General features: G+C 74.1%; 49 protein-coding genes (1 of these 49 running past the window's edge). 26 read left to right on the top strand and 23 right to left on the bottom strand.

Features of this window, described 5'->3' with window-relative positions:
• From WA788_RS30955 to WA788_RS30920, 8 genes are all read left to right on the top strand, one after another.
• Window positions 1-596: the 3' portion of a glutaminase domain-containing protein gene (locus WA788_RS30955; protein WP_335983019.1), read on the top strand. It extends 2,029 nt beyond the left edge of the window; only the last 596 of its 2,625 coding nucleotides appear in the window; its start codon lies off the left edge, out of view; it ends in the stop codon at window positions 594-596.
• Window positions 597-649: 53 nt separating this feature from the next.
• Entirely contained in the window at window positions 650-3,529 is a 2,880-nt protein-coding gene (locus WA788_RS30950; RefSeq protein WP_335983017.1) for an RICIN domain-containing protein, read from the top strand.
• Between the two features lie 373 nt (window positions 3,530-3,902).
• Window positions 3,903-5,012 carry an ABC transporter substrate-binding protein gene (locus WA788_RS30945; protein WP_335983015.1) on the top strand — a complete coding sequence of 370 codons (1,110 nt, stop codon included), beginning with the start codon at window positions 3,903-3,905 and terminating at the stop codon, window positions 5,010-5,012.
• 112 nt (window positions 5,013-5,124) lie between these two features.
• Window positions 5,125-6,702 carry a sugar ABC transporter ATP-binding protein gene (locus WA788_RS30940; protein ID WP_335983013.1) on the top strand — a complete coding sequence of 526 codons (1,578 nt, stop codon included), beginning with the start codon at window positions 5,125-5,127 and terminating at the stop codon, window positions 6,700-6,702.
• Entirely contained in the window at window positions 6,699-7,664 is a 966-nt protein-coding gene (locus WA788_RS30935) for an ABC transporter permease (RefSeq protein WP_335983011.1), read from the top strand. Before WA788_RS30940 ends, WA788_RS30935 begins: the two co-directional genes overlap by 4 nt.
• Window positions 7,661-8,686 (top strand): ABC transporter permease, encoded by a 1,026-nt coding sequence (locus WA788_RS30930; protein ID WP_335983010.1) that lies wholly within the window; start codon window positions 7,661-7,663, stop codon window positions 8,684-8,686. The genes WA788_RS30935 and WA788_RS30930 overlap by 4 nt, the downstream gene beginning before the upstream one ends.
• 100 nt (window positions 8,687-8,786) lie before the next feature.
• The gene (locus WA788_RS30925) at window positions 8,787-9,812 is read left to right on the top strand and encodes a LacI family DNA-binding transcriptional regulator (RefSeq protein WP_335983008.1); all 1,026 of its coding nucleotides are present in this window, start codon (window positions 8,787-8,789) and stop codon (window positions 9,810-9,812) included.
• Window positions 9,813-10,330: 518 nt separating this feature from the next.
• A complete protein-coding gene (locus tag WA788_RS30920; protein WP_335983006.1) occupies window positions 10,331-11,488 on the top strand; it encodes an aldose epimerase family protein in 1,158 nt (385 codons plus the stop codon).
• On the opposite strand, the gene WA788_RS30915 is transcribed toward WA788_RS30920, so the two are convergent.
• Window positions 11,395-12,342, bottom strand: coding sequence for a phosphatase PAP2 family protein (locus WA788_RS30915; RefSeq protein WP_335983005.1), 948 nt, complete (start codon window positions 12,340-12,342; stop codon window positions 11,395-11,397). The genes WA788_RS30920 and WA788_RS30915 overlap by 94 nt on opposite strands.
• 504 nt (window positions 12,343-12,846) lie before the next feature.
• The gene (locus WA788_RS30910) at window positions 12,847-14,406 is read right to left on the bottom strand and encodes a GDSL-type esterase/lipase family protein (protein ID WP_335983003.1); all 1,560 of its coding nucleotides are present in this window, start codon (window positions 14,404-14,406) and stop codon (window positions 12,847-12,849) included.
• A gap of 195 nt (window positions 14,407-14,601) precedes the next feature.
• On the opposite strand from WA788_RS30910, the gene WA788_RS30905 reads away from it, so the two are divergent.
• Window positions 14,602-15,114 (top strand): GNAT family N-acetyltransferase, encoded by a 513-nt coding sequence (locus WA788_RS30905; RefSeq protein WP_335983000.1) that lies wholly within the window; start codon window positions 14,602-14,604, stop codon window positions 15,112-15,114.
• Between the two features lie 96 nt (window positions 15,115-15,210).
• Window positions 15,211-15,582 (top strand): hypothetical protein, encoded by a 372-nt coding sequence (locus tag WA788_RS30900; RefSeq protein ID WP_335982998.1) that lies wholly within the window; start codon window positions 15,211-15,213, stop codon window positions 15,580-15,582.
• A 45-nt stretch (window positions 15,583-15,627) separates the two neighbouring features.
• Here the strand turns inward: WA788_RS30900 and WA788_RS30895 are convergent, their stop codons facing one another.
• Window positions 15,628-16,098, bottom strand: coding sequence for a MarR family winged helix-turn-helix transcriptional regulator (locus WA788_RS30895; RefSeq protein ID WP_335982996.1), 471 nt, complete (start codon window positions 16,096-16,098; stop codon window positions 15,628-15,630).
• A gap of 67 nt (window positions 16,099-16,165) precedes the next feature.
• Here WA788_RS30895 and WA788_RS30890 point away from each other — a divergent pair, with 67 nt between their 5' ends.
• Window positions 16,166-17,065, top strand: a complete 900-nt coding sequence (locus WA788_RS30890; protein WP_335982994.1) for an alpha/beta hydrolase — start codon at window positions 16,166-16,168, stop codon at window positions 17,063-17,065.
• Here WA788_RS30890 and WA788_RS30885 read toward each other — a convergent pair.
• The 4 genes from WA788_RS30885 to WA788_RS30870 form a co-directional block, all read right to left on the bottom strand.
• Window positions 17,040-17,618 (bottom strand): GNAT family N-acetyltransferase, encoded by a 579-nt coding sequence (locus tag WA788_RS30885; RefSeq protein ID WP_335982992.1) that lies wholly within the window; start codon window positions 17,616-17,618, stop codon window positions 17,040-17,042. The two genes, WA788_RS30890 and WA788_RS30885, sit on opposite strands and share 26 nt — an antisense overlap.
• 66 nt (window positions 17,619-17,684) lie before the next feature.
• Window positions 17,685-18,755, bottom strand: coding sequence for a cell wall protein (locus WA788_RS30880; protein WP_335982990.1), 1,071 nt, complete (start codon window positions 18,753-18,755; stop codon window positions 17,685-17,687).
• Window positions 18,752-19,834: an ABC transporter ATP-binding protein gene (locus tag WA788_RS30875; protein ID WP_335982988.1), complete on the bottom strand. Its 1,083-nt coding sequence runs from the start codon at window positions 19,832-19,834 to the stop codon at window positions 18,752-18,754. The genes WA788_RS30880 and WA788_RS30875 overlap by 4 nt, the downstream gene beginning before the upstream one ends.
• A 9-nt stretch (window positions 19,835-19,843) precedes the next feature.
• Window positions 19,844-20,278 carry a GntR family transcriptional regulator gene (locus WA788_RS30870; protein WP_335983051.1) on the bottom strand — a complete coding sequence of 145 codons (435 nt, stop codon included), beginning with the start codon at window positions 20,276-20,278 and terminating at the stop codon, window positions 19,844-19,846.
• Between the two features lie 215 nt (window positions 20,279-20,493).
• Between WA788_RS30870 and WA788_RS30865 the strand changes: the two genes are divergently transcribed.
• Complete coding sequence (locus WA788_RS30865; RefSeq protein WP_335982985.1) at window positions 20,494-22,083, top strand: glycosyltransferase family 39 protein; 1,590 nt, start codon at window positions 20,494-20,496, stop codon at window positions 22,081-22,083.
• A 108-nt stretch (window positions 22,084-22,191) separates the two neighbouring features.
• Here WA788_RS30865 and WA788_RS30860 read toward each other — a convergent pair whose 3' ends face one another.
• Window positions 22,192-24,093, bottom strand: coding sequence for a hypothetical protein (locus WA788_RS30860; RefSeq protein ID WP_335982984.1), 1,902 nt, complete (start codon window positions 24,091-24,093; stop codon window positions 22,192-22,194).
• Between the two features lie 315 nt (window positions 24,094-24,408).
• Entirely contained in the window at window positions 24,409-25,038 is a 630-nt protein-coding gene (locus tag WA788_RS30855) for a CGNR zinc finger domain-containing protein (RefSeq protein WP_335982982.1), read from the bottom strand.
• Between the two features lie 56 nt (window positions 25,039-25,094).
• Here WA788_RS30855 and WA788_RS30850 point away from each other — a divergent pair, with 56 nt between their 5' ends.
• On the top strand, window positions 25,095-26,348 hold the full coding sequence (locus WA788_RS30850) for an MFS transporter (protein WP_335982980.1): 1,254 nt from the start codon (window positions 25,095-25,097) through the stop codon (window positions 26,346-26,348).
• On the opposite strand, the gene WA788_RS30845 is transcribed toward WA788_RS30850, so the two are convergent.
• Together WA788_RS30845 and WA788_RS30840 are read right to left on the bottom strand one after the other, a co-directional pair.
• Window positions 26,329-26,952 carry an NADPH-dependent F420 reductase gene (locus tag WA788_RS30845; RefSeq protein WP_335982978.1) on the bottom strand — a complete coding sequence of 208 codons (624 nt, stop codon included), beginning with the start codon at window positions 26,950-26,952 and terminating at the stop codon, window positions 26,329-26,331. The genes WA788_RS30850 and WA788_RS30845 overlap by 20 nt on opposite strands.
• A 32-nt stretch (window positions 26,953-26,984) precedes the next feature.
• Entirely contained in the window at window positions 26,985-27,719 is a 735-nt protein-coding gene (locus WA788_RS30840) for an SDR family NAD(P)-dependent oxidoreductase (protein ID WP_335982975.1), read from the bottom strand.
• Window positions 27,720-27,862: 143 nt separating this feature from the next.
• Here WA788_RS30840 and WA788_RS30835 point away from each other — a divergent pair, with 143 nt between their 5' ends.
• From WA788_RS30835 to WA788_RS30820, 4 genes are all read left to right on the top strand, one after another.
• On the top strand, window positions 27,863-28,462 hold the full coding sequence (locus WA788_RS30835; protein ID WP_335982973.1) for a TetR/AcrR family transcriptional regulator: 600 nt from the start codon (window positions 27,863-27,865) through the stop codon (window positions 28,460-28,462).
• Between the two features lie 205 nt (window positions 28,463-28,667).
• Window positions 28,668-29,594 carry an NADP-dependent oxidoreductase gene (locus tag WA788_RS30830; protein WP_335982971.1) on the top strand — a complete coding sequence of 309 codons (927 nt, stop codon included), beginning with the start codon at window positions 28,668-28,670 and terminating at the stop codon, window positions 29,592-29,594.
• Between the two features lie 15 nt (window positions 29,595-29,609).
• Entirely contained in the window at window positions 29,610-30,089 is a 480-nt protein-coding gene (locus WA788_RS30825) for a MarR family winged helix-turn-helix transcriptional regulator (RefSeq protein ID WP_335982969.1), read from the top strand.
• 175 nt (window positions 30,090-30,264) lie between these two features.
• A complete protein-coding gene (locus WA788_RS30820; protein WP_335982967.1) occupies window positions 30,265-31,371 on the top strand; it encodes an alkene reductase in 1,107 nt (368 codons plus the stop codon).
• Here WA788_RS30820 and WA788_RS30815 read toward each other — a convergent pair.
• A complete protein-coding gene (locus WA788_RS30815) occupies window positions 31,358-31,804 on the bottom strand; it encodes a cupin domain-containing protein (protein WP_335982965.1) in 447 nt (148 codons plus the stop codon). The two genes, WA788_RS30820 and WA788_RS30815, sit on opposite strands and share 14 nt — an antisense overlap.
• A 172-nt stretch (window positions 31,805-31,976) precedes the next feature.
• On the opposite strand from WA788_RS30815, the gene WA788_RS30810 reads away from it, so the two are divergent.
• A complete protein-coding gene (locus WA788_RS30810; RefSeq protein ID WP_335982963.1) occupies window positions 31,977-32,474 on the top strand; it encodes a metallophosphoesterase family protein in 498 nt (165 codons plus the stop codon).
• Window positions 32,475-32,549: 75 nt separating this feature from the next.
• On the opposite strand, the gene WA788_RS30805 is transcribed toward WA788_RS30810, so the two are convergent.
• The 4 genes from WA788_RS30805 to WA788_RS30790 all read right to left on the bottom strand — a co-directional run bounded on the left by WA788_RS30805 (window position 32,550) and on the right by WA788_RS30790 (window position 37,746).
• Complete coding sequence (locus WA788_RS30805) at window positions 32,550-34,955, bottom strand: FUSC family protein (RefSeq protein WP_335982961.1); 2,406 nt, start codon at window positions 34,953-34,955, stop codon at window positions 32,550-32,552.
• A 133-nt stretch (window positions 34,956-35,088) separates the two neighbouring features.
• Window positions 35,089-35,955, bottom strand: coding sequence for a DMT family transporter (locus WA788_RS30800; RefSeq protein WP_335983049.1), 867 nt, complete (start codon window positions 35,953-35,955; stop codon window positions 35,089-35,091).
• Window positions 35,956-36,222: 267 nt separating this feature from the next.
• Complete coding sequence (locus WA788_RS30795) at window positions 36,223-36,801, bottom strand: GNAT family N-acetyltransferase (RefSeq protein ID WP_335982959.1); 579 nt, start codon at window positions 36,799-36,801, stop codon at window positions 36,223-36,225.
• Window positions 36,802-36,858: 57 nt separating this feature from the next.
• Window positions 36,859-37,746, bottom strand: coding sequence for a LysR family transcriptional regulator (locus WA788_RS30790; protein ID WP_335983047.1), 888 nt, complete (start codon window positions 37,744-37,746; stop codon window positions 36,859-36,861).
• Window positions 37,747-38,017: 271 nt separating this feature from the next.
• On the opposite strand from WA788_RS30790, the gene WA788_RS30785 reads away from it, so the two are divergent.
• From WA788_RS30785 to WA788_RS30750, 8 genes are all read left to right on the top strand, one after another.
• Window positions 38,018-39,271: an MFS transporter gene (locus tag WA788_RS30785; RefSeq protein WP_335982957.1), complete on the top strand. Its 1,254-nt coding sequence runs from the start codon at window positions 38,018-38,020 to the stop codon at window positions 39,269-39,271.
• Window positions 39,272-39,796: 525 nt separating this feature from the next.
• Window positions 39,797-40,933, top strand: coding sequence for an MFS transporter (locus tag WA788_RS30780; protein WP_335982955.1), 1,137 nt, complete (start codon window positions 39,797-39,799; stop codon window positions 40,931-40,933).
• Between the two features lie 390 nt (window positions 40,934-41,323).
• On the top strand, window positions 41,324-41,812 hold the full coding sequence (locus WA788_RS30775) for a cation:proton antiporter regulatory subunit (protein WP_335982952.1): 489 nt from the start codon (window positions 41,324-41,326) through the stop codon (window positions 41,810-41,812).
• Between the two features lie 6 nt (window positions 41,813-41,818).
• A complete protein-coding gene (locus tag WA788_RS30770) occupies window positions 41,819-43,291 on the top strand; it encodes a cation:proton antiporter (RefSeq protein WP_335982951.1) in 1,473 nt (490 codons plus the stop codon).
• A 103-nt stretch (window positions 43,292-43,394) separates the two neighbouring features.
• Complete coding sequence (locus tag WA788_RS30765) at window positions 43,395-44,450, top strand: PucR family transcriptional regulator (RefSeq protein WP_335982949.1); 1,056 nt, start codon at window positions 43,395-43,397, stop codon at window positions 44,448-44,450.
• A 188-nt stretch (window positions 44,451-44,638) separates the two neighbouring features.
• The gene (locus WA788_RS30760; RefSeq protein ID WP_335982947.1) at window positions 44,639-45,754 is read left to right on the top strand and encodes a Dyp-type peroxidase; all 1,116 of its coding nucleotides are present in this window, start codon (window positions 44,639-44,641) and stop codon (window positions 45,752-45,754) included.
• Entirely contained in the window at window positions 45,751-46,557 is an 807-nt protein-coding gene (locus WA788_RS30755) for a family 1 encapsulin nanocompartment shell protein (protein WP_335982945.1), read from the top strand. The genes WA788_RS30760 and WA788_RS30755 overlap by 4 nt, the downstream gene beginning before the upstream one ends.
• 225 nt (window positions 46,558-46,782) lie before the next feature.
• Entirely contained in the window at window positions 46,783-47,622 is an 840-nt protein-coding gene (locus tag WA788_RS30750; RefSeq protein ID WP_335982943.1) for an SAM-dependent methyltransferase, read from the top strand.
• Between the two features lie 112 nt (window positions 47,623-47,734).
• Here WA788_RS30750 and WA788_RS30745 read toward each other — a convergent pair whose 3' ends face one another.
• The 7 genes from WA788_RS30745 to WA788_RS30715 all read right to left on the bottom strand — a co-directional run.
• On the bottom strand, window positions 47,735-48,562 hold the full coding sequence (locus WA788_RS30745; RefSeq protein ID WP_335982940.1) for a helix-turn-helix domain-containing protein: 828 nt from the start codon (window positions 48,560-48,562) through the stop codon (window positions 47,735-47,737).
• A 182-nt stretch (window positions 48,563-48,744) separates the two neighbouring features.
• Window positions 48,745-49,002: a DUF397 domain-containing protein gene (locus WA788_RS30740; protein WP_335982938.1), complete on the bottom strand. Its 258-nt coding sequence runs from the start codon at window positions 49,000-49,002 to the stop codon at window positions 48,745-48,747.
• A gap of 179 nt (window positions 49,003-49,181) precedes the next feature.
• Window positions 49,182-49,382 (bottom strand): hypothetical protein, encoded by a 201-nt coding sequence (locus WA788_RS30735; protein ID WP_335982936.1) that lies wholly within the window; start codon window positions 49,380-49,382, stop codon window positions 49,182-49,184.
• The gene (locus tag WA788_RS30730; protein WP_335982934.1) at window positions 49,382-50,140 is read right to left on the bottom strand and encodes an SRPBCC family protein; all 759 of its coding nucleotides are present in this window, start codon (window positions 50,138-50,140) and stop codon (window positions 49,382-49,384) included. Before WA788_RS30730 ends, WA788_RS30735 begins: the two co-directional genes overlap by 1 nt.
• A gap of 26 nt (window positions 50,141-50,166) precedes the next feature.
• Entirely contained in the window at window positions 50,167-51,420 is a 1,254-nt protein-coding gene (locus WA788_RS30725; RefSeq protein WP_335982932.1) for a cytochrome P450, read from the bottom strand.
• 10 nt (window positions 51,421-51,430) lie between these two features.
• On the bottom strand, window positions 51,431-51,646 hold the full coding sequence (locus tag WA788_RS30720) for an MbtH family protein (RefSeq protein ID WP_335982930.1): 216 nt from the start codon (window positions 51,644-51,646) through the stop codon (window positions 51,431-51,433).
• Between the two features lie 3 nt (window positions 51,647-51,649).
• The coding region (locus tag WA788_RS30715; RefSeq protein WP_335982928.1) for an amino acid adenylation domain-containing protein at window positions 51,650-57,671 on the bottom strand (6,022 nt) is incomplete at its 5' end.

Raw genomic sequence — 57,671 nt, 5'->3', positions numbered from 1 at the left:
ATCACGGCACGGTGCGCGACGCGCTGGTCAACGGGGTGTACGGGTACGCGAACGCGACGCCGACGCGGGTGCCGTTCAGCGACTGGTACACGGTGGCGAGCGCGGCGCAGCGGGGTTTCCAGAACCGGCCGGTGGTCGGCGGGATGTTCGCGCCGGCGCTGGCGCCGGCCGGCTCGGTGGTGGTGTGGTGCCGTATCCAGAACCGGAACTCCGGGAAGGTGCTGGCGGTTTCGGGGATGTCGCTGGCGGACTCGGCGGAGGTCACGCAGTACACCGACAACGGCACCGCGGACCATGTGTGGACGCTGCTGGACAACGGCGACGGCACGGTGCGGATCGTGAACCGCAACAGCGGGAAGGTGCTGGCGGTGCACGACCAGAGCCTGGACGACGGCGCGCATGTGCAGCAGTACCAGGACAACGGCACACCGGACCACGTCTGGCGGTTCGTCGACAACGGGGACGGCTGGTCGAAGATCGTCAATGTGCGGTCGGGGAAGCTGCTCGCCGTGGACGGCGCGTCGACCGCGGACAGCGCACAGGTCACGCAGTGGAACGACAACGGGACGACCGACCACCTGTGGCGCATGATCTGAGGCCGCGCCGCGCGCAACCCACCCCCCACTTCCCACGATCAGGGAGCATGTCCATGGATCGTCGTACCTTCCTTCGCGGCGGCGCCGTCGCCCTCGGCAGTGTGGCCTTCGCCGGCCGTATGGTCACCTCCTCCTGGGGGGCGGCCGGGGGCGGGCCGGGGGTGGTGCTGGTCGGTGACACCTCCGGCGGCGGGCTGTACCACCCGTATCCGGCGGGGCTGACCCGTACCCCGTTCCTGAAGCTGCCGACCGGGAGTGTCACCGCGTCGGGCTGGCTGGCGCAGCAACTCGCCCTGGAGGCGGACGGGATCGCCGGGCGCTATGACGAGGTGTCGCACTTCCTGGCCACCTCGACCACCGGCTGGTTCCACCCGGACCAGGTCGGCTGGGAGGAAGTGCCGTACTGGGTGCGGGGGTTGACCGCGCTGGCCGGGGTGACCGGGGATGCCGCGCTGCGGGCGAAGGCGGACACCTGGGTGAACGGCGTGCTGGCGACGGGGCAGTCCGACGGCTTCTTCGGGCCGACGAGCCTGCGCACGTCGCTGGGCGGCGGCCCGGACTTCTGGCCGTTCATGCCGATGCTCCAGGCGCTGTGCACCTACCAGGAGTACACCGGGGACAGCCGGATCGTGCCGTTCCTGACGAAGTTCTTCCAGTACCAGAACACGTTCGGCGCCTCGGCGTTCAACCAGAGCTGGGGTTCGGTGCGGTGGGCGACGACGCTGCACTCGCTGCACTGGCTGTTCGCCCGGACCGGGGACAGCGCGCTGCTGGGGCTGGCGGACAAGATCCACCAGTACAGCGCGAACTACGTCGACAACCTGCCGTCGCTGCACAACGTGAACCTGGCGCAGGGCTTCACCGAGCCGGCGTTCGCGGCGCTGCGCGGGGACGCGTCGCTGACGCAGGCGTCGTACCAGGACTACGCGACGATCCAGGGCACCTACGGGCAGTTCAGCGGCGGCGGGTTCGCCGGGGACGAGAACGCCCGGCCCGGGTACGGCGATCCGCGGCAGGGCTTCGAGACCTGCGGGATCGTGGAGTACATGCAGAGCTTCGAGTCGATGGTGCGGATGACCGGCGACCCGAGCTGGGCGGACGGCACCGAGACGCTGGCGTTCAACTCGCTGCCGGCCGCGATGGAGCCGAACCACACCTCGCTGCACTACGCGACGGCCGCCAACCAGGTGCAGTTGGACGACTACGACAAGACGCTGCACCAGTTCGACAACACCTTCTCGATGCAGGCGTATCTGCTGGGCGTGGACAAGTACCGCTGCTGCCCGCACAACTACGGGCAGGGCTGGGCGTACTTCACGGAGAACGCGTGGTTGGCGACGGCGGACAACGGCCTGGCGGCGGTGCTGTACGCGCCGACGAAGGTGACGGCGAAGGTCGGTGCCCAGGCGGCGCAGGTGACGGTCACCCAGAGCACGAACTACCCGTTCACCGACAGCGTGTCGCTGGCGCTGTCGATGACGGGCAGCGTGGCCTTCCCGCTGTATCTGCGGGTGCCGTCGTGGTGTGCCAAGCCGTCGGTGAAGGTCAACGGGGCCGCGGTGAGCGCGTCGGGCGGCGCGGGCTTCGTGGCGGTGGACCGCACCTGGAAGAACGGGGACACCGTCGCGGTGTCCTTCCCGATGGAGGTCGCCACCACCACCTGGGCGCAGAACCACGACTCGCTGTCGGTGCGGCGCGGCCCGCTGACGTACGCGCTGGAGATCGGGCAGAACTTCCTGCGCACCAATGACGCGTCCTCGCACTGGGCGGAGTACGAGGTGTTCCCGACGTCCGCGTGGAACTACGGCCTGGTGCCGGGGACCTTCACGGCGACCGCGACCGGGGCGAGCGGCAACCCGTTCACCCCGCAGGGCACGCCGGTGGCGATGACCGCGCAGGCCCGGCCGATCCCCAACTGGCTCGCGGACCAGCAGGATGTGGTGACCACGCTCCAGCCCAGCCCCGTGGCGTCCGCGGAGCCGGCCACCACGGTGACGCTGATCCCGATGGGCGCGGCCGCGCTGCGGATCACCTCCTTCCCGACGATCGGCGCGGGCGGCCGGGAGTGGCAGCTGCCGGCCACGCCGTCGGCCTCCTGGTGCTGGTCGGGCGACACCGTCAGCGCCCTCAACAGCGCGTACCCGCCGAGCAGTTCCTACGACCAGTCGCACCCGCGCTTCACCTGGTGGGACCACACCGGCAGCAGCGAGTGGGTGCAGTACAGCTACTCCGCTCCGGTGACGGTCTCGGGCGCGTCGGTGTACTGGTACGACGACACCGGGCACGGCCAGTGCCGGGTGCCGGCGTCCTGGCATGTGGAGTACCAGGCGGCGGACGGGTCCTGGCAGCCGGTGTCCGGCGCGGGCGCGTACGGCACGGCGGTCGACGCCTTCAACCCGGTGGCGTTCACGCCGGTGCGCACCACGGCGGTGCGGGTGGTGGCGCAGCTCGCCGCCGGGGTGTCGGCGGGCATCCTCCAGTGGGATGTGACGGCTCGTCAGGCCGTGGTGGACGGCGGCACCTGGTACCGGGTGCAGAACAAGAACAGCGGCAAGGTGCTCGGGGTCGACGGCATGTCGACGGCCGACAGCGCGAACGTCGTGCAGTTCGCCGACAACGGCACCGCCGACCACGACTGGCGGTTCACCGCGGTGGGCGACAACCGCTTCACGATCACCAACCGCAACAGCGGGCTGCTGCTGGCGGTCGCGGGCGCCTCGCGCGCTGACAGCGCGCAGGTGCAGCAGTACCACGACAACGGCACGGCCGACCACTACTGGCAGCTGCTCGACAACGGAGACGGCTGGTTCCGGATTCGCAACGGCAACAGCGGTCTGGTGCTGGGTGTCGACGGTATGTCGACTTCCGACAGTGCGCGGGTGGTGCAGTTCGAGGACAGCCGTACCGACGACCACCTGTGGCGCTTCGTGTAGTTCGCGGTTCCTCCCGGGTGCGGGAGGGGGGAGCGCCGGCGGTGGAGGCACCACCGCCGGCGCCCGTCAGTGGGTCGCACCTCGGCGGCACACGGCGACGCGTACGGCGGGGTCACACGGCGTACAACGATGTAAAGCCGAGCAGGGAAATGACAGCATGTCAGTGCGGCCATGTCCAGCCCGCGTACCGAAGTTTCCCCGGTTCAGCCGGGATCGTACCGGACTCTTGACACGTGGTCGTCAATCCCGCAGGGTCCTCTACATCGTTGTAAAGGACGGGCTTTCCGGCCGTCTTCGTGCCGCCCCGCTCCGCACTGCACCTCTGCGCTCCGCCCCCTGTTTCTTCCCGTATCCACGAGGATGTGATCGGCGCATGAACGTCTCCTTCCGGGCCAGAACCGCTGCCGCGGTGCTCACCGTCGGCCTGTGCCTCGCCGCGAGCGCCTGCACCAACTCCGGCAACGACTCGTCCGGTTCGGACAAGGCCGCGGCCTCGGGCAACACCGCGGCCGCCCAGCAGACCGACTCCCCCACCGCCTCCGGCGGTACCGCCTGCACCTACCAGACCTACGGCGGCGGGGTGCCGAAGCTGGACATCACCGACGGCAAGACGATCGTCGGGTTCTCCCAGTCCGAGTCGACCAGCAACCCGTTCCGCGCCACCGAGACCAAGAGCATCGAGGCCGAGGCGAAGGCCAAGGGCGTCAAGCTGATCGAGCGGAACGCCAACGCGGACGTCAACGCGCAGAACTCGCAGATCGAGGACATGATCGCGCAGGGCGCCAAGGTGCTGATCGTGGCGCCGGAGAACTCCGACGGGCTCGGCCCGGCGCTGGCCAAGGCGAAGTCGAAGAAGATCCCGGTGCTCACCATCGACCGCACCGTCACCGGCACCGCCTGCGGCGACTTCATCTCCTTCATCGGCTCGGACTTCTACGGGCAGGCCCAGATCGCCGCCGACGACCTCGGCACGGCGACCGGCGGCACCGCCCACGTCGCGGTCCTCACCGGCACCCCGGGCAACAACGTCTCCACCGACCGCACCAAGGGCTTCAACGACGAGGTCAAGAAGAAGTACCCGAACATCAAGGTGGTCGCCTCGCAGACCGCCAACTTCACCCAGACCGACGGCCAGAAGGTGATGGAGCAGCTGCTCCAGGCGCACTCCGACATCAACGCGGTCTACGCGGAGAACGACGAGATGGCGCTCGGCGCGCTCCAGGCGATCAAGTCCGCCGGCAAGACCCCGGGCAAGGACATCAAGGTCGTCTCCATCGACGGCACCCAGCAGGCCGTCCAGGACGTCGCGTCCGGCGCGCTGGTCGCGGACATCGAGACCAACCCGCGGTTCGGCCCGCTGGCCATCTCGTCGCTGGAGAACTTCTACGGCACCGCCGGCGTGTCGGCCGACGTCATCATCAAGGACGGCCACTTCACCTCGGACAACGCCAAGCAGGCGCTCGCCCAGGGCCTGGTGTACTGACGCCCCGCGCGGTCCGGCCGGGTCCGGGCCAGGGCCTGCCTGTGGCCCGGCCCCGCCGCGTACCGCCCCCACGCCCAGCCGTTGCGCACAACTCCCCACGAGGAGGAAGACGTTGGTCCAGCAGGACCCGGACCCCCGCAGCGCCGCCATCCTGGAGGTGGCCGGGGTCGACAAGAGCTTCGCGGGCGTCCACGCCCTGCGCGAGGTGGACTTCACGCTGCGGCCCGCCGAGGTGCACGCCCTGATCGGCGAGAACGGCGCGGGCAAGTCCACCCTCATCAAGGTGATGACCGGCGTACACCGCCCCGACGCCGGCACCGTACGGCTCGCCGGCCGGGAGCGGGACTTCCGCAACCCGCTGGAGGCCCAGGCGGCCGGCATCTCCACCATCTACCAGGAGGTCAACCTCGTCCCGCTGATGTCGGTGGCGCGCAACCTCTTCCTCGGCCGCGAGCCGCGCCGCTTCGGGCTGGTCGACCACGGCCGGATGAACCGCGAGGCGGCGCGGGAGCTGGGCCGCTTCGGGGTGCGGGTCGACGTCACCCGGCCGCTGCGCACCCTGGGCCTGGGCGCCCAGCAGATGGTGGCGCTGGCCCGGGCGGTACAGATCGACGCCCGCGTGGTGATCATGGACGAGCCGACCTCGTCGCTGGAGCCGAAGGAGGTCGAGACCCTCTTCTCGGTGATCCGCGGCCTGAAGGAGCAGGGCATCGCGGTGGTGTACGTCAGCCACCGGCTCGACGAGCTGTACGCGGTGTGCGACCAGGTCACCGTCATGCGCGACGGCCGCGTGGTCCACACCGGGCCGATCGCGGGCCTGGAGCGCCTGAAACTGGTGTCGCTGATGCTCGGCCGGGAGATGTCCGCGGTCCGCGACAAGGGCACCACCGCCTTCGACTCCGACGGACACGAGCGCCAGGACGGCCAACCCCTCCTGCGTGCAATGGATCTGACGGTCCGGCACAAACTGCACGGGGTCTCTCTGGATGTGCACCCCGGTGAAGTCGTCGGCCTCGGCGGGCTGTTGGGCGCCGGCCGCAGCGAGACCGCCAAGGCGGTCATCGGGGCGCTGGCCACCGAGGAGGGCACCGTCGAGGTCGAGGGCAGCGCGATGCACCGGCGCAGCCCGGCCGCCGCGATCCGCGCGGGCGTGGTGATGCTGCCGGAGGACCGCAAGGCGGAGGGGGTGATCCCGAACCTGTCGGTGCGGGAGAACATCTCGCTCGCCGCGCTGCCGCGGCTGTCCCGGGCGGGGCTGGTCTCTCAGGCCAAGCAGGACGAGATCGTCACGTTCTTCATGGAGCGGCTGCGGATCAAGGCGTCCGGCCCGGACCAGAAGGTCGGCGACCTGTCCGGCGGCAACCAGCAGAAGGTATTGCTGGCCCGCTGGCTGTGCCTGAACCCGAAGGTGCTGCTGCTGGACGAGCCGACCCGCGGCATCGACGTCGGCGCCAAGGCCGAGGTGCAGGGCCTGATCGACGAACTCGCCCGCGACGGGCTGGGCGTGCTGCTGATCTCCTCCGACCTGGAGGAGCTGATCGAGGGCTCGGACCGGGTGGTGATCCTCAAGGACGGCCGCGTCGTCGGGCACCTGTCCGGGGACGACGTCACCGAGGACGGCCTGCTGGACGCGCTCGCCACCGCGCCGGAGCAGGCCCCGCCCGCCGCACCGAAGGAGACCCCCGCATGACCTCCCTGACCTGGCCGGGCGCGGCCCTGGACCGGGGCCGCCTGCTGCGGCTGCTCCAGCAGTACGGCGTGTACGCCGCGCTGGTCGTCCTGTTCGCCGTCGCGGTGGGCCTGGACGGGAACTTCCTGTCCACCAGCAACATCCGGGTGCAGCTGTACCAGGTTGCCCCGACCCTGCTGGTCGCGCTCGGCATGTCCCTGGTGATCGGCACCGAGGGCATCGACCTGTCGGTGGGCGCCACGATCGCGCTGGCCGCCTCCGTGGTGCCGCTGTACGCCGGGTACGGCCTGTTCGCCGCGCTCGCGGTCGCGCTGCTGCTGGGCGCGGCCACCGGCGCGCTCGGCGGCGCCATGGTCGCCTTCGCCCGGGTCCAGCCGATCGTGGCGACGCTGTCGCTGATGATCGGGGTCCGCGGCCTGGCCGAGATCGTCAACGGCAACTCGGCCAAGCCGATCACCCAGTCCGGGCTGGTCGACCTCGGCTCGCGCACCGTCGGCGGGGTTCCCGAGATGGCCTGGATCGCCGGGGTGTGCGCGCTGCTGACCGGGCTGCTGGTGCGGCGCACCACCTTCGGCCGGCAGCTCGTCGCCATCGGCGACAACCGGCAGGCGAGCCGGCTGTCCGGACTGCCGGTACGGCGGGTGCTGATCACCGTCTACATCCTGTCGGGTGTGCTCGCCGCGCTCGCGGGCGTGCTGATCGTCGGCCACGGCGCGGAGGCCGACCCGGCCAACCAGGGCCTGAACATGGAACTGGACGCCATCACCGCGGTCGTGGTCGGCGGCACCCCGCTGTCCGGCGGCCGGGTGCGGGTGCTGGGCACCGTCGCCGGCGCGCTGTTCATGCAGCTGATCACCGCGGTGCTCACCCAGCACAACGTGCACACCTCCTACACCCAGATCGTCGAGGCCGCGATCATCTGCTTCGCGGTGTACGCCTCCCAGGAGCGAGGGACCCGATGACTTCCACCGCCCTCCAGCCGTCCGCGGTGCCGCCGCCGCCCGCCGTGCCCGACGACGGGCCGGCCGCGCGGGTCCCGGTCCGCGAGCGGATCGCCTCCCAGGTGCAGCGGCACGGCGCGCTGGCCGTGCTGGTCCTGGTGGTCGTCATCGCCTCGGCGACCTCCTCGACCTTCCCGACCTGGAACAACATCAGCAGCATCCTCGGCAACAACGCCTTCGTGTGGCTGCTGGCGCTCGGCATGACGTTCGTCATCATCACCGGCGGCATCGACCTGTCGGTCGGCTCGATGTTCGCGCTCGGCGGGGTGCTCGGCGCCTACGGTTCACGGCACGGCACCTGGCTGGCGATCCTGCTGCCGCTGGCGGTCGGCGCGGTCTGGGGCACGGTGCAGGGGCTGCTGATCGCGTACGCGCGGATGGCGCCGTTCATCGTCTCGCTCGTCGGACTGCTGGGCCTGCGCGGGCTGTTGCAGGCGGTCACCAACGAGGGCGCCACCACCTACCTGGTGCCGGCCCACTCCTGGTTCCGGCACCTGGGCGCGGGCACCTGGACCCCGGTGCTGATCGTGGCGGCGCTCTTCGCGCTCGGCGCGGTGCTGCTGACCCGCACCCGGTTCGGCGCCACCCTCACCGCGCTGGGCGGCAACGAACACGCGGCGCGGCTGATGGGCCTGCCGGTCGCCCGGGCGAAGGTGCTGGTCTACCTGCTGTCCGGCACCCTCGCCGCGGGCGCGGGCGCGCTGGGCGGCGCCCGGCTCGGCTCGGGCGTGACCACCATCGGCGTCGGCTACGAACTGACCGCCATCGCCTCGGTGGTGATCGGCGGCACCCTGCTCACCGGCGGCGCCGGCTCGGTCGGCGGCACGGTCAGCGGCGTGCTGCTGCTGGCGGTGATCCACAATCTGATCGACCACTATTTCTCGCAGTACGGATCGGCCTTCACCGACACCGTCAACGGCGGCTTCCTGGCCGTCGTGGTACTGCTACAGACACTGCTGAGCCGGACCCAGCAACTGGAGTGAGGCCGCCGCGCCGCAGCGGGGCGGCACCACCGCGGACCGGGGGCCGGCACCGACCCGAGCCGGACCGCGACGCAACCGGTCCGACCGAGAGAGGATTTCCGTGGGCGTCAGCCTGAAGGATGTCGCGCTGCGCGCCGGCGTGTCCGTGAAGACAGTCTCCAACGTGGTGAACGACTACCCCCACGTCACGCCCGGCACCAGACGGCGGGTCCAGCAGGCGATCGACGAACTCGGCTACCGGCCCAACCTCACCGCCCGCCACCTGCGCAAGGGCCGCACCGGCATCATCACGCTGGCGGTGCCCGAACTCGGCAACCCCTACTTCGCGGAGGTGGCCGGCGCGGTGATCGACGCGGCGGCCCGGCACGAACTGACGGTGCTGCTCGACCACACCGCCGGGCTGCGCGAGAAGGAGGTGCTGGTCTCGCAGGGGTTCCGCTCGCACGTCATCGACGGGCTGATCCTCAGCCCGATCCGACTGGAGAGCGAGGACCTGCTCTCCCGCCCGGAGGGCCCGCCGATGGTGCTGCTCGGCGAGCGGGAGTACGACGCCCCGTACGACCACATCATGATCGACAACGTGGGGGCGGCCCGCAGCGCCGTGCGGCACCTGCTGGACATCGGCCGGCGCCGGATCGCGTTCCTCGGCGCCCGCCGGGAGAGCGCGCGGCAGCCGGCCCACCTGCGGCTGCGCGGCTGGCGGGAGGCGATCACCGGCGCGGGGCTCGCCCCCGACGAGTCGATGGTCGCGGCCACCGAGGGGTACGACCGGGCCGACGGCGCCGCGGCGATGGCCGCGCTGCTGGACCGCGAGGACCGGCCCGACGCGGTGTTCGCCTACAACGACCTGATCGCGCTCGGCGCGATGCGCACCCTGGTCGAACGCGGCCTGCGGGTGCCCGAGGACATCGCCGTGGTGGGCTTCGACGACATCGAGGAGAGCCGCTTCGGCATGGTCTCGCTGACCACGGTCGCCCCGGACAAGGCCGCGCTGGCCCAACTGGCGGTGGACTGCCTGGTGGAGCGGATCACGATCGCCGGCGGCACCGAACCCCCCAGCCCCCGCCGTATCCTCCCCGGCTACCGGCTGATCGTCCGCGAGTCGACGTCGGTGCGAAGAAGCTAGGCCGTGTCCGACACATAGCGTTGTCCCGCCCGAAGGGCGGGGGCTGACCGGGGCCGGTGCGCCCCCATGGCCTTCGGCAGGGGAGGTGCCCCGCGATCGCACGGCGGAGGGTGGGTCGTTCCCCGGCGAAGCTCCGGGGAACAGAGCGCAGCGGGCCGCGCCCACGACCGGCAACGCCGGGGGCGCCTCCCGCCGAAGGCAGGGGCAGAGCGTGCGTGCCGGCCCCCGTCGGCTGGGGGCACCCCCATGCCCCCTTGGCCATGGGGGCGGGATGTGTCGGACACGGCCTGGGGTCGCGGCCTGCGGCGCAGGTCACGGCCTGCGCCGCGGGTCCGTATCCGGGGGAGCGCCCCCGGGCCGCCGGGGGCACCCCGGTAGGCTCGGGCCGAGGGCGACCTCGACCGGGCCCACCGCCGCGCCCACCACCAGTCCCGCCCGACCGCCGCCGGGCCACGCCGTCCGCGTGCCGCGGCCAGGCGGCGGCACGCCCTCCCACCGACCCTCGTCACAGGATGACCATGCCCTCTCACTCCCCCGCGCCCGCTTCCACCGCCGCCCTGCGCAGCGCCCCCTTCGGCACCGCACCGGGAGGTGACGCCGTCGAGTGCTGGACGCTGGACTCGGGCACCGGGGTGCGCGCCGAAGTCCTCACCTACGGCGCCGTCCTGCGCTCCCTGACGGTGCCGGACACCGCCGGCCGCACCGCCGACGTGGTGCTCGGCCTGCCGACGCTCGCCGACTACACCGCCGAACAGCCCTACCTGGGGGCGGTCGTCGGCCGCTACGCCAACCGCCTCGCGCACGGCCGCTTCACCCTGGACGGCCAGGACCACCAGGTGCCGCTCAACGACCGCGGCCACGCCCTGCACGGCGGCCCGGACGGCTTCGACCGCCGGGTCTGGCAGGCCGGGCCGGCCGACGGCAACGGCCCGGACGCGGCGGCGCTGCGGCTGACCCTGCACAGCCCGGACGGCGACATGGGCTTCCCCGGCGCGCTCGACGTCGAGGTGGTCTACCGGCTGACCCCCGACGGCACGCTGAGCATCGACTACCGGGCCCGTACCGACCGGGCCACGCACCTGAACCTCACCAACCACGCCTACTTCAACCTCGCGGGCGCGGGCAGCGGCGACATCCTCGGCCACACCCTGCAACTGCACTCCGCCGCCTATCTGCCGGTCTCCGCGCAGTCGGTGCCGCTCGGCCCGGTCGAGCCCACCGCGGGCACCCCGTTCGACTTCACCGCCGCCCACCCGATCGGCGAGCGCATCGGCGAGTCCCATGTGCAGCTCACCGACGCCGGCGGCTACGACCACTGCTGGGTGCTGGCCGCCCCTGAGGCGGGCCGGCCGCCACTGCCGGCCGCACGGCTCACCGACCCGGCCAGCGGGCGCTGCCTGGAGGTGTGGACCACCGAACCCGGCATCCAGGTCTACACCGGCAACTCACTGGACGGCGCGCTCAAGGGCGCGGACGGCCGGGCGTACGGGCGGCACGGCGCGGTCTGCCTGGAGACGCAGCACTACCCGGACGCGCCGAACCGGCCGGAGTACCCGAGCACGGTGCTGCGGCCCGACGGGCTCTACCGCAGCCGCACCGAGTTCCGCTTCCCCCACCTGCCGGTGTCCGACGGCTCGTCCGCGGCCCCGCGCGCCGAGGGTACGGACGCCAGGTAGCCGTCGCCGTCCGCGGGTCCGTCCGCGCCGCCCGAGGCCCGCAGCCTCGGGTAGGCGCGGCGGCCGAACAGCAGCCGCTGGAGGAAGAAGCCGATCGCGAGGGTGACCGCACCGGCCACCGCGTCGGCGAAGAAGTGGTTGGCGGTGGAGATGATCACCACGAACGTCGCCAGCGGGTAGCAGATGCCGAGCACCCGCAGCCAGGTCCAGCGCGCCAGGAAGAACAGCGTCAGCCCGCACCACGCGGACCAGACGATGTGCACCGACGGCATCGCCGCGTACTGGTTGGAGACCGTGGAGACGTGCCCGGAGTCCCAGGAGCCGTGGGTGTGGTGGGCGACGATCGTGTCGATGAAGCCCTCGGACCGCAGGAACCGCGGCGGCGCCAGCGCGAAGAAGGTGAAGCCGACCAGCGCCAGGCAGGTCGCGGTGTACAGCGCGGTGCGGGCCGCCCGGTAGTGCTGCGGGCGGCGCGCGTACAGCCAGATCAGCACCGCGGGGGTGACCGCGAAGTGCAGCGTGGCGTAGTAGTAGTTCATGCCGACCGTCAGCCAGCTGACCTTGTCCACCGCGTGGTTGAGGCTCAGCTCGAAGTCGACGTGCAGCAGCCGCTCGAAGTGCAGGACCTCGCGGGCGCGGTGCAGCGCCTGGGTCTTCTCCCGCGGGACGTAGCGGCGGGTGCGGCTGTAGGCGAGGTACAGGGCGACGGTGAAGGCGAGTTCGAGCAGCAGCCGGGGCCGGTTGCGCGGGCGCATCCGGGCGGGCAGCAGCGGGAAGCGCCGTACGGCGGCGGGCCGCTCGTCCGGATCGGCGGCGGCCACGGGGCTCGTGGAGCCCTCCGCGGTGGCGGTCACCTGGCACCCCCGGCGCCGGCCGCGGCCCGCCGACGTGCCCGGTCACCGGCCGGGCGGTGACAGGTCGGTGCAGGTCCCGGCCGTCGCCCGCGCGGCGACTGGCTCGGCAGGCTCGGCGGATACGCCAGCAGCATGCGGTCGATCTCTCTTCCCGAACTTCCCGAACGATCCGGCAGCGCGCCGGGCGACTCGCCCGACACTACATCGGACACCAAAACGTCCGTCTACCGATACCGGGAGGACATCTCGGCGCGTCCCACGTGGTCACGGAGCGTACCCGTCGCGGCGCCGGTCCCCAAGTCGCGGGCACCGGTGCCCCGGTGGGCGCCTGCCCGCGGCGACCGGGGCCAGACACCGTCACATTGGGTGAGGCGAGTGATCTTTGCCACACATCTCCCGCACCGGCAGGCCATACGGAGGCCACCGGCGCGGCACAGCCGCGACACGCTCCAGGTGACGATACGGCACCCGTGTGCGGGCGCCGCACGCGCGGTACGCGGGGATTCAGGGCGCCGGGACGGTGACGCCGGTCGCTCCGGGGGCGGCGGCCGCGGTGCCCGACGGGCTCGGCGGCGGGCTCTGGGTGGACTGCGTGGTCGGCGTGGACGGCGTGGACGGCGTCGGGTTCGGGGAGGCGGCGCGGTCGGGGTGGGCGGCGCGGTCGGCCTCGATCGCGTCGAGCGCCTGCTGGTCGGCGAGCGCGATGGCCAGTTCGCCCGCGGCGGTGGGGTGCAGCGGTGCCTTCCCGGCGGCGTCCTGCACGAACGGCTGCTTGCTGCACAGCTGGTGCCCGGCGAACCCGGGCCGGGCGACGGCGAAGTGGAAGGTGGCGGCGCCGCGCTCCAGCACGGCGTTGAGGTCGGACAGCCGGGAGCCGAGGACGTCGGCCTTCTCCCGGGTGATGCCGTCCTTGGCCAGGCACGCGGTGTCCGGGCCGAAGGGGTCGTAGTACTCGTTGAGGACCACCGCCGGGTGGTGCGGGAGCGCGGCGAGCTGTTCGAGCAGGTCCAGGTAGTCCTGGGTGAAGCCGGCCAGCTCCTCCTTGAAGTACGCGGTGGACGCGTCGTCGTCGCAGACCGGTGCGGCCGCGCACAGGCCCGTCAGCAGCCCCCAGTTCATGTCGTTGGCGCCGATGCTGACGATCACCGCGGACGCGCCGGTCGCGCGCTGGGCGACCGCGAGCTGCGGCGGCGCGACCTTCCCGTCGCGCACCTGGACCCCGAGGATGCCGTCGCTGACGGTGGCGCCCTGGCAGGCGAGGTTGAGCACCTTCCAGCGGTTGGCGGCCGCGAGGTCCTCGGCGTAGGAGTCGGAGCTGCGGCCGCAGGTGCGGTCGAGCGCGGTGGGGTGGGGCACCAGCGGGTTGCCGATGCCGGCGGCGGTCGAGTCGCCGATCACCACCGCGTGGATGCCGGGCAGCGCGGGCCCCTTGGCGGCGGGCACCGGGGCCGCGCGGGTGCGGCCGACCAGGTCGTCGAGCGTGTGCACCTGGCGCAGCGCGCGGGGCGTGCCGGAGGCGAGCAGGTAGACGCCGGCGGCGTTGGCGGCGCTGACGGTCACCAGCGTGGCCGCGAGCAGCGTCAGCATGGTGCGCGGCGAGGTGCGGCCGATCCCGGCGACGGCGATGGTGATCACGCCCGCGCAGCCGGCCGCGACGAGGCTCTCCCAGATGCAGTAGCGCTTCCAGCCCGCGGCGAGCTGGCGGCTGAGCATCGGCACCAGGGCGTTGTCGCCGTCGGCGTGGAAGGCCTGGTCGACCTGGGAGTCGAGGGTGATGTGGGAGAGCATCAGCTTGGGGCGGATCGGCCCGTCGAAGCGCGGCTGGGTCGGGATGGCCTCGCCGAAGAGGTTCAGCTCGCCGGGCCCGGACCGGCTCAGGTCCGGTTGTACGGCGCCGACCTGGACGTTCTGCCCGGCCGCGGCGACGGACTGCATGGGGGTCAGCCGTACCGCCAGCCAGATCCCGGCGGCGCCGGCGACCGCGACCAGCACGGCCGCGAGCAGCAGGTTGCGGCCCCGGCGCAGCCACCGGGCCCTGCCGTCCGTCCACCGTACGAGCCGCACGTGCCGTCCCTCTCGTCCCGCCGGGCCCCGCCTGCGCGGGCGGCCCGATCCGTTCCCTGTCCGCCCCCTGTCCGTTCCCGGCTACCGACGACCCTAACGGTCCATCGGCGGGCCAACCCGGACGAACACCCCATCGCGCCCCCGGTGCGACCCCGCGGGTACACTCCGCCGCCCGCCCGGCTTACGGTGGAGGTCATGTACCGGTTGCGCCCGTTCGAACCCGCCGACGCCCCCGACCTGACCGCGATGCTGCACCGCGCCTACGCCGAACTGGGCGCGGGCGGGCTCAACTTCACCGCGGTGGACCAGACCGAGCAGACGACGCTGCGCCGTGCGGACACCGGCGCGTCCTGGCTGCTGGTGGACGGCACCCGCATCGCGGCGGCCCTGACGATGACGCTGCCCCCGCACGAGCCGCTGCGGCTGCTCAGCCCCACCGCCGCCGCGCCCGGGCGGGCCTGGCTCAACCAGATGGCGGTCGACCCCGCCGACCGCGGCCGCGGGCTCGCCTCCCGCCTGTGGGCGGTCGCCCGCAAACGGGCCCACGCCGAGGGCGCCTCGCACATCGGCGTGGACACCGCGCTGCCCGCGGCCCACCTCATCGGCATCTACACCGCGTGGGGCTTCGTCCCGCGCGAGACCATCCAGTGGCCGGGCAAGACCTACCGCAGCACCGTCATGGAACTCCCCACCCCCGCCCCGGCCTGACCGCACCCGCCCGGCCGAGGCGGCCTCGGGGCGCGCGGGGGCGACATGGGGTCGCGGGTGGGGGTGGCGGGGCGGGGGGCGGCGTACGCTCCGGGCATGAAGGACAGCGATTTCGTGCGCCGGATCATCGGGATTCTCACCGAGGCCCGGCAGATGCAGGTGCTGCTGGCGGAGGACCCCGAGCGGCAGGACATCTCGGGGGACAACGTACGGGCGCTGCTCAACGAGACGATGCCGACGATCGAGTTCCCCGCGGACGCCAGCCCGGGGGAGATCGGCGAGGCGCTGAGCGTGCAGCTCAGCCCGGTGATCGAGCGGTTGACCGGGGCGTTCTCGCTGATCTTCCTGCAACTGGCGGACATCCATGACGCGGGCCGCACGGACGTGTCCTCGGCGGACCTGCTCCAGGACCTCGCGCTGCGCGCGGACGAGCTGTGGCCGGGCGACGAGGAGGGCGACGGGGTCTGAGCGGCGGCGCCCGAGCGGCAGGCCCTCGAGCCGCGGGCCGGCCGTTCAGCCGGCGGGGGTGCCGGCCTTCCGGTCCTCGAGTGCGGCGCGCAGCGCCGCGAGGCCGTCGCCCACGGCGGCCAGCGCGGCGGCGTCGAGCACGCCGCCGACGAGGCTGTCCAGCGCGTCGGCGAAGGTGCGTTCGGCGGCCTCGGTGAGGCGCGCGCCGGAGTCGGTGAGCGCCAGCAGGGAGGAGCGGCGGTCGGCCGGGTTGGCCCGGCGCTCGACCCATCCCTGCCGTTCCAGGCGGTCGGCGCTCTTGCTGGCGGCGCCGATCCCGACGGCGAAGACGGCCGCGATGTCGGCGACGCGCGCGCCGGGGTGGTCGCGCAGGTGGCGCAGGAGCTCGAACTGCGAGGTGACGATGGCGTGTTCGGCCTTCAGGCGCTCGCCGAGGGCGTTGTAGAGCCGTGTCTCGCAGCGCACCAGGTCGGAGAAGAGGCCGGGCAGCAGGTGGCGGCGGTCACCGTTGGACATTTAACTTCCTAGGCATATAGTTCTTGGGAAGATACTTCCTGGGCTACTTCTATGAGGGAGCATACGCGTGAGCACTGAGCAACGCGCCCGGATCGATGCGATGCTGCGGCGGCCGCAGCCCGCCGGCCCCCAGCCGATCGAGGAGATCCGCGCCGGGTTCGAGAAGCTGATGGCCACCATGGCGGTGCCGCCGGACATCCGCACCGCGCCGGGTGCGCTCGGCGGCCGGCCGGTGCTGCGGGTCGACCCGGCCGGCCCGCCGCGCGCCGGCACGATCCTGTACTTCCACGGCGGCGGCTGGGTGTCCGGCTCGCCCCGGACCGCGCTGTCACTGACCGGGAGCCTGGTCGCCAGGACGGGCGTCCCGGCGTACTCCGTGGACTACCGGCTCGCGCCGGAGCACCCGTTCCCGGCCGCGATCGAGGACGCCGTGGCCGCCTACCGCGCCCTGCTCGACGCGGGCACGCCCGCGCCCTCCGTCGTGTTCGCCGGGGACTCCGCCGGGGGCGGGCTGGCCGTCACCGCCTGCCTGGCCGCCCGGGACGCCGGACTGCCGCTGCCCGCCGCCCTCCTGGCGCTCTCCCCCGGGCTCGACGCCACCCGCACCGGCGCGAGCATCGACGGCAAGGAGGACGCCGACCCCGTCTTCACCCGTGCGGGCGTGGAGTACACCGGGGCGATGTACCTCGCGGGGGCCGACCCGCGCCAACCCCTGCTCAGCCCCGCGGTGTCGGGCGACCTGACCGGCTTCCCGCCGATCCTGCTCCAGGTCGGCACGAACGAGATCCTGCTCGACGACGCCACCCGCCTCGCCACCCGCGCCCGGGAGGCCGGCGTGGACGTCATCCTCGACGTGACCGCGGGCGTGCCGCACGTCTTCCAGGCGTTCACCGGCCTCCTCGACGAGGCCGACGAGGCACTGGACCGCGCCGCGCTCTTCCTCACCCAGCGCTTGACGCCGCGTTGACCGCGCCGCCGGCGTCCCCGCCGCCCCCGCCGACCGGGCGGCGCTCGCCGAGCCACTGCTCGGCGCCCCAGGCGTGGAACCGCTCCACCTCGGTGAAGCCGAGCTTCGCCGCCAGCCGCATCGAGCCGAGGTTCGCGGTCTGGGTGGCGAGCACCACCGCCTCCCCGGGCAGTGCGCCCTCCAACCAGCCGAGTGCGGCCGTGCACGCCTCGGCGGCGTACCCCTGCCCCCAGGCCCGCGGCAGGAACAGATAGCCGAGGTCGGCCTTCCCCGCGGCCGCGGGGCGCTGGGAGGCGCTGCGCCGCATCAGGATCTGGCCGATCATCTCCCCGCCGCACTCCACGGCGAAGCTCCCCGGCCAACGCTCGGGCACCGCGGGCAGCTCCCGCTCCAACTCCTCCCGCCGCTGCGGCCCGCCGAGGTAGGTGTGCACCTCGGGCGAGGCCAGCAGCTCGACGAACGCCGCGCGGTCGCGCGCTTCGGGTGCGCGCAGGACCAGCCGCGCGGTCCTGATCGGGTCGGGCGGCCAGGCGACAGTCAGCGGATGCGTCATGCGGGCACGCTAACAGCCGTGATCCGGCGGGACGTTGTGGTCCCGGCACGGGGCGGGGAGAGGCCGTCAGCGGGTCTTGACACGGCGGACGTGCCACAGGCAGAAGGCGGCCAGGGCGGCGGTGGCGGTGAGGCAGATGCCGGTCTCGACCAGTTGGAGCGGGAGGAACTGGTCCATGGTGAAGGAGCTGTTGTAGCGGCCGACGATGTGGTGCCGCGCCAGGCATCCGGAAAAGTCCTGGAGGCCGGGACCGGAGCAGGGATTGCGGCGGGTGAGGGTGCCGTCGGACCGCACGTAGCCGAAGCCCTGGAACCAGCCGTCGATCGGGGTGCTGGGGAAGTCGAGGCTGCGGGTGCGGCGGATGTGCGGGGTGAGCAGGTGCGGCCGCAGCTTCTCCAGCCCGAACAGGGCGGCTTCGCCGAGCCCGGCGGCCGCGGCGACCGCGGGCAGGGTGCGGCGCACCAGCAGGCCGGTGGCCGCGCCGGTCGTCAGGGCGAGCAGGAGGTGGGCGACGCCGACCGGGCCGGTCCAGGCGAAGAAGTCCCAGTCGTTCCACCAGACGACCGCGCGCCATGCGAAGCGGTCCGGTCCGCCGTCGTGGCCGCGCCGTGCGGAGTACCACCACCAGCTGGCCGGCACCGTCACCACGACGGCGGCGAGCGTGGTGACCGCGGCCGCCAGGCCGAGCCGGACCGCGGCCCACTCACGGCGGCCGACGGACTGCGTCCAGGCCAGCCGGTGGGTGCCGGACTCCAGCTCCTGCGCGAACAGCGGTGCGCCGACCAGCGCGCCGACCGCGACCGGCAGGTAGCGAAGCACGTACGGCGCCACATGCGTGACGGTCGGCGCCGCCACGTCGCCGCCGCCCAAGTCGCACCCGTCCGCCGCGCGGCAGAGGTCGGCGTAGTGGTGGACGGCGCCGACGAGTTGGTGGTGCTCCCGGACCGCTCCGATCCCGGCGAGCAGGGCGAGGGCGAGCATCGTACGGAAGGCGGCCCGGTGCCGGCGCCAGGCGGGCCAGGCCGGTCCGGCCAGGCGCGGCAGCCGCAGCGGGGAGGGCAACGGCAGCCGGAAGCGCCGCCGGGCACGGCGCTCCTCGCGCGGCGGCCAGGCCACGTAGCGGGCGAGGGCGCTCATCGGCCGGGGTCCGCTTCGTCCTGGCGCCTGCGCTGGTGCTGGTGCTGCTGCGCGCGCGCCGCGTCGGCCGGCCGGACCAGCGGCTCGTCGGCGGGCGCGACCAGCGGCGGGGCCTGCGGATTGCGCAGGTAGGCGAGCAGGATCTCCTCGAGGCTGGGCGCTTCGGCGCTCACGGCGCGGTTCAGGGCGGTCGGCAGTTGGAGCAGCGCGGTCACCCGGCGCCCGGTGGTGCGCGCTTCCACGACGGTGTGGCCGAGCAGCGCCGCCGGCAGCGGGGCGGCAGGGTCGGCGGGGGCCGGGCCGCGGCGCCCTGAGCGGGGATCGCCGGGCCCGGCGCCGAACGGTTCGCGGCCGTCGAGCGTGTGGGTGACCAGGGTGTGCGCGGCCTGGACGAACTCCACGTCGTCGGCGACCAGCATCCGGCCGTGCGCGAGCAGCAGGACGTAGTCGCAGACGAGGTCCAGCTCGGCGAGGATGTGCGAGGACATCACCACGGTGGTGCCGTGCTCGGCGGCGGTGGTCATCAGCGCGGCCATCATCGCGTGCCGCCGCAGCGGGTCGAGGTCGGCCATCGGCTCGTCCAGCAGCAGCAGTTCGGGGCGCTTGCCGAGCACGAGCGCGAGGGCCGCGCAGGTGCGCTGGCCGCCGGAGAGCTGTCCGACCTTCGCCCTCAGCGGCACGTCGGCGTCGGCCAGGACCGTACGGGCGGCGGTGTCGTCCCACCGCGGGTTCATCTCCCGGCCGTAGCGCAGCGTCTCGGCGACGGTGAACGCGGTGTGCAGCGGCCGGTCCTGGAGCAGCACGCCGACGCGGGGCAGGGCGGCCGCGCTGCCGGGCCGGTGGCCGAGCACCCGCAGGGAGCCCTCGGTGGGGGCGCGCAGTCCGGCGGCGACCGCGAGCAGGGAGCTCTTGCCGTCGCCGTTGGGCCCGACGAGGCCCGCCACCCGGCCGGGCGGGACCCGGAAGTCGCTGTGGCGCAGCGCCCAGTCGGCGCGGTTGCGGATGCCGAGGCCGCGCGCTTCCAGCGCGGGCGGTTCGGTGCGGGCGTGCGGGCCGCCGGCCTTCGGTTGGTCGGTCATGGCTTCGCGCTAGCCGTGCGGGTGGGCGTCGTACGTCTCCGCGCCGGGCACGCGGGGGTCGGCACCGGTCGGGAAGTACGTGTCGAGCGCGGCGGACAGCAGCGCGGCGACATCCTCGCGGCCCAGGTCGGCGCCGCGTGCGGCGGCCATCCAGGCGTGCAGGCTCTCATGGAGCGGGGAGCCGGCCGCGGCCCCGGGCTGGGCGAGCGACCTGCGGACGAAGGTGCCGACGCCCTGCCGCGCCTCGACGAGCCCCTCGTTCTCCAGCTCGCGGTACGCCTTGAGCACGGTGTTGGGGTTGATCGCGGTCGCGGCGACCACCTCCGCCGCCGAGGGCAGCTTGTCGCCGGGCGCCAACTGGCCCAACCGCAGGGCCTGTTTGGTCTGCCGGACGATCTGCTGGTACGCGGCCACGCCGCTGCGCCGCTCGATACGGAAGGTCACCACCCGCCACATCATACCCCTAGTGGACTAGTGGACCTGGAGCGGTTGACACCAGCGGTCCGCGCCTTCGACACTCGGTCCACTAGTTAAGTAGTGGACCGAGTGAATCGGACGCGCCCCCGGCAGCCACGGGCCGCGCGGCGATGACGCACGCCCTCTTCCGGACGGGAGCAACCGCGGTGCCCACCTCGCCTGTTGACGTATCCGAACGCGCCGTGCCGATCGGCGTGTCCGCACCGGCCGCACCGGCGCCGCCGCAGACCGCCGGCCGGACCGCGCGGCGCCGCACCGCCGGCTGGACGCGGCACCCGGCCGGGCAGGCGCCGCTCCTGATGCTCCTCGCCCTCGCCGTGCGCGCGCCCTCCTTCCGCCGCCCGTTCTGGAGCCCCGACGAGGGCTACCTCGGCACCGAGGCGGTCGCCCTGCGGCACGGCGGACGGCTCTACACCGACGTCGTGGACCGCAAGCCCCCGCTCGTGCCCTGGCTGTACGAAGCCTGCTTCGGCCTGACCGGACCCGGCACGCTGTGGCTGGTGCGGCTGTGCGCGGTGGCGGCGCTGGCGCTCACCGCGCTGTTCGTGGCGCGGCTGGCGGCAAGGGAGTGGGGGCCGTGGGCCGGGCTGCCGGCCGGGGTGCTCACCCTCGCCGCGTCGGCGGCGCTGCCCGCGCCCGACGCGATGGCCGCGACCTTCGAGGTGTTCATGCTCCCGGCGACGGCCGCCGCCGTGTACTTCGGCTCCCGCCGCCGTTTCCTCGCCGCCGGGCTGGCCCTGGCCGCCGCGACCCTCACCAAACAGGTCGGCCTGGCCCCCTTGCTGCCGGTCGCGCTCCAGGTCCTCGCCGGCCCGCGCCGGGACCGGCTGCGGCACGGCGCGGCGCTGGCCGCGGGGGTGTTCCTGCCGGTGGCCGGCTGCGCCCTGCTGCTGGGTGTGCGCCCGTTCGTCTTCTGGAACTTCCTGGCCTCGAGCTCCTACGCCGCCTCCCCGCCGGGCACGGCGGCGATGTGCGGGCACGCCGGGAGCATCCTGCTGCGGCTGGCCGTACCGTTCGCCGGCTTCGCCTTCCTGCTTCCGCGCCGGCTGCCCCGCCGGATGCCCCGCCCGCTGGGCCGGTGGCGCGGTGTCACCGAACTCCGGCCGCGGACACGGACGTTCGACCGGGTGCTGTGGCTGTGGCTGATCGCGTCGGCCGCGGGCGTCACCGCGGGCTTCCGCTTCTACGGCCACTACTTCCTGCAACTCCTCCCGCCGCTCGCGCTGTTGGCGCTGCGCGCCGCCGACAGCGCCCGCACGCGTGCCCTCTCCCGCCGCCCAGCCGGGCCCCGCACCCGGGACCGCGCCCTGGCGGCCGCCTGCCTCTGCGCGGTGGCGGCCGCCGCGCTCTTCGACGCGGGCGCGCTGCGGGCCGAGCCGCCGCAGATGGGCAAGTCCCTCGCCCTGGCCTCGGCGCTGGACGCCCGCAGCCGGCCCGGGCAGAGGGTGTTCCTGTGGAGCATGCACCCGGAGGTGTACTGGCTCGCGGGCCGTCCCGCCGCCGGCCGCTACCTGACGGCCGGGCTGCTCACCAACTTCAGCGGCGGCGCGGACGTGCGCCGGGTCGGCGCCCGCTACGCCGTGCCGGGCGCCTGGGCGGGCCTGCGCCGCGAACTGGCCGCCGCTCCCCCGTGCCTGGTGGTCGACGACTCCGCGGGCACCCCGTACCCGATGGCCGGGTATCCGGCGCTGGTGCGCCTGGTACGCGACGGCGGCTACACGCGGGTCGCCGCCGTCGAGGGCGCGGTCGTCTACCGCCGGGCCGGATGCTGAACGGCGCGCGCCCCGGGGGCGCAGGCGCGGCCCCGGACACCGCTGGTGGGGGGCGGGGTGTCCGGGGCCGCGGGTCACTGTGGTGATACAGGTGCGGGTGCGGTGGGGCTAGGGGTAACTCACCACGTCGGTGGGGGTGGTGTCGGACGCGGTGACCGCACCGGTGTCGTTGATGACGTGGGTGATGGTGCCCACGCCGCCGAGCGAGACGGTGAGCGCGTCGTGGAACTTCACGCCCGCGGTGTCCGGTGCCTCGAAGGCGTGGTAGTTGTTCACGGCCGGGTTGACGTTGAAGTAGCAGTAACTGCCCAGGCCCCACGCCTCGTGCGAGGTGACGTCGTCGGCGACCTTGTAGGCCGCGTAGCCGTCGACCCCCGACGAGCTCATCCAGGACGCCTGGTCCGGCGGGTCGTACGGGTTCTCGTTCTGGAAGAAGATCGTCCTGCCGCCCTGGCCGTTCCACACCACCTCGTACTTCTGGTAGTGCTCGACGAACAGGCCGTCGGCGAGGACGTCGTCGCCGTTGACGGTCAGGCCGTTGTCGGCGGTGTTGGTGGTCCAGCCGACGCTGCCGGAGTTGCCGTGGTCGGCCCGCCAGGCCCAGATGTGGTCGATGATCGTGTTGTTGCTGTTGACGACGAGGCTGTCGGTGGCCTTGCCGGCGTTCTCACCGCCGATCCGGAAGAAGACGTCCTGGATCGTGGTGGGGTCGGCCGAGTGGTCCGCGGTCGACCCGGACGGCCCGACGGTCAGCAGGGCCTGGGAGTTGGTGGTGCCGGCGTCGAAGAGCAGGCCCTTGAGCCGGACCCCGTCCACGTCGGCGACCTTCATCGCGTCCACGCCGTTGTCCGGGACGAAGGTCGGGTAGCCGACGCCGAGGATCGTGGTGTCGGCGCGGGTCACGTCGAGCGTCTGGTCCAGGTGGTAGACGCCCGGGGTGACGAACAGGTTGCAGCCCTCGGCGAGCGCGGCGTTGATGGTCTCTGCGGTGTCGCCGGCCTTCACCACGTAGAACTGGCTCATCGGCAGCGAGGTGCCGGCAGTGCTGCCGTTCGCCCAGCTGGCGCCCGAGGAGTCGGTCTGGAGGCTCGGCTCGAACACCCGGTAGTTCCCGGAGCCGTCGACGTACAGGTAGGGCACGTCGCGGGAGACCGGGGTGGTGGCGAGCGTGGTCTCCGGCGGGTTGGGGAAGGTGGTCGACGGCGCCCCGGACACGCCGGAGAAGACCATGTTCCACACGCCCCCGTCCCAGCTGCCGAGGTTGCTGTTGCGGGTGTACCACTGCTGCTGCGACACCGACGACGCCTGGCCGCTGACCTTGGTGTCGGCGATGAAGCCGCCGCTGGCGTAGCCGTAACTGGCCGGGTAGAGCGCCAGGTTGCCGCGCACGTCGATCCGGCGGAAGGGCGCGGCCTGGGCCACCGCCCAGCGGTCGGTGCCGCTGGAGGGGGTGATCGCCAGGTTCTCCGCGCTGCGCCAGAAGTTCTGCGTGGCGTTGCCGGCGTCGGAGGCGTTGAAGGCGTCCACGGTCACGTCGCCGTTGATGGAGACGTCGTCCGGGTTCTGGCCCAGGCCCGCCACCGACGTGTAGAAGCCGACGTTGTCCTCGACGTTGTAGGTGCCGGGCTTGAACAGGTCGGCCACCCGGTTCTCGCTGAACTGGGCGGTGGCGGTGTCCTTCATCTGGTTGAACTGGGAGTCCAGTTCGGACTGGATCGCGGCGTCGCCCATCGACGGGTCGAAGACGTGCACGTTCGGCCCGAAGTCCGGGGTGTCGGACTGCGCCGGGCAGTCCGCCGCGTCCGCCGCGGGCCGCGCGGCCGTGGCGCCGTGGCCCGTCGTGGCGCCGTGGCCGGCCGCCTCCGCCGAGGCGGCACCGGCCGCGCCGGTCAAGCCGGTCAGCGTGGCGAGCAGCAGCGCGCCCGCGCCGAGGGCGGCGTAGCCGCGGCGCCGGGGACCGGCATGGCGCCGCGGCTGCGCGGTGGGGGGCTCAAGGGGTGGTCTGCGCATGGGGGTCCTTTCACCCGGGTTCACGAAGTGAACGCGCGGGTCAGCGCGGATAGTGGGGGTTGGTCGCGCTTTGGCTCCACTACTTCACTGCCACAGCACCTGACGACCCTTCGATTCGCAGATCGGAGAACGCTCTCAATCTAAGGATCGGGGGCGCTGCGGCTCGTTAGGCAGTCTCAGCCGCCCTTGCGCCACCGTCAAGGAGTGGGCGCCCGGCCCGCACACACTGAACACATCGCCCGCACGGAACCCGCACGGTCGCCCTCCCGCGGCCAACTCCTGAAGGCCGGGGGCCCGTTGTGTCAAGCCCTGGCCTCAGGAAGTGACCCGATCGCCCCGCAGCGCCTCGTCGGTGGCCTCAGGCGCTCCGGGGGGCCGGGTCCGGGCGCGGTGGGCCGCGACGCGCTCGCGGGTGGCGCAACGGCGCGAGCAGTAGCGGCGGTTCGGCCCGCGCCCTTCCATCACGTAGACGTTCGGGCAGCTCGGGGAGGCGCAGACGCCGCCTGGCGGCCGCCGCCGGTCCCACAGCAGGACCGCGAGCGCCAGACAGGAGGAGGCGAGGAACCACTCGGCCCAGGGCGCGTCGTCGCCGCTGTCCAGGTGCGGGTGCCAGGAGGTGGTGCCGCCGTGCGTGGTCAGGCGCAGCGGGCCGGTGCCCGAGGCGAGCAGCCGGTTGAGGCGGACCGCGGCCTCGTCGGCGTCCTCGGCGGCGAAGACCTCGCGGAGCCGGCGGGCGGCGGCCCGCAGGTCGGCGAGGTCGGCGGGGGTGAGGACGAAGGGTTCCGTCTCGCCGTAGGCGCGCAGGACCGCGGCGACCGCGGCCGTCACCGCGGCCGTCTCTTTTGGCTCCGCGTCGTCCGCGAGCGCGTTGACGAGGTCGGCTGCGCGGCGGGCGTTGGCCTGCACGGAGTGGTGGGCGGAGCTGTCGTCGTACGTCGGGGCCATCCGTGCACGGTAACGCAGGTGGCGCGGTTTTGGGTTACTTGCGTACCGTCCTCCGCATGCGACAGCGTGACGTCGGCCCGGCCGTGGGGTCGTACCTCGGCGGGGCGGCCGCCGCCCGGATCGGCGACGAGACGGCGGGGCCCGCGCTGCTGCTGGCAGGTCTGGCCGCCACCGGGTCGGCCGCCCACGCGGCCCTGGTCCCGGCCGCGCTGATGGCGTCGGCGGCGGTCGGCGGCCCGCTCTTCGGCGCGGTCCTGGACCGCTCCGCCCGCCCCGGGCGCCTTCTCGCCGCCGCCCTCGCCGGCTACGCGGCCGCCCTCACGCTGCTCCTCGCCGCCCTCCCCCGGCTCCCCCTCGCCCTGACCGTCCTCCTCGCCGCCCTCGCCGGCCCCCTCGCCCCGGCCCTGTCCGCCGCCTGGTCCGCCCAACTCCCCCACCTGCCGGGTCCCCCGGGCCCCGAAGGCGCGCAGCGGCCGGCGCGGGTCACCGCGTTCGACGCGATGACGTATGACGTGGCGGGGCTGGCGGGGCCGGCGCTGGCCGGCGCCGTCGCCGGGTGGTCGGGAGCGGGGGCGGCGGTCGTGGCGGCGGCGGTGCTGGTCGGGCTGGCGGTGCCGTCCGCGTGGACGCTGCCGCGGGCGGCGCCCGACCGGCGCGAGGTGCCCGCGGGTCTGCGCCGTGAACTGGCCGCCGGTTTCCGGGCGATCGGCGCGTCGGGGGTGCTGGGGCGGGCGACGGCCGCCTCCGTGGTGTCCTGCGTGGGCGCGGGCATGTTCGTCACGTGTGCGCCGGTCGCCGGGGCGGCGGCGCTGGGCGGGGCCGGGCACGGCGCCTACCTGCTGTCGGGGGCCGCCGTGGCATCCCTGGTCGCCAACGGGCTCCTCGCGCGCCGCCCTTCCGCGGTGCGCCCGGAGACCGTGCTGCGGTGCGCCACCGCGGTGCTCGGCGCCGCGTTCCTGCTCGCCGCGACGGTACGGCCGCCCGTACTCGCCCTGGCCGCCGTACTGGCCGGCGCGGCCGAAGGACCGCAGCTCACCGCGCTGTTCGCGATCCGGCACCGCGAGGTGCCGCCCCGCCTTCGCGGCCAGGTCTTCACCACCGGCGCCGGCCTGAAGACCGCCGGCTACGCGCTCGGCACCGCGCTCGCCGGCCTCCTGGCCGCCCGGTCGCTTCCGGCCGCCCTCCTCACGGCCGCCGCCTTCCAGGCCCTCGCCCTGCTCGCCCTCACCCCCCGCCCCCGGCGGCCACGGGGAGCGGACGCGTCGCCGGACAGGTCCGCGAGCGCTCCGCTCAGGCGGGGACTTCGGTGACGCCGAGGGCGAAGTCCAGGTTCCCCACGCCGTGGTGGGCGAGGCCCACCGTGACCACGCCCGCTCCTTCCAGCCAGTGCGCCATCTTCAGGCCGCCGACGTCCAGCGGCCGCAGCCCGAGGCTCTCGACGAACGCCCCCACCCGCGCCTTGGCCGCCGCGTCGTCGCCGGCGACGAAGACGTCGGGCCGGCCCTTCTCCAAAACCTGGCGGAAGACGGTGTTGAACGCCTTCACCACACTGGCGCCGGCCGGGGCCACCTTGGCGACCTCCTGGGCGACCGAGGTCTGCTCGTGGTGGGCCAGCCCGTCGAAGGTGGCGTTGAAGGGGTTGCTGATGTCGACGACGACCTTGCCCGCGAGGGCGTCCCCGTACTGCGCGACGGCCGGCACGACGCCGTCGTGGAGCAGCGCCACGATGACGATGTCCCCGGTCGGGGCGGTGCCCCATGCTCCGGTGGTGGCGCCGTCACCGAGAGCCTCGGCCAGGTCGGCGGCCTTGGACCGGTCGCGGCCCATGATCTCGACGGTGTTGCCGCCCGCTATGGCCCGCGCGCCGAGGGTGCGGGCCATGTTCCCGGCGCCGATGATGCTGATGCTGCTCATGGATGTCCTGCCCTGGGTGTGGGTTGTCGGGTTCAGATGGCAGTGGTGCCGCCGTCGGCGACGAGTTCCATGCCGTTGACGTAGCTGGAGTCGTCGGAGGCGAGGAAGAGGGCGGCGGTGGCGATCTCGTCGGGCCTGCCCATCCGGCCGCGGGGGATGAGGGACTCGAACTGGCGCTTGGTGGCCTCGTCGAAGAGTTCTTCCTGCTTGGCGGTGGCGACCTGGCCGGGGGTCAGGACGTTGACGCGGATGCGGCGGTCCTTGAGTTCGTTGAGCCAGATCCGGGCCCAGGCCTGCTGGACGGCCTTGCTGCCGGCGTAGACGCTCCAGCCGGGGAAGGCGCCCAGCGAGGCGTTGGAGCCGGTCATGAGGATGGAGCCGCCGTCGTTGAGGAGCGGGAGCGCCTTCTGGACGGTGAACAGGGTGCCGCGGGCGTTGAGCCCGAACCAGGTGTCGAACTGGGCCTCGGTGATCTCGCCGAGCGGGGCGGGCTCGCCCCCGCCGGCGCTGGCCCACAGCACGTCGATGCTGCCCTTCTCCCGCTTGACGGTGTCGTAGAGGCGGTCCAGGTCGTCCAGGTCGGCGGCGTCGCCCTGGACGCCGGTGACATTGCGGCCGATCTCCTTCACGGCCTCGTCCAGGGCCGCCTGGCGGCGGCCGGTGACGAAGACGTGCGCGCCCTCGTCCACGAACAGCTTCGCGCCGGCCAGCGCCATGCCGGTGGAGCCGCCGGTGATGACCGCGACCTTGCCGTCGAGCTTTCCCATGGTCGTTCCCTCGGGTCGGTGGTGCCGTGCGCACCTGGGGCGGCGGTGTTATGTATACCGCCCTGTGTGCTTACGGTACGGACCTGCGGGCCGGGGCGCAACTATGTACACCGGTCGTTACCCAACCGCGGTAGGCTGGACGCATGACGGAGTTGGAGAAGGGCCCCACGGGCCGCCGCCGCGGCCGGGGCGCCCGCGAGCGCATCCTCGGCGCGTCCCAGCAGCTGTTCCGCGAGCAGGGCATCAACCGCACCGGCATGGACCAGCTGTGCGCGGCGGCCGAGGTGTCCAAGCGCACGGCCTACCAGCACTTCGGCGGCAAGGACGAACTCGTCGCCGAGTACCTGCGCCAGTTCGACCCCTCCGTGCTGCCCGGCGTCTTCGACCGCACCGACCTCACACCCCGCGAACGGCTCCTCGCCGCCTTCGACATCCCCGCGGACACCCCCCTGTGCCCGTACATCGCCGCCGCCGTCGAACTGCACGACCCCCAGCACCCGGCGTCCCGGTACGCGCGCGACTACAAGAAGGCCGTCGCCACGCGGCTCGCCGACACCGCCCGCGAAGCCGGCGCCGCCGACCCCGAACAGCTCGGCGAGCAGCTCGCGCTGCTCATCGACGGCGCCGCGGCCCGCACCCGGGTCCTCGACGCCGACGCCTTCCCCACCGCCGCCGCCATCGCCGCAGTCCTCATCGACAACGCCATCCCCGCCGCCGGCAGCGACCGGCGACCGGTGACGTAGAAGGCTGACGCCGCGTCACACCGCGCTGGACGACGCCGCACGAGCTCGCGCCGTGCGGCGCGTCGGCACGCCCGCCACCCCCGGTTCCGGGGCGCCCGGGAACCCCGCGAAGCAATTACTTGGCTAGCCACACAATCGGTGCTACTTTTATGTGGCTGGCCACAGAACGTGGCCGGTGAAGCGTCCCCCTGCGAGGAGAGCAGTCATGAAGGCCATCGTTTTCGACACGTTCGGCGGCACCGAGGTCCTGCACGAGGCGGAGGTCGAGGTGCCCCAGCCGGGCCCCGGCCAGGTCCGGGTGCAGGTGAAGGCCGTCGGCGTCAACCCGGTCGACGGCAAGATCCGCGCCGGCGGCATGGAGGCGATCTTCCCCACCACGCTGCCCGCCGTGCCCGGCGGCGAGATCGCCGGCGTGGTGGACGCCGTCGGGGCGGGCGTCGACCACCTGAAGGTGGGCGACGAGGTGCTCGGCTGGTCCGACACCGGCGCCTACGCGCAGTACGCCCTGTCCCCCGCGACCGCCCTCGCGCCCAAGCCGGCCGGGCTGGACTGGACGCACGCCGCGGCCCTGCCGGTGGCGAGCGACGGCGCCGAACGCGTCCTGGACCTGCTCGGCGTCACCGCCGGCGAGACGCTGCTGATCCACGGCGCCTCCGGTGCGCTGGGCACCATCGCCGTCCAACTGGCCGTCGCCCGCGGCGCCCGCGTCCTCGGCACCGCCGGGCCGGGCAACCAGGAGTACGTCGCCTCGCTCGGCGCGACCCCGCTGGTCTACGGGGACCACCTGGTCGAACGGGTCCGCGCACTCGCCCCCGAAGGAGTGGACGCGGTCTTCGACGCCGCGGGCAAGGGCGCGCTGGAGGATTCCCTCACCCTGCGCGGCGGCACCGACCGGATCGTCACCACCGCCGACTTCCGCGCCGCCGAGCTCGGCGTCGTCTTCGCCGAGGGCCCCCAGCGCCGCTCCGGCACGCGTCTCGCCGAGCTGGCGCGGCTGGCCGCCGACGGCACCCTGGTCACCACGATCAGCGCGGTCCACCCGCTCGCGGAGGCGGCACGCGCGCAGCAGGCCAGCGACGCGGGCCACAACCGGGGCAAGATCGTCCTCACCGTCGACTCGACCGTTGCGTGAGGAAAAGAGGCCCCCATGTCGGACACCACCCCGCCGGAGCTGCCGGACACCGCGGGAGCGGGGCCGTTGAGCTACGCCATCTTCCAGCTCGCCCGCACCCACCGCGCCCACGCCGCCGCCATGCTCCGCGCGATGAACCTGCACCCGGGGCAGGAGCTGCTGCTGATGCAGCTCTTCGACCGCGACGGGCGGACCCAGGCGGAACTGCTGGAGCTGGTCGGCCTCGACCACTCCACCGTCTCCAAGTCGCTGCGCCGCATGCAGGAGGCGGGGCTGCTCACCCGGGAGCCCGCCGCCCACGACCGGCGGGTCATGGTGGTCCACCTCACGGACGCCGGGCGCGCCCTGCGGCAGCCCATCGCCGACATGTGGCGGACCCTGGAGCGGGCCTCCGTACGCGACCTGACGCCGGATCAGGTCCGTGAGTTCACCGCCTGCGCGCACATCATCGAGAAATCGGTCCGGGACCACGACCGACAGCCGCCCGCCGCGTAGGCGGGGGCGACACGTCCGGCCGATCGGCCGGCACCCGCCACGCCCGGTGCGGAGGGAGGGCCTGCCTCAGGGCAGCCCTCGCCGCCCGGGCGGGGAACCCCGAAGAACCCCCCTCCCGCCGGCGAACGGCGGGCCCGCATACCCGACATTTCATGACCGCAAGGAGCTCTCCGCCATGCCGAACCCCTTCTCCCCCGTCGACGTCGCCGGCCGGCAGCTGGCCAACCGCATCGTGATGGCGCCGATGACCCGCAGCCGGGCCTACGGGCCGGGCGCCACCCCCACCGACCTGATGGCGGCGTACTACAGCCAGCGCGCGAGCGCCGGCCTCATCGTCACCGAGGGGATACAGCCCTCACCGGTCGGCCAGGGCTACCCCGACACACCGGGCCTGCACACACCGGAACAGGTCAGCGCCTGGCGGGAGGTCACCGGCGCCGTCCACCGCGCGGGCGGGGTGATCTTCGCGCAGCTCATGCACACCGGACGTATCGGCCACCCCAGCCTGCTCCCCGACGGCCTGGTCCCGGTGGCGCCCTCGCCCGTCGCCGCGAAGGGCCAGGTCTTCACCCACCAGGGCCCGCAGGACTTCGTCACGCCGCGGGAACTGGACGCCGACGGCATCGCCCGCACCGTCGCCGACTTCGCCGACGCGGCCCGCAACGCGATCGCCGCCGGCTTCGACGGGGTGGAGATCCACGGCGCGAACGGCTACCTGATCCACCAGTTCCTCGCGCCCAACACCAACCACCGCACCGACGAGTGGGGCGGTGACGCCGCCGGCCGCGTCCGCTTCGGCCTGGCGGTGGCCGAGGCCGTCGCCGCGGCGATCGGCGGCCACCGCACCGGCTTCCGGGTCTCGCCCGGCAACCCCTACAACGACATCGCCGAGCAGGACCCGGCCGACGTGCAGCGCACCTACACCGCGCTGCTCACCGGGCTCGGCGCACTGGACCTCGCCTACCTGCACGTGATCGGCGGGCCCGACCAGGAGCTGACCGCACGCCTGCGCGCCGCCTGGCCCGGCGCCTTCGTCCTCAACCCGTTCACCCATCCGCAGTCCACCGGGCCGGACGCCCTGGCCCTCGTCGAGGACGGCAGCGCGGACCTGATCGCCTTCGGGGCGCTCTTCCTCGCCAACCCCGACCTGCCCGCGCGGCTGGCCGCCCAGGGCCCCTACAACACCCCGGACCCGGCCACCTTCTACGGCGGCGACCACCGCGGCTACACCGACTACCCGTCCCTCGCCCCGCGCGACGCGGCAGCGGTCAGCTCCGGCTGAGCAGGGCGAAGTCGGCGAAGTCGAAGCCGGGCGTGACCACGCAGCTGACCAGCACGTCGCGGTCGGCGGCCGGCTCGGCGCGCTGCCAGGAGCCGGCCGGCACCGCGAGGTGGAAGCAGGGGTCGGCGCCGGGCGGCGGGTCGGGGCTCAGCAGGTGCTCGGTGACGGTGGTGGGGGCGGGCCCCGGCGGGCTGGTGTGGAGCCGCAGCGGGCCGCCGTACTGCCAGAACCACACCTCGTCGGAGGCGACGTTGTGCCACTCGTTGCGGCCGCCGGGGGCGAGCAGGTAGTGGATCATCGTCGCGGAGGCGCGGGACCCGCCGCCCGCGGGGTGCCGTACGGGCACCGGCGAGGTGTAGATCCTGCGGTACCAGCCGCCCGCCGGGTGCGGGCTCAGCCCCAGGGTCCGGGCGAGTTCGGGTACGTGCGGCATCTTTCGACCCCATTCGGCTACGTCGGGTGCGCCCCATTGTGGGGCACGCGTCCCCGCCGGCCCGCGTGCCCGGCCCGGACCGCGGGCCGGACATGGCACGATCGGGGTACTCCGCCCCGCACCCCATCCCCATCCCACCGCCGCCTACGGACACCCGCGAGGGAGGCCCGCCATGCGCCTGCTGCTCACCACCGACACGCACGTGCCCCGGCGGGCCCGGGAGCTGCCGCCGGCGCTGCTCGCCGAGGTCGACGCCGCCGACGCCGTCCTGCACGCGGGCGACTGGGTGGACACCGCGACGCTCGACCTGCTGGAGGCGCGGGCGCGGCGGCTGGTCGCGGTGTACGGCAACAACGACGGCCCGCAACTGCGGGCGCGGCTGCCGGAGGTGGCCCGGGTACGGCTCGGCGGCGTCCGTTTCGCGGTCGTGCACGAGACGGGCCCGGCGCGCGGGAGGGAGGAGCGCTGTGCGCGGCTCTTCGACGACGCCGACGTCCTGGTCTTCGGGCACAGCCACATCCCGTGGGACACGGTGGCCGCGAACGGGCTGCGGCTGCTCAACCCGGGTTCGCCGACCGACCGGCGGCGCGAGCCGTACCGCACGTACATGACGGCCGAGGCGGCGGACGGGACCCTGTCGGACGTACGGCTGCACCGCCTGGCGCCGTAAAGGCGCCACGACGCCGCCCCTCCCCCGCACCGCCCGCCATCAAGGGCGCCCGGGCGTACGGCCTTCAGCGGCGGTTCAGGTCGCCGGGCCGGCCGAGGGCGCCGAACTGCTCCCGCCCGCCCCGTCACCCGCGCCCGCCCGCGGCTTCGTACCGTCGTCGGCCATCGGCGCCCGCAGCGGCCGGGCCAGCGCGGTGATGCCCTCGTCGAGGCGCTGGAGGTGGCGCAGGACCCGGTAGGTGACGGTGCCCGAGCGCACATGGGCGCCGCCCGAGTCCTCCAGCATGGCCGCGATGCTCGGCCCGCTGCGCACCTCGGGCCGGCGCGGCGGCGCGCCCTTGCCCTTGCCGCCCTGCGGCCGGCCGCCCTCCCCCGGCTCCGGGACGGGCGCGGCGGCGAGCGCGAGCGCCCGCTCCTTCGGGGTCTCCTGCTCCTCGACGTGGCTGATGAGCGCGTCGATGTTGTGCGCGATCCGCGGGCCGACCGCGGCGAGCCGGGGGTCGGCGGCCACGCTCCTGCTGTACGGCACCAGTTCGGCGGTCGCCGCCAGCGAACGCGCGTGGTAGGCGCAGGTCTCCAGCAGGGCGACGAGGTAGCGGGCGGTGCGGCGGCGGACCCGCAGCGGGGTGATCGGGTAGGTGAGCGGGCTGGTGGAGCGGCGCAGGGCGTCCAGCGCGCTGTCGAGGTCGCGGGACATGTCGACGAGGTCCACGGCGGGGCCGCCGCCGAGCTGGTCCACGGCGGCCACCGACACGTCGCGCAACCGGGTCAGCACGGTGACGAGTTGGGCGTCGGTGTGCTCGTCGGTGTGGATGGGCAGCACCAGCACCGCGGCGATCACCCCGCACGCGGCGCCGAGCGCCGTCTCCTCGATCCGCAGCACCAGCACCGACAGGCTGTAGGTGTGCAGCAGGGTGTAGAGCAGCCCGAGCATGGCGGTGACGAAGAACGACATCAGCGTGTACGACACCGGCGCGGTGAAGAACATCCCGAAGATGCAGACCAGGACGAGCGCGAACGCCGTCCAGGTGTGGTGGCCGACCGCGCCGGCGAGCAGGACGCCGGCGACCACGCCGCAGATGGTGCCGATCAGCCGGCGGTAGCCCTTGACCAGGATCTCGGCGGTGGAGGAGGTGTTGAGGAACACCACCCAGCAGGTCAGGACGGCCCAGTACCAGCGCTGCGAGGACAGGAACTCGCCGCCCAGGACGGCCAGCGCGGAGCCGGTGGCGACCTGGAAGGCGGCCCGGGTGCTGGGGCGGTCCAGCCCGGCGCGGGCGGCGGGCGCGGTGTCCTCGGCCAGCGCCAGGTCCTCGGCGTCGAACTCCTCGCGGGAGCGGACGGTCTCGGGGGCGTCGTCGGAGTCGTCGCCGGGGCCGTCCAGGGCCATCCGCAGGCCGAGGACGGCGCGGGCGGCCTCGCCGATCCCGCGGAAGGCGTCCTGGACCGCGGGGGTGGCACGCGGCAGGTTCGCGTCGTCGCGGTAGGACAGCAGGCGGTTGCGCAGGTGGACGACGGCGGTGCCGAGGTCGTTGCCGGACAGCCGGGCGACGAGCAGTTGGAGGGCGCGCACCTCCTTGCGGAGGGTCTGCACGGCGTCGTCCTCGTCGCCGAGCCGGCGCACGGGCGCCGGCAGCGGGGCGTTCGGCAGGTGCAGGGTGAGGGTGTCGGCGCGGCCGGCGCCGCGGGTGTTGAGCAGCAGGATGCCGAGGCGTTCGGCGGCGATCTCGGCGTCCACGACGCGGCGTTGGAGCTGGTTGGCGACCGCCGGGTCGGAGGTGCCGTCCTCCAGCCGGTTCTGGATCATCAGGGCCGTCTCGTGCAGCCGCGCGGTGTCCTTGCGCAGGTCGGCGACGGCGTTGTCCAGCCGGTCCGGGGGCGCCTCCAGCACCTCCAGCTGGGTGGCGACGAGTTGCGCGGTGCGCGCGCGGAACGCCTGCCGCAGCCGGCGCAGGACCCGCTCGGGCGTCTCGGGCACGAACGCGAAGCGGGTCAGCGCGCTGCACACGAAGGCGACGGCCAGGGTGCGGCACAGCCCGGGCAGGTCGGCGGTGGTGGCGTGCACGAACAGCGAGACGAAGTACACCTGGAAGCTGATCATGCCGACGGCGGTGTAGCGGTCGCCGAACCGGCGCACGTACGCGGCGACGAAGATCAGCAGCACGAAGAAGATGTCGCCGACCACGACGTGCGGGTTGAGCACCGCGCCCAGCGACATCGAGGCGAGTGCGGCGGGCAGCCCGAGCGCGAGGGTGACGGCCTGGTCGGCGACGCGCTTGTCCCGGATGGCGAACGTGGAGACCATCGCCGTTATCGCGCCCGCGACCAGCTGCGGGACCGGGGTGTCCATCGCGGCGAGGACCAGCAGGGCCAGGCCGATCGAGCCGACCGTGCGCAGGCCCGCCATCAGCCGCAGCAGCCCGGGGTCGGAGGCCGAGTAGCGGTCCCACAGGTCCGTGAGCGCCCTTCGTGTCCCTGTCATCGCCACTGTCGTGTTCCCTCGGGTGTTCGACCATGCCCAGCATCGCATGCGCGGGCCGCGCTCCCGCGCGCGGCACCCCGTGACCTCGGCGCGGCCCCCGGCGCGGTACGGCGCCCGCGCCGCCGGCCGGCGGCTACTTCGTCCCCAGTTCGCGGGTGAGCGCGACGGACTTCGAGAGGTAGACGGTGCCGGTGACGACCATGGCCACGCCGAGGAGTTCGGGGACGAACCACCAGCCGGTGCGGATCTGCTCGGCGTACACGGTCAGGCCGAGCAGCAGGCTCAGGGTCGCGTCGCCCAGGGTCAGGGCGGGTTGGGAGGCGGCGATGGAGCCGGACTGGAGGGAGTTCTCCAGCAGGAAGACCGCCGCGATGCCGCACAGCGCGAAGCCGTAGGTCTGCCAGGCCGCGAGGAAGGCGCCGAAGCCGTGGGCGGAGAAGGTGTTGGCGGCGGACTTCATCAGCGCGGCGGTCAGCGCGTTGGCCGCCGCGGCGGCGACACCGAGCAGCGCGGCCCGGGTCGGACCGCTGCGGCGGTGCCGGGCCAGGGCCACCGCGGCCAGCGTGAAGCCGCCCACCCCGGCGACCGCCGGCACCCAGCGGGCCAGCGACGCCTGGTCGGTGCCGCCGTCGGGTGCGGCGCAGGCCAGCGCGATCGCCAGCCCGAGCACCATGCAGGCCACGGCGAGCCAGGCCCGGGTGGGCAGGCTGCGGCCCAGCACCGGCATCGCGATCAGCAGTGCGAAGGGCAGTTCGAGCACGAACACCGGTTGGGCGAGCGCGAGCGGGCCGGTGACCAGCGCGAGCGCCTGGAACAGCGCGGCGAAGGCCACCCCGCAGATGCCCAGCAGCCACACCGTCTGGTGCAGCATGTCCACCAGCAGCCGGAAGCGCATCGCGTCCTCCGCGGGCACCCGCAGCGCGGCCTTGCGTTGGAGGACGGTGCCGGCCGCGTTGCTGGCGGCGCCGAGCAGCGCGAAGAGCACACACAGCACCAGCAGGGCGGACCTCCCGCAGCGTCACCCACGGTCCTGCCCGCGGGCGGGGCCGTACTCGAAGCGGCGCCGAGGCGGCGGGCGCCGTACCGGCGGATATGCACGCCCGACGTTACCCGCGCCGCACCGCCTCGACCGGTGCCGACATGCCGCGCTGCCCGGCCGCACCCGTTCGCCGCCGGGCCGTACCGGACCCGTTCGCCGCCGGGCCGTACCGGTCCGTACCGGGACGGCGCAGGTCCGTACCGGTTGGCCGCCGGGCCGGCGCGGGGATCAGCTCGGTATGGGGCCGGGGGCGCCGGGCGCGGTGAGGTCGACCCGCCAGTCGTTGCAGGTGATGGGGTGGCCCTTGGGGTACTCGAAGGCGACCTCTCCGAGGAGGGTGAAGCCGGCGCGGCGGCACACGCCGTTGGACGCCGGGTGATCGACGGACGGGTAGGCGTGCAGGTGGCGGCGGTTGCCGAGGGCGGCGGCGCGGCCGACCACGGCCCGGGCGGCCGCTGCCGCCACACCGCGGCCCTGGAACTCGGGCAGCACGCCCCAACCGGTCTCGTAGACCGCCTCGTCCTGCCACACCCGGCCCCAGAAGCCGATGCTGCCCATCACCTCGCCGTGTATGTCCGGGCCCGGGTCGGCCTCGATCACGTACATCCGGCCGCCGTCGCCCCCGAGCCGCAGATACCGCTCATGGCGCTGGAGCACCTGCTCCTCGCCCTCGGGGCCGCCGAGGTGCGCGGTCATCTCCGGCTCGTTCGCCCGCCTCAGTACCCACAGGTCATCGGCCGCCCACTCCCGCAGCCGCACCGCCACCGGCGCCGCCGCCCGTCCCGTCTCCACCCGTTTCTCACCCATACCCGCACATTACGCCGACCCTCTGACAACGGCCCCTGACCAGCGCGAACGCCGTACTCACCGCGGCAGCAGGGTGCCTTTGCGGCCCAGCAAGAACGCCTTGAAGGCCGCGACCGGCGCGCTGTCGCGCTGTCCGTCCAGCCAGGCCACGCCGATCTCGCGGACGGCGCGCTGCCCGATCAGGTCGAGTTCGGTGACGCCGGGCCTCGGGACGGCGGGCGGCGGCAGCAGCGCCACCCCGAGCCCGGCCGCGACCAGCCCGCGCAGCGTCTCCGCCTCCTCCCCCTCGAACGCGACGCGCGGCGCGAACCCGGCCTCGGCGCACAGCGCGTCGGTGATGCGGCGCAGCCCGTACCCGGTCTCGAGGGTGACGAACGGTTCGGCGGCCGCCTCCGCGAGCCGGACCCGGCGCCGCCGGCCGAGGCGGTGCCCGGCGGGCACCACCAGCCGCAGCCGCTGCTCGTCCAGCCGCCTGACGACCAGGCCGGGCCCGGCGGGCAGCGGCGAGGTCAGGCACAGGTCGAGGGCGCCGGCGCGGAGCCGTTCGAGCATGGCCTCGCCGTAGGTCTGCACGAGGTGGAAGCGGACCCGGGGGTGGTCGGCGCGGAAGGCGCGCAGCAGGGCGGGGACGGTCTCGGGGCCGAGGGTGTGGAGGAAGCCGAACGCGACGCGGCCGCTGCCGGGGTCGGCGTCCGCGCGGACCTCCTCGGCGGACCGCTCCACCTCCGCGAGGGCGCGTTCGGCGGCCTGCTGGAAGGCGCGGCCGGCGCGGGTCAGCCGCAGGCTGCGGCCTTGGCGGGCGAAGAGGGTCACGCCGAGGTCGGCCTCCAGCCGGGCGACGGCCCGGCTGAGCGTGGACTGCGGCATGCCGAGGCGGTCGGCGGCCCGGGTCATGTGGGACTCGCGGGCGACCGCGGCGAACTGCGCCAGGCGCGGGGCGAGCAAGACCGGCCAGGCGCCGGCGGCGAGTTCGGCCTGGGCGGTGGGTTCGGCCGGTGCGGTGGGTTCGGCGGGTTCGGCTTGCGCGGCGGGTTCGGCTTGCGCGGGGGGCGTCGCGGGCGCGGCCGGGCCGCCGTCCTCCGTCCCGCCCGGGAGATCTTTGCCGCTGCCGGTCGTCACGGAAGTCCCCTTCGTCCTGTGCTGATGCGCTGACGGATCGATTCTTCCGTATCCATGCATTGGACGCATGCAAAGCGGGCGGCCTAGCGTCGCCGCCATGGACCCCGCAGATACCGGCGCGGCCGTACCGCGTACGGGTGCCGCACCCGCCGCCGCCACTGCCGCCACGGCCGCCCCCGCCGACGACCGGCTGCGGGCCGGGACCCGCGCCTACCGCCGGGCGAACCTCGCCCTGTTCGCGGCGGGACTGGCCACCTTCGCGCTGCTGTACTCCACGCAGGCGCTGCTGCCCGCGCTGTCGGCGGGGCTGTCGCTGTCCCCGGCGCAGGCGAGCCTGACGGTGTCGGCGAGCACCGGCGCGCTGGCGGTCGCCCTGCTGCCGGCGAGCGCGCTCAGCGAGAAGTACGGGCGGACGCGGGTGATGACGGTCTCGGTGTTCACCGCGTCCCTGCTGGCCCTCGCAGTGCCCTTCGCGCCGGACCTCGCGGTGCTGGTCGCGCTGCGTACGCTCCAGGGGCTGGCCCTGGCCGGGCTGCCGGCCACGGCCATGGCGTACCTCGCGGAGGAGGTCCACCCCTCCGCGGTGCCCTCGGCGATCGGCCTGTACGTCGCCGGGAACTCCATCGGCGGGATGAGCAGCCGGGTCGCGGGCGGCGCCCTCGCGCAGGCGTACGGCTGGCGCACCGCCCTGCTCGCGGTCGGCGTCACCGCGCTCGCCTGCGCCGTCGTCTTCCGCCTGCTCGCCCCGCCCGCACGGCACTTCACGCCCGGGTCGATCTCCCCGGCGGCGCTCGGGCGTACGGTCGCCGGGCACCTGAGGGACGGGCGGCTGCGGCGGCTGTACGCGGTCGGGCTGCTGTTCATGGCCGTGTTCGGGGCGGTCTACACGGTGCTCGGGTACCGGCTGACCGCCGCGCCGTATGCGCTGTCGCAGTCCGCGGTCGGTGCGGTGTTCCTGGTGTACCTGGTCGGTACGGGTACCTCGGCGGCGTCCGGGGCGCTCAGTTCGCGGGTGGGGCGGCGCGGGGCCTTCGCGGTGGCGCTCGCGCTGTGCGGGGGCGGGGTGGCGGTGACGCTGGCGCGGCCGCTGGGGGCGGTGCTGGTCGGGCTGGTGCTTATTACCGGGGGGTTCTTCATCGGGCATGCCGTCGCGTCGGGTGCGGTCAGCCGTACGGCGGTGCGGGGGCGGGCGCAGGCGTCGGCTCTGTATTTGACGGCGTACTACGTCGGGAACAGCCTCGGCGGGACGGTTGGCGCCGCGGCGTATCACCTGGCCGGGTGGGGCTCTACGGCTCTCGTCGCCCTTCTCGCGCTTCTCCTCGCTGTCCCCGCGGTGGGGCGGCGCCCCTGACCCCCCGCCCGGGTTCGTCCTGCCGGTTCCGGGACCACCTCGCGGTGGTGGGCTGGTCGCGCAGTTCCCCGCGCCCCTGCCGACCCGCCGCCTTGCTTACGGCCGCACCCCGGCCTGCGCCCGGTGGACCGTTGCGCGCGCAGTTCCCCGCGCCCCTGCCGACCCGCCGCCTTGCTTACGGCCGCACCCGGCCAGCGGCCGGTGGCCCCTGCGGAAACCCGCCGTCGTGGATGCGGCCGCACCCCGGCCTGCGCCCGGTGGACCGTTGCGCGCGCAGTTCCCCGCGCCCCTGCCGACCCGCCGCCTTACTTGCGGACCGCACCCCGGCCAGCGGCCGGGGGCCCCTGCGGACGGCCGTTGTCGTGGATGCGGCCGGGGGGTAGGTTCGGGGGATGTTCTTCCTCTGTGTGTAGGGCGCTTGGTGTGTGAGACGGGCCAAGTCGCTGCGCGTTTCAGGGGATAGTCATGTCTTCGCAAGGTCAGGTGGCGTCGTATGGCGCCGTTTTTCGGTTGCCGGATGCACGGGTGGCGTTCGGGGCCGCGTTGGTGGGGCGTCTGGGTTACGGGATGCTCGGGGTGGCGCTGCTGTTGGAGTTGAGTGCGGGTGGGGGGTCGCTGGCGCGGGGCGGGTTGCTGGCGACGGGGTTCGGGACGGTGTCGGTGGTGCTGGGCCCGGCCCGGGCGGATCTGGTGGACCGCTGGGGGGCGGGTAGGGCGCTGCCGGCGCTGGCCGCTCCGTTCGCGGGGGCGCTGCTGACGCTGGCGTGCCGCGGGGGGTCGACGAACACCGCGGCGCTCGGCCTGCTGGTGGCGGCGGGCGGTGCGACCTGCCCGCCGCTGGGGCCGACGATGCGGGCCGTGTGGGGCGCGCTGGCGCCGCAGGAGGCGCTGCTGCAACGGGCGTTCGGGCTCGACACGGTCGCGGAGGAGGTGCTGTTCCTGGTGGGCCCGCCGCTGGCGGTGGCGCTGGACCCGGCGCGGGCGCTGGCGGTGGCGGCGGTGCTGGTGGCCGCGGGGGCGTGCGCGCTGGCGGCGGCCCCGGCGACGCGGCTGCTGGCGGCGGGGGGCTCCGGTGGGGCACGGCCTGCGCGGGCGCGGTCGGGGCCGCTGTCGGCGGGGGGCGCGGGGGTGCGGCGCGCGGCGGTGGCGGCGCTGGCGGTGGGGGTGTGCCTGGGAGCCGTCGACCTGTACGTCCTCGCGTGCGCGCGGCAGGCGCACCACGCGGGCGCCGTGGGGTGGGTGCTGGCCGGGCAGTCGGCGGGCAGCGTGGTGGGCGGGCTGGTCAACGGGCGGCTGCGGTGGCGGCGTCCGGCTCCGGCGCGGCTGCCGCTGCTCCTGGCGGGGTTGGCCGCCCTGCTGTGCGTGGACGCGGTGGCGGCGGGCTCGCTGCCGTGGCTGGCCGGGTGCGTGGCGGCGACGGGCACGCTGCTGGCGCCGACGCTGTCGACGGCGTACCTGGCCGCGGCGCGTACGGCGCCGGAGGGTGCGGCGGCGCGGGCGACGGGGTGGGTGAACTCGGCGGTGAACGCCGGTTCGTCGGCGGGTGGGGCGCTGGCGTCGGCACTGGTGGGTGCCCATGTGCTGCCGGTCGGGTTCCTGGCGACGGGGGCAGTGGTGGGGTTGTGTGCGTTCGGTGCGGGTGAGCGCGGGCGCAATGGGTGAGTACACGGACGTACGCACGAATTGACCCATTACTTCATGCGGTACAATTCTTTACCTGCCACATACCAACGGCGGGTGAGCGGAAGGGATGGCGGTATGGCTCGGTACGACTCGACCACCGCGCTCGCGTCCGCCGTTCCGTGCGGGTGTGCGCCACGCGACCGGGTGCCCGATATCGGCGCCTGAGGTCCGCGCAGCCGCGGGCCCTGGCGCCCCGCACCCTTCCCCCACCCGGCGGGCCGGTACGGCCGGGACCGTATTCCGGCGCGGCGTCCGCGGCCGCCGCCGGACGGCCGGCCGGTCCGTGCCGTACGGACGTGCCGGTCACCCGCGCCCGGCACGTCGGCACGCACCACCCCGTCCCCACCCCCGTACGCCTTGGAGCACGCCATGGGCCTGTCGGCTCGCCTTCGCAAGACCCCGCTGCCCGGTGTCGGCAGCCGCTACGACCTCGACACCGACGCCGGCGGGCACCTGTCGGTCGTCGTCCACCAGGACGGGCGCCGGGAGTTGGCGCTGCGCGACCCGGCGGACGAGGACGCGTGCGCCGGCGCCGTCCCGCTGACCGAGGCCGAGGCGGGCGCGCTGGCCCGGCTGCTGCTGCCGGACCCGGTGGCGAAGCTGCGCCGCGCGCAGGTCGGCATCGACCTGGTCACCGAGCGGATCGAGATCGACAGCCGGTCGCCGTACGCCGGGCGCACGCTCGGCGCCACCCAGGCCCGTACCCGGACGGGCGCGTCGATCGTCGCGGTGCTGCGGCGGACCTCGGCGCACCCGTCGCCGGCGCCCGACTTCCGCTTCGCGCTCGGGGACACGCTCGTCGTCGTAGGCACCCGCGAGGGCGTGGACGCCGTCGCCGAACTGATCACCGGAGGATAGCCGCCCGTGCACAACACGACGTCCATGCTCGTCGAACTCGGGGCGATCATCCTCGCCCTGGGACTGCTCGGCCGGTTCGCCGGCCGGGTGGGTTTCTCCCCGATCCCCCTCTACCTGCTCGCCGGGCTCGCCTTCGGCCAGGGCGGGATACTCCCGCTGGACGCGAGCGAGGACTTCGTCGCCACCGGCGCCGAGATCGGCGTCGTCCTGCTGCTGCTCCTGCTCGGCCTGGAGTACAGCGCGTCCGAACTGGTCACCAGCCTGCGCACGCAGTACCCCTCCGGCGCGGTGGACTTCGTGCTCAACGCGGTGCCCGGCGCGGCCGCCGCCCTGCTGCTGGGCTGGGGCCCGGTCGCCGCGGTGGCGCTGGCCGGCGTCACCTGGATCTCCTCCTCGGGCGTCATCGCGAAGGTGATGCGCGACCTGCGCCGGCTCGGCAACCGCGAGACCCCCGTCATCCTGGGCGTGCTGGTCATCGAGGACCTGGCGATGGCGCTGTACCTGCCGATCCTCACCGCGCTGCTGGCCGGCGCGGGCCTGGCCGGCGGCACCGTGACGCTGCTCATCTCGCTGGGCACGGTCGGCGCGGTGCTCTACCTGGCGCTGCGGCACGGCCGGTTGATCAGCCGCGCGGTCTCCTCCGACAACCCCGAGATGCTGCTGCTGGTGGTGCTCGGCCTGACCCTGCTGGTCGCGGGCGTCGCCGAACGCCTCCAGGTCTCCGCGGCCGTGGGCGCGTTCCTGGTCGGCATCGCGCTGTCCGGTGACGTCGCCGAGGGCGCGAGCAATCTGCTCACCCCGCTGCGCGACCTGTTCGCCGCCGTGTTCTTCGTCTTCTTCGGGCTGTCCACGGTGCCCGCCGACATCCCGCCGGTGCTGGTCCCCGCGCTGCTCCTGGCACTGGTCACCACCGCGACCAAGGTCGGCACCGGCTGGTTCGCCGCCAAGCGCGCCGGTATCAAGGCGCCCGGCCGATGGCGGGCCGGCGGCACCCTGGTCGCCCGCGGCGAGTTCTCCATCGTGATCGCCGGCCTCGCGGTCGCCACCGAGCCGCGGATCGGGCCGCTCGCGACCGCCTACGTCCTGATCCTGGTGATCCTCGGGCCGGTCAGCGCCCGCTTCACCGAGCCCCTGGCCCGCCGGGTCACCGCCCGCTTCCCCGGCCGCGCGGCGCAGCCCGCCCTGGGCGGAGCGGGCGGTCCGGTCGGCGCGGTCGGCGCGGCCGGCGGCGAGGGCGCGACCGGCGTCGGCGTGGGCACGGAGACCGACGTCGAGATCGACTCGGAGTTCGACGGCGTCCTGGACGCTGGGCTGGACGGCGGGCTGGACAGCGCCATCGGCGACGGGCTGGACGAGGGGTTCGGCGACGGACCGGGCGGTGAACTCGACGGTGAACTCGACAACGGCATCGAGGGCGACGAGGACGGCGGCGTCGGTCCCGACCGCGGCGGCCCCAGGACCGCGCGCGCCAAGGGCTGACCCGCACCCGCCCGCCGCCGGGCCGTACGCACCGCACCGCACCCGGCGGCCCGACCCCACCTGCCCACCCACCCCAGCGGCACCGGCAACGATCGGGGGCACCATGACCGTGGACAACCTGCCGAAGACCTTCCTGACCGGCTACGCGGAGATCCTGCTGAAGGCATCGGCGACCGGGCGCCGGCTCACCCGGGAGGAACTCAGGCGCCACCGCGCGCTCGGCGCGCAGGCGGCGGAGGCGGGCTGCGACTGGCGGCAGATCCTGCGCGAGCACCTCGCGGCCGGACGGGTCGTGCGGCCCCGCTCGGCCGCGGACCTCGACGGCGTGCTGGCCACCGTGGGCCAGGCCCTGGACGCCTTCGCCGACGGCTACCAGCGGGCCCAGCGCGCGGCGGCGCACCGCCACGACGCGGCCCGGCGGGAGTTCATCGACGGCCTGCTGTCCGGCGCCTTCGACCCCGAGCAACTGGCCGCCGGCGCCGAGCGGTTCGGCCTCCAGCTGTCGTACGCGCACGGCACCGCGGTCGCGGTCGGCCCGGAGGCGTACGGCGACGGGCACCCGGTGGTGCGGCAGGTCGGCGCCGAGACCCTGGGCCGGTTCGGAAACCGCGGGGTGCTGCTCGCCGCCGTGGACGGCGCGCTGGTGTGCGTGGCGCCCGGCGGGCAGGACGAGGTGCTGGCCCACTTCGCGGACCGGGCGGTCGCCGCCGGCGCGCTGCGGGTGGCGGTCGGCCGGGCGCAGCCGGGTGCCGCGGGCTGCGCGCGCTCCTACCGCGAGGCGCTGGGCGTGCTGTCGGTGGCGGAGCGGATGGAGTTCGAGGAGCGGGTGCTGCACGCGGCGGACCTGCTGGTCTTCCCGGTGCTGACCAGGGACCGGCAGGCGCTGGCCGACCTGGTGCGGACACTGCTGGGCCCGCTGGAGCAGGCGCGCGGCGGCGCCCGTCCGCTGCTGCGCACCCTGGAGGTCTACTTCGACGCGGGCTGTGTGACGGCCGAGGCGGCGCGGCGGCTGTCGCTGAGCGTGCGCGCGCTGAGCTACCGGCTGCACCGGGTGCGGCTGCTGACGGGCGCGGACCCGGCCGACCCCCGCCACCGGTACGCGCTCCAGACCGCGGTGATCGGCGCGCGCCTGCTCGACTGGCCGCGGGAGGAGCCCTGACGGCCCGTCCGGCGGGGCCGTCAGGGCGGCCGGCCGGGCGGGCGGGCGGCGGGTTTCCGCAGGTAAGCGTGCGGGCCAGGGGGCGGACACAGCGGGGGTGGTTCGTCCGCCGGGGACGGCTGGGCAGTAGGGTCCAGATGACGTAGCCGACACCGCCCTCGCAGGGCTGAGCGATCGGGAGACCTGGAGTGGCCACCGAGCCGGAACCGCAGCCCGTACTCGAGCCGTTGACGACCGCCGCGATCTTCCTGGTCCTGACGGTCGAGGACGGCGGCGAGCAGACCGTGCGCGAGCTGCTCGCCGACCTGGCCGGGCTGACCCGGGCCATCGGCTTCGGCGCGCCGGACGGGCGGCTGAGCTGCGTCGCCGGGGTCGGGTCGGCGGCGTGGGACCGCCTGTTCGCCTACCCGCGGCCGGCCGGCCTGCACCCCTTCACGCCGCTGGAGGGCGCCCGGCACCGGGCCCCCGCCACCCCCGGCGACCTGCTGTTCCACCTGCGCGCCACCCGGCTCGACCTGTGCTTCGGGCTGGCCGCGCAGATCATGGACCGACTGCGCGGCGCGGTGGCGCTCCAGGACGAGGTGCAGGGCTTCAAGTACCTCGACGTGCGGGACCTGCTGGGCTTCGTGGACGGCACGGAGAACCCGGTCGGGCCGGCGGCGCGCGAGGCGGTGCTCATCGGTGCGGAGGACCCGGAGCACACCGGCGGCAGCTACGTCATCGTGCAGAAGTACCTGCACGACCTCGACGCCTGGAACGCGCTGCCGGTCGAGGCGCAGGAGCGCGTCATCGGCCGGACGAAGGCGACCAACATCGAGCTGGACGCGGCGGACTCGCACGTCGCGCTCAACACGGTGACCGGGCCGGACGGCGAGGAGCAGGACATCCTGCGGGACAACATGCCGTTCGGCAGCCCGGGCCGCGGCGAGTTCGGCACGTACTTCATCGGCTACGCGCGCACCCCCGACGTCACCGAGCAGATGCTGCGGAACATGTTCCTGGGCACCTCGGCGGCCTCCCACGACCGCATCCTCGACTTCTCCACCGCCGTCACCGGCACGCTCTTCTACGTGCCGTCCGCGGACTTCCTCGACGACCTGCCGGACGCCCCGAACCGCACCGCCGCGCTCGGGGCGGCGGCGGGGGCAGGGGCGACGGGGGCGGCGGAGCCGGCACCCGGGCCCTCCACCGAGCCCACCGAGCCCACCCCTGTACCCGCGCAGTCGGCAGCGCCCGCTTCCGCCGCGCCCGCCTCCGACGGCAGCCTCGGCATCGGCAACCTGAAAAGGAGCACGTCCTCGTGAACAACCTGCACCGCGAACTCGCGCCCATCTCCGCCGCCGCGTGGGCCGACCTGGAGGCCGAGGCCCGGCGCACCTTCGCCCGGCACGTGGCGGCCCGCCGCATCGTGGACGTGCCCGAGCCCGCCGGTGTCGAGCTGTCCGCGGTACCGACCGGCCACCTGGACCAGATCGCCGCGCCCGCGCAGGGGGTGACCGCCCGCACCCGCCGCTCGCAGCCCGTGGTGGAGCTTCGGGTGCCGTTCACCGTGGACCGCGGCCAGGTCGACGACGTGGAGCGCGGCGCGAAGGACGCGGACTGGCAGCCCGTCAAGGACGCGGCCAAGCAGCTCGCGTACGCCGAGGACCGGGCGATCTTCGAGGGGTACGGCGCCGCGGGCATCACCGGTATCCGCGCGGCCTCCTCCAACCCGGAGCTGACGCTGCCGGCGGACGTGCGGGAGTACCCGGACGCGATCAGCCACGCCGTCACCACGCTGCGGCTGGCGGGCGTCGACGGGGCGTACACCCTGGCGCTGAGCGCCGACGCGTACACCGCGGTCAGCGAGACCTCCGACCACGGCTACCCGATCCACCAGCACCTGGCGCGGCTGCTGGACGGCGAGATCGTGTGGGCGCCGGCGATCGACGGGGCGTTCCTGCTCGCCACCCGCGGCGGGGACTTCGAGCTGCGGCTCGGCCAGGACGTGTCGATCGGCTACCTCGGCCACACCGCGACCACCGTGGACCTGTACTTCCAGGAGTCGCTGACGTTCCTGGTGCACACCTCGGAGGCGGGTGTCGCCCTCAAGCCGGCCGCGGGCTGAGCGCCCGGCGCCGCGACCGCGGTCCGGGACGCGGCGGAAGGCGGTACGGTGACAACAGCCGTGTGCCCCACCCCATTTCAGGGGTGGTGCACGGGGTACGGCACCGGATAGGACAGGGTGGCACGGGGTAGGAACAGTGCCGGGAGCCACCAGGGGCTCGACGGGGCCGACACCGTCGGCAGGGCCGTCCGGCCCGATGAGTGGATCGAAGGATGGGGGCAGCGCGTGGCCGAGGAAGAAGCGACATTCGCCGAGGAGACCGGCGTTTCCGACCGGTTACGGCAGGACCTCCCGCACAGCGCGCGGATGTACGACTACTACCTGGGCGGCAAGACCAACTACGCGGTGGACCGGACCGCGGCCGAGGACGTGATCCGCCGCTTCCCGGCGATCAGGACCGTGGCACAGATCAACCGGGCGTTCGTGCACCGCTCGGCGCGCTTCCTCGCCCGTGAGCGCGGCATACGCCAGTTCATCGACATCGGCACCGGTATCCCCACCTCGCCGAACCTGCACGAGGTCGTGCAGCGCGAGGTGCCGCGGGCCCGGATCGTCTACGCGGACAACGACCCGATCGTGCTGGTCTACGCCGACAACCTGCTCGCCAGCACCCCCGAGGGCGCCACCGAGTACGTGGAGGCCGACGTCACCGAGCCGGCCGCGCTGCTGGACGCGGTGGAGGCGGCGGACTGCCTGGACTTCTCCCAGCCGATCGGCCTGAGCCTCAACGCGGTGCTGCACTTCGTCACCGACGAGATGGGCGCCTACAGCGTGGTGGAGACGCTGGTCGACCGGCTCGCACCCGGCTCGCACCTGGCGATCTCGCACTGCACCCCGGACTTCGACCCCGACGCCTGGGCCGCCATCACGGACATCTACACCGACGGCGGCACCCCGCTCCAGGTCCGCTCCCGGGCCGAGGTGGAACGCTTCTTCAAGGGCCTGGAACTGGTCGAGCCCGGCGTGGAGGTGGCCCACCAGTGGCGGCCCGAGGCCGGCGAGGGTCCGACCCTGGTCACCAACGCGCAGTCGTCGCTCTACGCGGGCGTGGCCCGCAAGGTCTGACCGGCGGTGGCCCGCAGGGTCTGACCCGTCCGGGCGGCCGACAGCCGACGGCCCGCGTGCGATCCCTGTCGCGTGCGGGCCGTGGTGGCGGTCGTGGCCGTGGTGGCGGCCGTCAGCGGAACTTCTTGATGTGGTCCTGTATGCGGCGGACCGTCGCCCGCTGGCCCAGTGAGGCGATCATCAGCCGGTCGAAGCCCTTCACGTGCTCGTCGACCTCCTGTTCGTCCTGGAGGTAGAGGCCACCGCCGGAGCGCTCGATGTACACGATGTCGGGGAGCTGGCCGTCGGCGAAGTCGAAGATCGTCGTGGTGCCGATCTGCACCGGCAGGTTCGGCTTGCCCAACTCCACCAGGTTGAAGCCGATGTCGGGGTCGTCGGCCAGGGATATCAGGTGTTCGAGCTGGCGGCGCATGCCCTCGCGGGAGCCGTACGGCCGCACCAGGGTGACCTCGTCCAGCACGCAGAGCAGCTTCTTGCCGGGCTCGCGCATCAGCCGCTGCTGGCGCATCGCGCGTAGCTCGATGATGCGCTCGATCTCCTGCTCGCTCTTGCCCGGCGCGTTGGCGCGGATCAGCGCGCGGGTGTATTCGGCGGTCTGCACCAGGCCCGGCAGCTGGGCGATCTCGTAGCTGCGGATGCGCTGGGCCATGTCCTCCAAGCTGACCAGGGTCTGGAGGGTCTTGGTGGAGACGTCGCTCCACGCGTCCCACCAGCCGCGCTCGTTGGCGGCGCGGGCGAGGTCGAGCAGCAGTTCGCGCTCGCCCTCGTCGCGGACACCGTAGACGTCCAGGAGGCGTTGGAGGTCGGCCTCCTTGAAGTCGTGCCGGCCGTTCTCCATCCGGCTGATCTTCGAGGCGGAATGGCCGATCTGGCGCACGACGTCCTCGGCGGTGAGGCCGAGCGCCTGGCGGCGCTGCCTCAACGTCTCACCGAAGATCATCCGTTGCGCCGTCGGGGCCCGCCCGGACAGATCGTGGACGTTACGGGCCCCACGCGGACTGCGAGACGGTTGAGCTGGCACGGTCGGTCTCCTTCTCGGGGCGTCGCACCCCGTACGGGTCACCTATCGTGCCGCAGCGCTCACGAAGCGGAGGGCCCGACGTCACATCTGGCTGGATCTCGCTACTCCACGGCGAAGTCGCCACGCACGACGCCGGCGACGAACGCCCGCATCGCGGCGCGGTCCACGGTCAGGAACGGACCGCTCTTGTCCTTGGAGTCGCGGATTCCGATCGTTTCGTGGTCCAGTTCGGCCACCTCGACGCAGTTGCTCTCGTGGTTGCTGTAGGAGCTCTTGCGCCAGCTCACCACAGTTTCGGCCATGTTCGGCCGCAGCACCGGAGCAACATGGCGCGAGGCGCCTTCGCCTTGACCGGTCATCGTTCTCCTCCTAGCAGTGGGGGTCGTCGGCACAACCACAGCTGCAATTGCATACGGTCGGCCTCTCTCATACTGGCCAGGCCGCACACATTTCATGCACACACCCCGTGTACTCCTGTATCAGGCAACCAAGTTGAGCCATCGGGGCGCTGCCACCACCCGCGACACCCCCGCGCCGGCTACCAGCGGCGGCGCTGCGGGGGCGGGGCGAGCTTGGCGGCCAGTGCGGACAGGAAGGTCGGCAGCTTGTCGACCATGGCCTTGGGGACCGCGGTGGTCTGGACAGTGCCCCGCCGCAGGTCCCGCACGAGGAGGGCGTAGCTGCCGTCCTCCTCGACGAGTTCCGCGGTGAACAGCAGTGTCCGGGTGGAGGTGTCCATCACGACTCCTGGGTCTGGGTGTCGTCGAGCCAGGCGGTCCACTCCTTGACCGCCTGCTGCTCGTCGGTGTCCTCGGCGAACAGGTGGTGGCCGAGCCAGTTCGGCACCTGCCAGGTGCTGCCGTTGAAGAAGCGGTAGAGGGCGTCCGGGCCGCGCAGGCCGACGAAGTCGGCGCTGAGCCAGTCGACGACCACCTCCACGGGGCCGCGGTCCGGGCCGGGCCCGCGCAGCGCGAAGCGGTCGCCGACGGCGGCGTCGTCGGCGAGGCCGAGGCGGCGGCGCAGGGCGGCGAAGTCGGCCGGATCGGTGGCGGGTTCTGCTCGCGCGGCCCGGACGTAGACGGCGGGGCGGCCGGCGAAGTGCCGCAGGTACTCGGCCAGGCCGTGCTGGTAGAAGTCGACGTGCTTCTCGGCGGCGTCGGACTTGGCCTCCCAGGCCCACGCCTCGTCCACGACGCCGGTGTGCACCCAGTGGATGCCCATGCGCAGCCGGCTGGTGCCGCCGGCGGCCGGCTCGATGCGGTAGCTGAGGGTGTTGGAGAACCCGCCGTCCTGGGTCGCCCGCAGGGCGAGGTGGCGCGGCGGCTCCCAGGTCAGCACGGTGGCGTCGCCGCGGGTGGCCCGGCCGCCGGCGCGCGGCTCGACCTCCATCGGGTAGAGCCAGCCGCGGTTTCCGGCCCCGGTGGCCACCGCGTCCCAGACCTGCTCGGGCGGGGCGGGCAGGTCCTGCTCCCGGCGGACCTCGAACTCTCGGACCATGGTCGGTACTGCTCCTTCGTCGTCGTTCACACGCGGTAGGCGAGCGGGAGGGCGGTCAGCCGCCGTTGCAGCGGGTTGGGCCGCCACTCCAGCGCCGCCTCGTCGCACAGCCGCAGGCCGGGCAGCCGGCGGACGAGCGTGCCGACGGCCACCTCCGCCTGGAGTTTGGCCAGCGGGCCGCCGAGGCAGAAGTGCGGACCGTGGCCGAAGCTCAGGTGCCGGTTGCCGGTGCGGGTCAGGTCGAGCCGGTCGGGGTGGTCGAACCGCTCGGGGTCGCGGTTGGTCGCGCCGAGGAAGAGGTAGGCCAACTCGCCCTCGCGCAGCGTCTGTCCGCCGATCCGAAGGTCCTCGGCCACGACCCGGACGACCGCCTGGGTGACCGTGTCGTAGCGGGCGAGTTCGTCGACCGCGCCGCGGATCAGGCCGGGGTCGGCGCGCAGCCGGGCGAGTTGGTCCGGGTGGCGCAGCAGCGCCAGGACGCCGTTGCCGATCAGGTGGGTGGTGGTCTCGTCGCCGGCGGTGATGAGGATGAAGCAGGTGGCGAGCAGTTCGGAGTCGGTGAGCCGGCCGTCCTGGGACTGGGTGGCGACCAGGGCGCTGATCAGGTCGTCGCCCGGGGTGCGGCGGCGCTGCCGGATGAGCCCGGACAGGTACTCCTCGTACTGGTCGATCGCCGCCTCGGACTTGGCGATGTCCTCGCTGAGCCGGCCGAAGCGGCGGAACCAGCTCTTGACCTGCGGCCGGTCCGCGTCCGGAATGCCGAACAGCTCGCAGACGACGGACATCGGCAGCCGGGAGGCGAAGTCCTCGAGCAGGTCCATGGCCGGGCCGGCCGCCACCGCCTCGTCGATCAGCCGGTCGACGCTCCGCTGGACGCCCGCGCGCAGGGCCTCGACGCGGCGCGCGGTGAACGCCTTGTTGGCCAGTTTCCGCAGCCGGGCGTGGTCCGGCGGGTCGGTGTTGGTCATCACCCGGCCCAGCCGCTCGGTGAAGCGGCTGAGGGCTTTGAGGTCGCCGCCGCGCGCGCTGTAGGCGCGGGTCATCCGGTCCCGGTCGTTGGACAGCCTCAGGTCGCCGAGGGCCGCCTCGACGTCGGCGTACCGGGTCAGGTACCAGATGCCCTGGGGGCTGCGGTGGACCGGGTCCTCGCGCCGCATGCGGGCGTAGAAGGGGTAGGGGTCCCGCCGCGCCTCGGGGGTGAGCAGGGCCGCGGCGAGGTCGCCGGGCCGGGCGGGGCCCGCGGCTTCGCGGGTCCCGCCCAGGGTGTCGGTGGAGGTCACGTCGGCCGCGCTACCGCTGGGCGTCCATGGCGTCGGCGAGGCTCCTGGGCCGCATGTCGGTCCAGGACCGCTCGACGTACTCCAGGCACGCGGCGTGGGTGTCGGGGCCGTGGGCGGTCGTCCAGCCGGCCGGGACGTCCGCGAAGTGCGGCCACAGCGAGTGCTGGTTCTCGTCGTTGACGAGGACGAGGAAGGTGCCGTCCTGGTCGTCGAAGGGGTTGGTCACGGGTCAGTCCTCCTGGTGGGAAAGGGCGGTGCCGGCGCCGCGGGGGTCACCGGGGTCGTGGACGGCCTCGGCGATCCTGGCGGCCAGGATCGGGCCGATCTGGGCCAGCGAGCCGGCCTTGGTCATCTGGTCGTGCCGGGTGGTGATCTCGTGCGACTCGATCCGGCCGGCGACGTAGGGGCGCCAGACGCCGGGACCGGCGTCGTCGTCGGAGCGGTCGATGGTGGAGTTGAACAGCAGCAGGTCGCCGTCGTGGCGGCCGGGGACGAAGTCGACCGACAGCTTCGCGTTGTTGATCATGATCTGGACGATCACCTCCACCTGCCGCTCGTCCAGGCCGGCCAGCGCGCTGCCCCGCCGGTTGAGCACCTCGGCGACCTCGGCGTAGGTGATCTCCCGGTCGCCCAGCTCGTCGGGGTCCACGTCGAGCACCCCGACCAGCACGTCCCGCACGGTGGGCACCGGTTCGTCCTCGAACTTCACGTCCTTGACGGGATAGGCGTCGAGGATCGCCAGCAGCGCGGTCCGCTCGCCGCGTGCCCGCAGTTCGCAGGCCAGCGCGTGGGCGATCAGCCCGCCGGCGGACCAGCCCAGCAGCAGGTAGGGGCCCTCCGGCTGGATCTTCTGGACCTGGTCGGCGTAGTCGGCGGCCATCTCCTCGTAGGAGGCGGGCAGCGGTTCGGGCCGGCCGAGGCCGCGCGCCTGGAGCGCGTAGACCGGGTGCTGCGGGCCGAGGTGGTTCAGCAGCCCGCTGTAGGACCAGCTGATGCCGCCGCCGGGGTGGACGCAGAACAGCGGCGTGGCCGTCCCCGTCGAGCGCAGCGGCAACAGCACGTCCAGCGCGTCGGCCGGGTCGTCCATGGCCAGGCGTTCGGTGAGCCCGGCCACGGTCGGCGCCTCGAAGAGCATCCGCAGGCCCAGTTCGAGGCCCAGGGTCTCGCGGACCCGGGCGGCGAGCCGGGCGGCCAGCAGCGAGTGCCCGCCCAGGTCGAAGAAGCCGTCGTCGATGCCGACGTGCTCCCGGCCGAGGACCTCCGCGAACAGGCCGCACAGCAGCTGCTCCTGCGGGGTGCGGGGGCCGCGTCCGGCGGCGGAGACCCCGTAGTCGGGGGCGGGCAGGGCGGCCCGGTCGAGCTTGCCGTTGGCGGTCAGCGGCAGCGCGGCCACGGTGACGAACGCCGCCGGCACCATGTAGTCCGGCAGGTCGCGGCGCAGCCGCGCGGCCAGCTCGGCGGGCTCTGGCGCGCCCTGCGGCAGGGGCACCACGTAGGCGACCAGCCGCTTGTCGCCGGGCCGGTCCTCGCGGGCGACCACCGCGGCCTGGGCCACGCCCGGGCAGCCGGAGAGCACCGCCTCGATCTCGCCCGGCTCGATCCGCAGGCCGCGCAGCTTGACCTGGTGGTCGACGCGCCCGGCGAACTCCAGGGTGCCGTCCGGCAGCCACCAGGCGAGGTCGCCGGTGCGGTACATCCGGCTGCCGGCCGGGCCGTACGGGTCGGCGGTGAAGCGCTCCGCCGTCAGGCCGGGGCGGCCGACGTAGCCGCGGGCCACGCCGGTGCCCGCGAGGTACAGCTCGCCGACCATGCCGGTCGGCACCGGCCGCAGCCGGTCGTCGAGCACGTAGGCGCGCATGTTCGCCATCGGCCCGCCGATCGGCACGGTCGGCGCGTTCTCGGCGAGGTCGCGCACCCGGTGGCAGGCGGCCAGGGTGGTGGCCTCGGTGGGTCCGTAGCCGTTGACCACCTCGATGCCGGGGCAGGCGGCCAGCACCCGCGCGGCGGCGGCCGGGGAGACCACGTCGCCGCCGGTCCACACCTCGCGCACCCCGGCCAGCAGGCCCGGCCGCTCCTCGGCGACCAGCCGGAACAGCCCGGCGGTCAGCCACAGTCCGGTCACCGCGTGGGTGGCGATGGTGTGCTGGAGCAGGTCGAGGTCGAGCTGCTCGGGCGGGGCGACCACGACGCGGCCGCCGCCCAGCAGCGGGACCCACAGCTCGTACGTGGACAGGTCGAAGGCCGTCGGGGAGTGCATCAGCACCCGCTCGTGTCCGCCGCCGCGCCACTCGGGGCTCAGCGCGAGTCCCACCACGTCCCGGTGGGTGACGCCCACGCCCTTGGGCCGCCCGGTCGAGCCGGAGGTGTACATGATGTACGCCAACTGGTCCGGCGCGCAGGGTACGTCGGCGCCGGCCCGGTCGTCCGGCGCGGACTGCGCCAGTGCGGTGAGCACCTCGGGGGTGAGCACCAGGGCGGCGCCGCTCTCCCGCAGGATCAGCTCGATCCGGGAGGAGGGGAAGCGGGAGTCCAGCGGCAGGTAGGCGCCGCCGGCCTTGAGGACCGCGAGGATCGCCACGACCAGGTCGGCCGAGCGCTCCAGCATGACCGCGACCGGGGTCTCCGGCCGTACGCCCTGGCGGACCAGTGCCGCCGCCAGGCGCCCGGCGCGCTCGTCCAGTTGCGCGTAGGTCAGTTCGGTGCCGGCGGCCACCACCGCCACCGCGTCCGGGGTGGCCCGCACCTGGCGGGCGAACAGTTCCGGTACCGAGGCCGGCGGCAGGGGTGCGGCGGTGTCGTTGAACGCGTGCAGCAGGCGGTGGTGTTCGGCGCCGGACATCAGGTCGATCCGGCTGATCGGCCGGTCCGGGTCGGCGGCCGCCGCGCGCAGCAGGCGGGCCCAGCGCTCGAACAGCAGCTCCACGGTGGACGCGTCGAACAGGTCGGTGGCGTACTCCACCGCGCCCACCAGGCCGTCGGCGGCACCGTCCGGGCGGAACTGCTCGGCGAGGCTGAAGGTGAGGTCGACCCGCGCGGTGCCGGTGGACGCCTGGAGGTGGCCGGTCTCCAGCCCCGGCAGCGCGAACTGGCCCACGGGGGCGTTCTGGAGGGCCAGCATGACCTGGAAGAGCGGGTGGTGGGCCAGTGAGCGCACCGGGTTGGCGACCTCGACCAGGTACTCGAACGGCACGTCCTGGTGGTCGTAGGCGGCCAGCGCCTTGTGCCGGACCCGGCCGAGCAGTTCGGCGAAGCCGGGGTCGCCGCCGGTGTCGGTGCGCAGCACCAGGGTGTTGACGAAGAAGCCGACGAGGTCGTCCAGCGCCTGGTCGGTGCGGCCCGCGATGGGGCTGCCGACCGGGATGTCGGTGCCGGCGCCGAGCCGGGTGAGCAGCGCGGCGAGTCCGGCCTGGAGCACCATGAACATGCTGGCGCCGTGCCCTGCGGCCAACTCCCGCAGCGCCTGGTGCAGTTCGGGGTCCATCCGGACCGCGACCCGCTCGCCGCGCTGGGAGGCCACCGGCGGCCGGGGCCGGTCGGCGGGCAGCTGCACCTGCTGCGGGATGCCCGCCAACTCCTTCTTCCAGTAGGTCAGTTGCCGGGCGAAGAGGCTGTCGGGGTCGTCGGTGTCGCCGAGCAGGTCGCGCTGCCATAGCGTGTAGTCGGCGTACTGCACCGGCAGCGGGGACCACTGCGGCTCCTCGCCCCGGCAGCGGGCCGCGTAGGCCGCGGCGAGGTCGGCGGACAGCGGGCCCATCGACCAGCCGTCGGCGGCGATGTGGTGCACCACGACCAGCAGCACGTGCCGGTCGGGGGCGAGCGCGAACAGCTCGGCGCGGACCGGCGGCTGCTCGGCGAGCTCGAAGCCGCGCCGGGCGGTGTCCGCCAGCCGCTCGGCCAGTTCGTCCGCGCCGACCTCGGCCACCGGCAGTTCCGGGCGGGCCGGGTCGGCGCTCAGCACCACCTGGTACGGGACGCCGCCGGTCTCGCGGAAGACCGTGCGCAGGCTCTCGTGCCGGGCGACGACGTCCGCGAGCGCGGCGTGCAGCGCCGACCGGTCCAGGGCGCCGGTCAGGCTCAGCGCGAGCGGCATGTTGTAGGTGGCGCTCGGCCCGTCCATCCGGTGCAGGAACCACAGGCGGCGCTGGGCGAAGGACAGTTCCACGCGCGGCGGGCGGGGCCGGGCGGTCAGCGCGGGCCGGGCCCGGCCGGAGCCGTCCAGGCGGGCGGCCAGCCCGGCCACGGTCGGCGTCTCGAAGAGGATGCGGACCTCCAGTTCCGCGCCGAGGGCCGCCCGGACCCGGGCGGCCAGCCGGGTCGCGAGCAGCGAGTGCCCGCCCAGGTCGAAGAAGCTGTCGTCGACGCCGACCTGCGCGAGGCCGAGCACTTCGGCGAACAGTCCGGCCAGCAGCTGTTCCTGCGGGGTGCGCGGCGCCCGCCCGGCCGCGGACCGGCCGGGGTCGGGGGCGGGCAGGGCGGCCCGGTCGAGTTTGCCGCTGGCGGTCAGCGGCAGCGCGTCCAGCGCCACGAACGCCGAGGGGACCAGGTGGTCGGGCAGCCGCTCGCGCAGCCAGTCGCGTACGTCGCCGAGCAGGGCGCCGGTGCCGCGGCTGCCGGTGGGGCGGTTGGTCAGCGCGGCGAGCGGCCGGTCGGCGGCCGCGGCCGGGCGGTAGGGCTCGATCGGGGCGCCGTGGAGCGCGCGCGGGTCGGCGAGGACCACGTCCAGGGCGTCGTCCGCGGTGGCCGACCAGGTGACGGCGACCGCGCGGCCGCAGGCGCGGCCGAGGTCGTGGAAGTCCTCCGGGTCGGGCAGGGCGTCCTCGTCCGGGGCGTGCAGCTGCTCCAGCAGCGGTGCGAGCGGCTCGTCGTTGTCCTGCACCGCCCGGGCCAGGGCCGCTTCCCGCAGCACGCGCCGGTTCGGCACCCCGGTGATCCGCAGGGTCCCGGTGGGCGGGTGCTCCAGCAGGGCGCGCAGCTCGTCGAGTCCGCCGACCTGCCGGCCCCAGGCCAGCTCGGTGCAGGGTGCGGTGGCGGAGGGCGCGGCGGTGGACGGCGTGTCGGGCCGGGGGGCGGCCGGCGGCTTGTGGAGCGTCACCTCGTAGCGGTAGCGGGTCAGTTCGTTGTGGTGGCGGCCCCGCTTGACCTCCACGGTCACCGCGCCGATGCCCGGGTCCTGTGCGCGCAGGGCGGTGAAGAAGTCCGGGTCGACCAGGAGTTCCTTCTCCACCCTGAGGGCCTGCTCCACCGCGCGGCGCACGGCCGCCCGGTCGGCGCCGGCGGCGGCCCGGCGCAGGTGGACGGCGGTGGTCAGCGGGCGCAGCAGCCGCAGGTTGCGGACGTCGCCGATGAAGAGGGCGCCGCCGGGGGCGAGCAGCCGCATCAGCTGGGCGACGACGTCGGCGAGGTAGTCCGCGGACGGGAAGTACTGCACCACCGAGTTGATGACGACGGTGTCGAACTCCCCGGCGGGCAGCCCGTCGGTGTCGTGCGCGGGGCGGGTCTGGAGCACCACGCGCCCGGCCAGCTCCTCCTGCCGCGCGACCTGGGCGGCCAGCGCGTCGACGGCGGTGGCGGAGAAGTCGGTGGCCCAGTAGGTCTCGCAGTGGGGTGCGATCTGCGAGAGCAGCAGGCCGGTGCCGACGCCGATCTCCAGCACCCGGCGCGGGCGCAGCGCCAGGATGCGGGCGACGGTGGCGTCCCGCCACTCCCGCATCTGCTCGACGGGGATCGGGGCGGCGTCGTAACTGCTGTTCCAGCCGACGAAGTTGTGGCCGAAGGCCGCCTCGTCGGGGGCGATGGGCAAGGCGTCGTAGATGTGCTGCCACTCGTCCACGTGGTCGGCTTCGGTGCCGCTGTCCCGGGCCGGGTCCTGGCGCGGGACGACGTAGCCGACCAGCCGGTCGTCGCGGGCCGCGACAGCGGCCTGGGCGACGGCGGGGTGCTCGGCGAGCGCGGCTTCGACCTCGCCGGGTTCGACGCGGAAGCCGCGCACCTTCACCTGCTGGTCCGCGCGGCCGGCGTACTCCAGTTGGGCGTCGCGAAGGCGCCGCACCAGGTCGCCGGTGCGGTACATCCGCGCGCCGGGCAGGAACGGGCAGGCGACGAAGCGGCCCGCGGTCAGGTCCGGCCGGTGCAGGTAGCCGCGGGCCAGGCCCGGCCCGGCGACGTACAGCTCCCCGGTCACGCCCGGCGGCACCGGTTGCAGCCGGTCGTCCAGGACGTAGGCGCGGGCGTTGGCGATGGGCCGGCCGATG

This window comes from Streptomyces sp. CA2R106 (assembly GCF_037034245.1).
GTDB lineage: Bacteria > Actinomycetota > Actinomycetes > Streptomycetales > Streptomycetaceae > Actinacidiphila.
Note: the sequence above shows the minus strand (reverse complement) of the source record. Positions and strands in the feature narration are given on the sequence as shown.

Coding starts and splice junctions, on each gene's coding strand:
- WA788_RS30950 (WP_335983017.1), top strand. CDS start 650: ATGGATCGTCGTACCTTCCTTCGCGGCGGCGCCGTCGCCCTCGGCAGT.
- WA788_RS30945 (WP_335983015.1), top strand. CDS start 3,903: ATGAACGTCTCCTTCCGGGCCAGAACCGCTGCCGCGGTGCTCACCGTC.
- WA788_RS30935 (WP_335983011.1), top strand. CDS start 6,699: ATGACCTCCCTGACCTGGCCGGGCGCGGCCCTGGACCGGGGCCGCCTG.
- WA788_RS30930 (WP_335983010.1), top strand. CDS start 7,661: ATGACTTCCACCGCCCTCCAGCCGTCCGCGGTGCCGCCGCCGCCCGCC.
- WA788_RS30920 (WP_335983006.1), top strand. CDS start 10,331: ATGCCCTCTCACTCCCCCGCGCCCGCTTCCACCGCCGCCCTGCGCAGC.
- WA788_RS30905 (WP_335983000.1), top strand. CDS start 14,602: ATGTACCGGTTGCGCCCGTTCGAACCCGCCGACGCCCCCGACCTGACC.
- WA788_RS30900 (WP_335982998.1), top strand. CDS start 15,211: ATGAAGGACAGCGATTTCGTGCGCCGGATCATCGGGATTCTCACCGAG.
- WA788_RS30895 (WP_335982996.1), bottom strand. CDS start 16,098: ATGTCCAACGGTGACCGCCGCCACCTGCTGCCCGGCCTCTTCTCCGAC.
- WA788_RS30885 (WP_335982992.1), bottom strand. CDS start 17,618: ATGACGCATCCGCTGACTGTCGCCTGGCCGCCCGACCCGATCAGGACC.
- WA788_RS30880 (WP_335982990.1), bottom strand. CDS start 18,755: ATGAGCGCCCTCGCCCGCTACGTGGCCTGGCCGCCGCGCGAGGAGCGC.
- WA788_RS30875 (WP_335982988.1), bottom strand. CDS start 19,834: ATGACCGACCAACCGAAGGCCGGCGGCCCGCACGCCCGCACCGAACCG.
- WA788_RS30860 (WP_335982984.1), bottom strand. CDS start 24,093: ATGCGCAGACCACCCCTTGAGCCCCCCACCGCGCAGCCGCGGCGCCAT.
- WA788_RS30855 (WP_335982982.1), bottom strand. CDS start 25,038: ATGGCCCCGACGTACGACGACAGCTCCGCCCACCACTCCGTGCAGGCC.
- WA788_RS30850 (WP_335982980.1), top strand. CDS start 25,095: ATGCGACAGCGTGACGTCGGCCCGGCCGTGGGGTCGTACCTCGGCGGG.
- WA788_RS30845 (WP_335982978.1), bottom strand. CDS start 26,952: ATGAGCAGCATCAGCATCATCGGCGCCGGGAACATGGCCCGCACCCTC.
- WA788_RS30840 (WP_335982975.1), bottom strand. CDS start 27,719: ATGGGAAAGCTCGACGGCAAGGTCGCGGTCATCACCGGCGGCTCCACC.
- WA788_RS30835 (WP_335982973.1), top strand. CDS start 27,863: ATGACGGAGTTGGAGAAGGGCCCCACGGGCCGCCGCCGCGGCCGGGGC.
- WA788_RS30830 (WP_335982971.1), top strand. CDS start 28,668: ATGAAGGCCATCGTTTTCGACACGTTCGGCGGCACCGAGGTCCTGCAC.
- WA788_RS30825 (WP_335982969.1), top strand. CDS start 29,610: ATGTCGGACACCACCCCGCCGGAGCTGCCGGACACCGCGGGAGCGGGG.
- WA788_RS30820 (WP_335982967.1), top strand. CDS start 30,265: ATGCCGAACCCCTTCTCCCCCGTCGACGTCGCCGGCCGGCAGCTGGCC.
- WA788_RS30815 (WP_335982965.1), bottom strand. CDS start 31,804: ATGCCGCACGTACCCGAACTCGCCCGGACCCTGGGGCTGAGCCCGCAC.
- WA788_RS30810 (WP_335982963.1), top strand. CDS start 31,977: ATGCGCCTGCTGCTCACCACCGACACGCACGTGCCCCGGCGGGCCCGG.
- WA788_RS30805 (WP_335982961.1), bottom strand. CDS start 34,955: ATGACAGGGACACGAAGGGCGCTCACGGACCTGTGGGACCGCTACTCG.
- WA788_RS30795 (WP_335982959.1), bottom strand. CDS start 36,801: ATGGGTGAGAAACGGGTGGAGACGGGACGGGCGGCGGCGCCGGTGGCG.
- WA788_RS30785 (WP_335982957.1), top strand. CDS start 38,018: ATGGACCCCGCAGATACCGGCGCGGCCGTACCGCGTACGGGTGCCGCA.
- WA788_RS30775 (WP_335982952.1), top strand. CDS start 41,324: ATGGGCCTGTCGGCTCGCCTTCGCAAGACCCCGCTGCCCGGTGTCGGC.
- WA788_RS30765 (WP_335982949.1), top strand. CDS start 43,395: ATGACCGTGGACAACCTGCCGAAGACCTTCCTGACCGGCTACGCGGAG.
- WA788_RS30745 (WP_335982940.1), bottom strand. CDS start 48,562: ATGATCTTCGGTGAGACGTTGAGGCAGCGCCGCCAGGCGCTCGGCCTC.
- WA788_RS30740 (WP_335982938.1), bottom strand. CDS start 49,002: ATGACCGGTCAAGGCGAAGGCGCCTCGCGCCATGTTGCTCCGGTGCTG.
- WA788_RS30735 (WP_335982936.1), bottom strand. CDS start 49,382: ATGGACACCTCCACCCGGACACTGCTGTTCACCGCGGAACTCGTCGAG.
- WA788_RS30730 (WP_335982934.1), bottom strand. CDS start 50,140: ATGGTCCGAGAGTTCGAGGTCCGCCGGGAGCAGGACCTGCCCGCCCCG.